Below are 56,532 nucleotides of genomic sequence, written 5' to 3' on the forward strand. Positions count from 1 at the left end.
TTGAGATGCAATTGCCCCTGATCGGGGCACCCCAGGAACAACAAGCAGCGGAATGAGGTGTTCATGTCGCGCGCAATGAAAGTGGCCATCGTCGATGACGAGGCCGATATGCGGCAATCCATCAGCCAATGGCTGGCCCTGTCGGGATTTGATACCGAAACCTATGCCAGCGCCGAAGAGGCGTTGAAGGGCATCGGGGCCGATTTTGCCGGGGTTGTCGTCAGTGACATCAAGATGCCGGGAATGGATGGCATGGCCTTTCTGAAACGGTTGATGAGCATGGACTCGGGCCTGCCCGTGATCATGATCACCGGGCATGGCGATGTGCCGATGGCGGTCGAGGCGATGCGGGTTGGGGCCTATGATTTTCTGGAAAAGCCGTTCAACCCCGACCGGATGACCGAACTGGCCAAGCGCGCGACGCAGGCCCGGCGGCTGACGCTGGACAGCCGGGCCTTGCGCAAGGAACTGGCCGATGGGTCGGTTTTGATGAAAAAGCTGATCGGGGCCAGCCCGGCGATGGAGCGTTTGCGCGAGGATATTCTGGATCTGGGGCAAGCCGACAGCCATGTGCTGATTGACGGCGAAACCGGCACCGGCAAGACGCTGGTGGCCCATGCGCTGCATGCGGTGGGGCCGCGGGCCTCGAAACGGTTTCTGACGGTGTCTTGCGCGGCCTGGTCCGAAGACCAGTTGGCGGCCAAGCTGTTTGGCCCGGCCGAAGACGGGGCCATTCCGCTGGTAGAGGAAGCCCGCGGTGGCACCTTGTGTCTGGAAGACATCGAGGCCCTGCCCAACCCGCTGCAGGCGCGGCTGCTGACCTTTATCAACGAACAGGGCACCCCGCCCGAGACGCGGATCATCGCGATCTGCAACGAGCATGCACAGGACAAGACGCTGGAAGATATCCTGCGTTCGGATCTGTTTTACCGCCTTGGCGCGATGACGATTCTGTGCCCGCCGTTGCGGTCGCGGGGCGAGGATATTCTGACGCTGTTCACCCGGATGAGCGAAGGCTTTGCCGAGGAATATGGCTGTGACGCCCCGCAGGTGACAGCGCAAGAGGCCGCGCAACTGTTGCAGGCCCCCTGGCCCGGCAATGTGCGGCAATTGGTGAATATCGCCGAACGGGCGGTGTTGCAGAACCGGCGGGGATCAGGCTCGATCGCGTCGTTGCTGATGGCCGACAATGAGGCGACCGGCCCGGCGATGACGACCGAGGGTAAGCCGTTGAAGGAATATGTCGAAAGCTTTGAGAAAATGCTGATCGACAACACGATGCGCCGCCACAAGGGCAGCATCGTGGCGGTGATGGATGAATTGTGCCTGCCGCGCCGCACGCTGAATGAAAAGATGGCGAAATACGGGTTGCAACGGCAAGATTACGTCTGACCGCTGCAAGCCTTGGGCTGTCGTGCTGCTGTTACATGCCGTTTGCTATGACGGGGCACGGCAGCACCGATGAGGGTATCGTGACAGCGCAAGACAACGGCATGGCGATGGATTGGCTGGAGGCCGAACTGGCCGACACGCTGGACGAGGATTATGAGCTGGAGCTGGAAGATGCCCAGCTTTCGCTGGAAATCGCCAAGGTTTACAAGCGCAGCCATCCCGATACGATCCAGCGTGCCGACTATTTTCGCGCCCTGATCCGGCTGCAATCGGAACTGATCAAGTTGCAGGACTGGGTTCAGCATCACCAGAAAAAGGTGGTGGTGCTGTTCGAGGGCCGTGACAGTGCCGGCAAGGGCGGCGTGATCAAGCGCATCACCCAGCGGTTGAACCCGCGGGTTGTTCGGGTGGTGGCCCTGCCCGCGCCGTCTGACCGCGAAAAGACACAGTGGTATTTCCAGCGCTATGTTCCGCATCTGCCAGCGGGGGGCGAGATCGTGCTGTTCGACCGCAGCTGGTACAACCGCGCGGGCGTCGAGCGGGTGATGGGCTTTGCCACGGAAGCTCAGGTCAGCCAGTTTTTCAACGACGTGCCGGAATTTGAACGGATGTTGGTGCGGTCGGGGATCATTCTGGTGAAATACTGGTTCTCGATCACCGATGAAGAACAGCAGATGCGGTTCTTGATGCGCATCCATGACCCGATGAAGCAGTGGAAGCTGTCGCCGATGGATCTGCAAAGCCGGGTTCGGTGGGAATTATACACCAAGGCCAAGGAAGAAATGCTGCACCGCACCAATATACCCGAGGCCCCGTGGTATATCGTGGAAGGCAACGACAAAAAGCGGGCGCGGCTGAATTGCATCGACCATTTGCTGGGCCAGATCCCCTATGCGCCCGTCGCGCATGAGGACATCAGCCTGCCCGAGCGCGTGTTCAACCCCGATTATGAACGCGCCGTCTTGCCGCCCGAGCTGTATGTGCCGGGAAAATACTGATCACAGAGATGTAAAATTGCCCATTGCCCTTGGCGGCGCTTTGCCGCTAGGGTTTTGGGATGCACCGGGTGAGGGCCCTGTGCACAGAAATTCTCTGTCTTTCATGGATGGCGCGATCAACCGCGACCCGTGCTTGGCAGCCGGATCGGCCCGAAAGGGCTGTTGTCATTGCCCGGTCACCGCAAGGAACGGGCTTTTCAAGGTGGGGGGTCGCAAGCCCCCTGATGTAACTGCGATGATGCGCGCGACTGAAAATCTGCAAGCCGAGGTCAGCCTGAAAGGCTTGACCGGCGCTTGCCGTCTGCGCGCCGCCGCCCGAACAAGACGCCTTCATTCGTATCAAAACCCCTCTGGTCCGCCGGGGGGCTTTGGGCATTGCAGGCGCAATGGACCAATATGGCTAAGAAAATGCTTATCGACGCCACCCATGCCGAGGAAACTCGGGTTGTGGTGGTTGACGGAAACAAGGTCGAAGAATTCGATTTCGAGACCCTGAATAAACGACAGCTTGCCGGAAATATCTATCTTGCCAAAGTCACCCGCGTGGAGCCTTCGCTTCAGGCGGCCTTTGTCGATTATGGTGGGAACCGGCATGGATTTCTGGCTTTTGCCGAAATTCACCCCGATTATTATCAGATTCCGGTGGCAGATCGCAAAGCCCTGCTGGATGAGGAACGCGCCTTGGCGCAGGCCGAGGATGACGAGGACAACCGTCGCAAACCGCGCCGCAAGCCCAAACCCGCTGCCGCAGCCGAAGCGGTAAAGGACAATGACGCCACCACTTCGGGCCCGTCGGGCATGGATGTGGTGGATCTGGGTGAGGAGGACAGCGCCGCCGACGGGTTGGTCGAAGACGCCGCCCCCAAGGCTGCTGCCACGGATACATCCGCCGATGACAATGGCGATGCGCCCTATCGCGCGATGGACCATGCCAGCGACACCGATGACGAGATTGAATCGGTGGCCGAAGAAGATGTGGCCGAGGAAATCAGCCAGCCGCGCAAGCCGCGCGCGCGCCGCTACAAGATTCAAGAAGTGATCAAAGTGCGCCAGATCATGCTGGTGCAAGTCGTCAAGGAAGAACGTGGCAACAAGGGCGCGGCCCTGACCACCTATCTGTCGCTGGCGGGCCGCTATTGCGTGTTGATGCCCAACACCGCGCGGGGCGGTGGCATCAGCCGCAAGATCACCAATGCCGCCGACCGCAAGAAGCTGAAGGAAATCGCGGGCGAGATCGAGGTGCCGGAAGGTGCTGGCCTGATCATCCGCACCGCGGGTGCCAAGCGCACCAAGGCCGAGATCCGGCGCGATTATGAATATCTGATGCGGCTGTGGGAACAGATCCGCGAATTGACGCTGAAATCCATTGCCCCTGCCCCGATCTATGAGGAAGGCAATCTGATCAAACGCTCGATCCGCGATCTGTATAACCGAGAGATTGATGAAGTTCTGGTGGAAGGCGCCGAAGGCTATCGCGTCGCCAAGGACTTTATGAAGATGATCATGCCGTCGCATGCCAAGGCGGTGCAGCCCTATCATGACAGCATGCCGCTGTTCGCGCGCTATCAGGTGGAAAGCTATCTGGGGGGCATGTTCAACCCGGTGGTTCAGCTGAAATCGGGCGGTTACATCGTGATCGGTGTGACCGAGGCGCTGGTGGCGATTGACGTGAACTCGGGCCGGGCCACCAAGGAAGGCTCGATCGAGGAAACCGCGCTGAAGACCAACGTCGAGGCCGCCGAAGAGATTGCCCGGCAGTTGCGCCTGCGTGACCTTGCCGGTCTGATCGTGATCGACTTTATCGACATGGAAGAACGGCGCAACAACGCCACGGTCGAGAAGCGGTTGAAAGACAAGCTGAAAACCGACCGCGCGCGGATTCAGGTGGGCCGTATCTCGGGCTTTGGCCTGTTGGAGATGAGCCGTCAGCGCCTGCGCCCCGGCATGCTGGAATCGACGACCCAGCCCTGCCCGCATTGCCACGGCACGGGCCTGATCCGCAGCGACGACAGCATGGCGCTGACCATTCTGCGCGCGCTGGAGGAAGAAGGCACGCGCAAGCGGTCACGCGAGGTGTTGTTGAAGGCCCCGATCGGGATCATCAACTATCTGTTCAACCACAAGCGCGAGCATATTGCGCTGATCGAGGCCCGCTATGGCATGGCCGTGCGGATGGAGGCGGACCCGACGCTGATCAGCCCCGATTACTCGATTGAAAAGTTCAAGACTGCCACCCGCATGGTGCCAGAGCCCAGTGCCGTGATCTCGGGCCATGCTGGCCTGATGGGCGCCCCTGTGGCCGAGGAAGACGAGGACGACATCCCGATGGACGAGGCCGACGAGGCCGAAGACAGCGATGAGGGTGACGTTCAGGGCGATGAGGCGAATGAGGCCAAGTCGGACAACCAGGGCAATGGCAAGAAAAAGCGCCGGCGTCGGCGTCGGCGCAAGGGTGGCGGGGCCAATGGGGCCCAAGGCGATCAGGCCGATGGGTCGGATGATGGCGACGAGGGCGACGAGTCGGATGGCGACGACGCACAGGCCGACACCGTGGCCAAGGTGGCAGAGCCTGCCGAAGCCGAGGCCCCAGTTGCCGCAACCGAACCCGCAGCCGAGGAAAAGCCCAAGCGCAGCCGGTCGCGCAGCCGCAAGAAGGCCGAGCCTGTGGCCGCAACCGAAACCGAAACGCCTGAGGTGCCTGCTGCCGAAGCCGTAGCAGAGGCCGCGGCCGAGGACGTGGTTGCCGAAAAGCCCAAGCGCGCGCCGCGCAGCCGCACGGCCAAGCCAAAGGCCGCCCCCAAGGGCAAGGCCAAGGCGGATGAGGCTGTGGCAGCCGAAGCTGTCGCGCAAACCGCGCCCGACGGGGCCGAGGCACCAGTGGCCGCGCCCGTTGCGGCTGAGCCTGCGCCAGCGCCCGAGCCGGAAGCTGCGCCTGCGCCGCAACCGGTTGTGGCCGAGGCCGCGCCCGTGTTGCAGCCCGATCCTGGCATTGCCGAGGTCGCCGTGGCCGAGGTGGTGCCCGACCCCGAGCAAGCGACCGCTGAAGCCGAGGCCGATGACCCATCAAAGCCCAAGCGTCGAGGCTGGTGGTCTTTGGGGCGCTGATCGGCGCATCTGACAAGGATCGGGGGCGGTGGGGAAACCTGCCGCCCCGTTTCATTTCAATCCGGGCACGTCGATGTGACACTTGCCCCCCGTGACGGGGCGGGCCGGGCGGGTTAGAACCGTTGCAAAGGGGACAGGCATGTTTGGAATTGATCTGATCGACGCGGGGCTTTTGCCTGCCATGCTGATTGCGCTGGTGGCCGGGATCTTGTCGTTCCTGTCGCCCTGTGTGCTGCCCATCGTGCCACCCTATCTGGCCTATATGGGCGGGATCTCGGTCGGCGACATGAAGACGAACGAACAGGCCCGCCGCCGGGTGATCTTGCCCGCGCTGTTCTTTGTGCTGGGGCTTTCGACGGTTTTCTTGCTGCTTGGCTTTACCGCCTCGGCCTTTGGGGTGTTTTTCCTGCAAAACCAGGATCTGTTCTCAAAGATCGCCGGGGTGGTGGTGATCATCTTTGGCTTGCATTTCGTGGGGCTGTTCCGCATTCCGATCCTTGACCGCGAGGCGCGTCTGGATGCGGGCGAACAGGGCGGGTCGGCCATGGGGGCCTATGTGCTGGGGCTGGCCTTTGCCTTTGGCTGGACACCGTGCATCGGCCCGCAGCTTGGCGCGATTCTGTCGCTGGCGGCGCAGGAAGGCTCGGTCCAGCGGGGCACGCTGTTGCTGGGGGTTTACGCGCTGGGGCTGGGCTTGCCGTTCTTGCTGGCGGCATTGTTCATTGAACGCTCGATGGGGCTGATGCAACGGCTGAAGCGCCATATGAAGGTGATCGAGCGGTCGATGGGGGCGCTGTTGCTGATCGTTGGGTTGGCGCTGGTGACCGGGGCCTTTACCGATTTCAGCTTTTGGCTGCTGGAAACCTTTGACAAGGTTGGCATCCCGCTTTTGGGCTAGGGCCCGGCTTTGCCCTTAATTCTGCCCGAAATTCCGCCTAAGCTGCCCATAAGTGCAGGGGCAAGGGCAAGGCAGGGTCAGTGAAAACCGGGGATCAGAAGGATGCGGCCACGGTCTTTCGCCGCCGGGTGTTCTATATTCCCGGTTATGATCCCATTCATCCCCGCCGCTACCGCGAGCTTTATCGCAAGGAAGGCACCGATCAGGCTGCCATCTCGGGCTATGGGCTGCACTTGCGGCCCCGGCAAAGCAAGGGCCCCTATGGCTGGCATGTGCTGACCGACAGTGGCGACACAAGGGCCGAGGCGGAAATCGAGGTGCTGGTCTGGTCAGATATCGTGCGCGACAGCATGGCCAATTCGATTGTCGCCACCTATGGCCAGCTTTTGCGCACGGCTTGGGCCTATATCGCGTCGGGCGCGCTGTTCCGGTTGATGCGGCTGCGCAAGGGGCCGGTGATTGCGGCGCTGTATCCGATCGTGTTCTTGCTGGTGCAACTGGCCGTGGCGCTGCTGGTGGGCTGGCTGGCCTTTCTGGGTATGGGCACGCTGATCCAGGCGCTGGTCCTGCGGGTGACAGGGCCGGAAGATGCCGCGATCCTTGGGGCCTTGGCGGCGGTTCTGGCCTTTGGCGGGGCCGTGCTGCTGACCCTGCGCTGGTTCAAGGCCAAGGATCACCGGGTTTTTGCCTATTATCTGATGCATGATTACGCCTTTTCCGCGCGCTATGGCGGGGCCAATCCCCCGGCGCTTGAGGCGCGGATGGCAGAGTTCGGGCAGGCGATCCGGGCGGCGCTGGAAACCGATGCGGATGAGGTGCTGGTGGTTGGTCATTCCTCGGGCGCGCATCTGGGCGTGTCGATTCTGGCCGATCTGATCCGCGCGGGCCTGCCTGCGGGCCACCCGCCGCTGTCATTTTTGTCGCTGGGCCAAGTGGTGCCCATGGTCAGCTTTCTGCCGCGCGCCCAGCGGTTGCGGGGCGATCTGGCCTTTTTATCCACCCGCGACGACCTGAGTTGGGTCGATGTGACAGCCCCCGGCGATGGCTGCGCCTTTGCCTTGTGCGATCCGGTGGCCGTGTCTGGGGTGGCCCCCGCCGATCAGCGCTGGCCGCTGGTGATCTCGGCTGCCTTTACCCAGACGCTGTCGCCCGACCGCTGGGCCGCCCTGCGCTGGCGGTTTTTTCGGCTGCATTTTCAGTATCTCTGCGCCTTTGACCGGCCCAAAGATTATGACTATTTCCAGATCACCGCGGGGCCAGTGACGCTGGGCCAGCGCTATCGCGGGCGGGCGGCGTCGAAAAGCCGCAAGACCTGCGCTGTGAACGGCTATACCGATATCACATGACCTGCCCTGTTTTGCCCCCCAAGCCCGCTGCCCGGCCTGATCGCGTGTCGCTGTGGCGCTATTTGCGCCTGTTCCGGCAAGATATTCTGTCGGCCCAGCCTGCACGGCTGTATCGGGCCTGGATGGCCGAATTTCGCACGCCGTTTTTCCGCAGCTATCTGTGCAATGACCCGGCGCTGATTGATCTGGTGCTCAGCCAGCGGCCCGATGATTTCCCCAAATCAAACCGCATCCGCGAAGGGCTGACGCCATTGCTGGGGCGGTCGGTCTTTGTGACCAATGGCGAGGAGTGGAAGCGCCAGCGCCGCATCATCGACCCGGCCTTTGAAGGCGGACGGCTGCGCGACACCTTTCCTGCGATGTGGTCGGCCGGGCAAGCTGCCGCCGCGCGCCTTCGCGGCGGAGAGATGGAGGTAGAGGAGCAAATGAGCCATGCCGCCGCCGATGTGATCTTTCGCACCCTGTTTTCGGTGCCGATCGAGGATGACATGGCGCAGGCGGTGTTCCACGAATTCCGCGCCTATCAGCGCAGCCAGCCGATCCTCAATCTGGCAGCCTTCCTGCCCTTGCCGCGCTGGATGCCACGCCTGCACCGCAGCAAGACATTGGCCGCCGCCCTGCGCATCCGCGCGCTGATCACCCAGATGACCGAACGCCGCGCGGCTGAAATCGCCGCGGGCACAGCCCCCGATGATCTGGCCACCAAGATCATGACAATGGCCGATCCGGTGACGGGCGTGCGCTTTAGCACCGAAGAAATGGTCGATCAGGTCGCCATCTTCTTTCTGGCGGGGCATGAAACCAGCGCCTCGGCACTGGCTTGGGCGCTGTATCTGCTGGCGCTTTACCCGCAGGCGCAAGAGCGCGTTGCAGCCGAGGCCGCCAGCCTGCCCGACAGCCCCGATTTCGCGCAGATGGCGCATCTGAAATTCACCCGCGATGTCTTTCGCGAAACATTGCGGCTGTATCCCCCTGTGCCGATGATGGTGCGCGAAAACCGGCAGACCGAGGAATTGCGGGGCCGCAGCGTTGCCCCCGGCGCCCAGATCGTGATTTCGCCCTGGCATGTGCAGCGCCACAGCCGCATCTGGGCCAATCCTGACGGCTTTGATCCCGACCGCTGGTCGCATCAAGAAACGCGCACTTGCGCCCGGCAGGCCTATCTGCCGTTTTCATCCGGCCCGCGTGTCTGCACCGGCGCGGGCTTTGCCATGGTCGAAGGCCCGCTGTTGCTGGCGCAATTGCTGCGCGACCACCGGTTTGAACGGATCGCAGGGCACGACCCGGTTCCTGTCGCGCATCTGACCGTGCGCGCCAAAGACGGCATCAGGCTTCGTATCAGCCGTCGCTGACAGGCCCCGACTTCATCTGTTCAAAAATATCCTCGGGGGGAGAGGATTCGCGGCAGCGAAGCCTCTGGGGGGCAGACAGCCCCCCTGCGCCGCTGCGGCCCAGAGAGCGGTTTACAGCAGCTCGACGCGATAGCTTTCGATCACGGTATTGGCCAGCAGCTTGTCGCACATGGCCTTGACCTCTGCCTCGGCTTTTTTCGCGTCCGTCTCGGCCAGATCCAATTCGATCACCTTGCCCTGACGCACGCCATTGACCCCGGCAAAGCCCAAAGTGCCCAGCGCGTGGCGCACGGCCTCGCCCTGAACATCCAGAACGCCGGTCTTAAGCATGACGGTGACGCGCGCTTTCATGGGATTCCCCCGATTGGCAAAAGGTTCGCGCCCCGATTAGCGCCCCGTCCCCTTCGGCGCAAGGGGCAGCGGCATTGAGGGGGGTGCAGAGATGCTAATTGATCAGTGTCGGCTTGGTGGTATGAGTGACATTGGACGGCAGCACCCCAAGACGCCGCGCCAGTTCGGTATAGGGGTCGGCCAGCGGGCCGGGATCGGCGACGGGTTGGCCATCGGTGCGGTCGGTCACACCGCGCATATCCCACAGGCGGCAACTGTCGGGGCTGATTTCATCGGCGACGATCAGCCGCATGAAATCCCCTTCCCAGACGCGCCCCACCTCTAGCCGGAAGTCGGCCAGACGCACGCCCACGCCCAGCATGACACCCGACATGAAGTCGTTGACGCGCAAGGCCAGGGCCACGATGTCATCCAGATCCTGCTGGGTGGCCCAGCCAAAGGCGATGATATGTTCCTCGGCCACCATGGGCGAATTCAGGCGATCGTCCTTGTAGTAATATTCGACAATCGGGCGCGGCAGCGGGGTGCCTTCGGGAATGCCCAGACGGTCGGCCAGCTCGCCCGCCGAAAAGTTGCGCACCACCACCTCAAGCGGGATGATTTCGGCCATCCGCACCAGTTGTTCGCGCATGTTCAGGCGCTTGATGAAATGGGTGGGCACACCGATGCCATTCAGCCCGGTCATGAAGAATTCGGACAAGCGGTTGTTCAGCACGCCCTTGCCATCGGTGGTGATCATCGGCGTCGGCGCATTGTCAGCCGAGGGCGCCACTGTGGAATCAGGGGTGGTGCCGTCGTCCTTGAAATACTGAATCAGCGTTCCGGGCTCGGGGCCGTCATAGAGGATCTTGGTTTTCCCCTCATAGACTTTCTTGCGACGTGCCATGAACTCTCCGATAAAACAGGAACAAGGGCGCCCGAAGGCACCCTTTTCTTTCTTCACTGCCCTTACAGCACGGGGCGGACTGCCGCAAGGTGACATGCTTGGCCTTGCAGCCAAGGCGCTGGACGGGCATATGTGGGGAAAGACACTTCAATCAAGGGGCCCGCCCATGTCCACCTTTGACGATCGCGAAAATGCGTTTGAATCCAAATTTGCCCATGATGCCGAAATGCAGTTCAGGGCCGAAGCCCGCCGCAACAAGCTGGTGGCGCTTTGGGCTGCCGGGCTGATGGGCAAGTCGGAAGAGGATAGCCAGGCCTATGTGGGCCAAGTGCTTGCCGCCGATCTGGAAGAGGCCGGGATCGAAGATGTGGTCCGCAAGGTGGCCGCGGATCTGGCGGGCAAAGCCTCGGCTGATGAGGTGCGCGCCAAGATGCACGAGATGCTGACCGTCGCCAAGACGCAGTTGATGACGGAATTCTAAGGCCGTCAGGCCTGTGCCCAAACGGGGCCGCCCGGCGTTTCGGGCGGCTTTGTCATTTCATGCATGATGATCTTGTGCATATTCGAATTGCCAATTCGGCCTGCCCCATGGCAAGGCTGGGGCAAGTGATCAGAAGGGATTGATCCAGATGGATGCTTTGACCAAGCTGCTTTCCGAGCGTGACTGGCTGATGGCCGATGGCGCGACCGGCACCAACCTGTTCAACATGGGCCTGTCTTCGGGCGAGCCGCCTGAATTCTGGAACATCGACAAGCCCGACAATATCCGCAAGCTGTATCGTGGCGCGGTCGAGGCCGGGTCGGATATCTTTCTGACCAATACGTTTGGCGGCAATGCCAGCCGGTTGAAGCTGCATCAGGCCCAAGACCGGGTGCATGAATTGAACCGGGTTGGCGCCAGCCTTGCGCGCGAGGTTGCCGATGCCTCGGGGCGCAAGGTGATTGTGGCAGGCTCGGTCGGGCCAACGGGCGAGATTTTTGAGCCGATGGGCAATCTGACCCATGCGCTGGCCGTCGAGATGTTTCACGAACAGGCCGAGGGGCTGAAGGCTGGCGGCGCCGATGTGCTGTGGGTTGAAACGATTTCGGCCTTTGAGGAATACAAAGCCGCCGCCGAAGCTGCCAAGCTGGCCGGGATGGCGTGGTGTGGCACCATGAGCTTTGACACCGCCGGGCGCACGATGATGGGCATCACCTCGTCGGCCCTGGCCGAGCAGGTGGAAAAGCTGGCAAATCCGCCGGTGGCCTTTGGGGCGAATTGCGGGGTGGGCGCGTCTGATCTGATGCGCACGGTGATGGGCTTTATCTCGACCGGCACCGAACGGCCGGTGATCGCCAAAGGCAATGCGGGCATTCCCAAATATCACGACGGCCATATCCATTACGATGGCACGCCAGAATTGATGGCCGAATATGCGGTTCTGGCCCGTGATTCCGGGGTGCGCATCATCGGTGGCTGCTGCGGCACCATGCCAGAGCATCTGAAAGCGATGCGGGCCGCGCTGGAAAGCCGCCCCAAGGGGCCGCGCCCGACGCTGGATGATATTGTGGCCAAGCTGGGCGCGTTCTCATCTGCCTCGGATGGCACGGGCGATGATGCCGGTGCGCCAAAGCGCGAACGGCGCGGGCGCCGGGGCTGATGGGCTGACGGCAGGGTCAGCCGGGCCTTAGAACAGGCTTAGCTGATCGCCCGGCCGGGGCGGTGGCGTGAACAGATCGCAGCGCAGCGGCGGCAACTGGTGATGCAGGCCCAGCCGCGCCATGGCCTTGTCAAACCGCTGCGCGATCAGGTCTGACCAGATCCCCTGCCCCCGCATCCGGCGGCCCCATTCGGCATCATAATCCTTGCCGCCATGCATATCGCGCACCCGGCCCATCACCTTGGCGGCGCGGTCGGGCATATGCTGGTTCAGCCAATCCTGAAACAGCGGCGAGACTTCGCGCGGCAGGCGCAGCGCGATCCAACTGGCCCCCACGGCACCAGCGGCCTGGGCGGCGGACAGCAGCGGCTCGACCTCATGATCTGTCAGGCCCGGCACCACCGGGGCCAGCATGGCGCGCACGGAAATGCCCGCCTGTGACAGCCGTTCGATCATCGCCAGCCGCCGTGCCGGCGATGGCGCGCGGGGTTCCAGCTTGCGCGACAGCCCGGCATCCAGCGTTGTCAGCGACACCCCCACCCGCAGCAAGCCCTTGGCCGCCATTGGGCCCAGAATATCCAGATCGCGTTCGATCAGCGTGCCCTTGGTGGTGATCGCCGTCGGATGCTGAAAGGCCGCCAGCACCTGCAAGACCTGCCGCATCAGGCCCAGATCGGCCTCGCAGGGTTGGTAAGGGTCGGTATTCGTGCCCAACGCGATGGTCGCCACCCTGTAGCTGCGCGCCTGCAACTCACGCTCTAGCACCTGGGCGATGCCGGGGCGGGCAATCAGCCGGGTTTCGAAATCAAGGCCCGGCGACAGGTTCAGATAGGCGTGACTGGGCCGGGCAAAGCAATAGATGCAGCCATGTTCGCAGCCGCGATAGGGGTTGATGCTGCGATCAAACGGCAAATCGGGCGAACGGTTGTAGCTGAGTGCGCTGCGCGGCACTTCGTGGCGCAGATCGGTGCGGATCAGGCGGTCTTCTTCGTCGATTTGCCAGCCATCATCAAAGGCGCGCACCTGATGCCGTTCAAACCGCCCCGCCGCATTGGATGCAGCACCACGGGCGCGGGCCCGCTTGCCGGGCAAAAGGGTGGGGTCAGGCTGCGACATGAGCCATATTGTGAACATAACATGAACCATTTTCAAGTCATCTGATGTCACAAGGGCTTGCTGTCGGCTTTCAATCGGCGCATGTCGTAAACCGGAAAGTGGATGCGGCACTTTGGCCTCATGCACAGAATTAGTCCTTTACGCCGCAGGAGCGCACCCATGGCCGATGATGACGAAATCATCCTCTCTGAACTGTCAGATGACGAACTTGTGCTGCAAATGCACGACGACCTTTACGATGGCCTCAAAGAGGAAATCGAAGATGGCGTGAATATCCTGATCGAACGCGGCTGGACGCCCTATGACGTGCTGACCAAGGCGCTGGTGGCGGGCATGACGATCGTGGGCAACGACTTCCGCGATGGTATCTTGTTCGTGCCCGAAGTGCTGCTGTCGGCCAATGCGATGAAATCGGGGATGACGATCCTGAAGCCCCTGCTGGTGGAAACCGGCGCACCGCGGATGGGCAAGATGGTGATCGGCACCGTCAAGGGCGATATCCATGACATCGGCAAGAACCTTGTCGGCATGATGATGGAAGGCGCCGGGTTTGAGGTGCTGGATCTGGGCATCAACAACTCGGTCGAGAAATATCTTGAGGCGCTGGAAAAAGAGCAGCCCGATATTCTGGGCATGTCGGCCCTGCTGACCACGACCATGCCTTACATGAAAGTCGTGATCGACACGATGAAGGAAAAGGGTCTGCGCGATGATTACATCGTGCTGGTCGGCGGCGCCCCGCTGAACGAAGAATTTGGCCGCGCCATTGGTGCCGATGCCTATTGCCGCGATGCGGCTGTGGCGGTGGAAACGGCAAAGCAGTTCGTGGCGCGCAAGCACAACCGTCTGGGCGCCTGAACGCCGCCCAAAGGTTCGACACAGCGCCCCGGATCACCCGCCGCGATCCGGGGCTTTTTTCTGCGCCGGGGGCTTGGCATTCCCGCCAAAGACCCACACATTGCAAGGTAGAAAAGGAGTGAACGATGCCACTTCCCCTCTTTCTGGCGATGCTTGCCTTTGTGATCCTTGCGGCCGGGGCGACCCTGGCCTTGGCCTTTGTGGCCGAGGTGCCGCTGATCGCGCTGGCCTTTGCGGCCCTGGCGGGCAGTCTGTTTCTGGGTCTGCGCCAGTGGCGGTGACGCCAGATGACCACCTGCTGACAGAACAGGGGCTGACGCCGCAAGGGGCAGGGCGTATTTTGCTGATTGCCTGCGGGGCCTTGGCGCATGAGATTCTGGCGCTGAAACGCGCGAATGGCTGGGATCATCTTGATCTGCAATGCCTGCCCGCCAATCTGCACCTGTGGCCCGACCGTATTCCCGCAGCCGTCGAGTCTGCCGTGCGCGCCCATCGCGCCGCCTATGATGAGGTGTTTGTCGTCTATGCCGATTGTGGCACGGGGGGCCTATTGCAGGCCAAATGTGCCGAATTGGGGGTGGGCATGGTGGAAGGCCCGCATTGCTATTCGTTTTTTGAGGGCAATGCCGCCTTTGCCGAAAAGGCCGACGCGGAATTCACCGCCTTTTACCTGACCGATTTTCTGGTGCGCCAGTTCGATGCCTTTGTCTGGCGCCCGATGGGGCTGAACCGCCACCCCGAGTTGCGGGACATGTATTTCGGCAATTACACCAAGCTGGTCTATCAGGCCCAGACCAATGATCCGACGCTGGATGCCAAGGCCCGCGATTGCGCCGATCGGCTGGGTTTGGCCTATGAACGGCGGTTTACCGGCTATGGCGATCTGGCAACAACGCTGGGGCTGGTTGCGGGCGCAAGCGGCAGCGCCTAACCTCTGCCAAAACGGAGGCGGGCATGACATTACAGGCGCTGATGGCCGATCTGGCCTTTCTGGGGGATCGTGCCACCACCTCGGCCGCGGTGCTGGCGCATCATGGCCAAAGCGAAACCCATATCCGCAGCCGCCTGCCCGATCTGGTGGTCTTCCCGCAATCCACGGATGAGGTCGCACAGATCGCTGCGGCCTGCACCCGGCATGGCGTGCCGATGACGGGATGGGGGGCCGGCACATCGCTGGAGGGGCATGCGCTGACGCCCTTTGGCGGGGTGACGGTGGATTTTACCCGGATGGATGCGGTTCTGGCCGTTTTCCCCGAAGACATGCTGGTGGTCGTGCAGCCCGGCATCACCCGAGAGCGGTTGAACGAAGAGCTGCGCGCAACGGGGCTGTTCTTTCCGGTTGATCCGGGTGCCAATGCCAGTCTTGGCGGCATGGCAATGACGCGGGCCAGCGGCACCACGGCGGTGCGCTATGGCACGATGCGCGAGAATGTGCTGGGGCTGGAGGTTGTCTTGGCAGATGGCAGTGTCATCCGCACCGGATCAAGTGCCCCGAAATCAAGCGCGGGCTATGATCTGACGGCGCTGATGGTGGGGTCTGAGGGCACGTTGGGGCTGATCACCGAGTTGACTTTGCGTTTGCATGGGCAGCCCGAGGCCGTATCGGCGGCCAGTTGCGCCTTTGGCGACATCGGGGCGGCGGTCGATTGTGTGATCGCCACGATCCAGATGGGGTTGCCAATGGCGCGGATCGAGTTTCTGGACGTGGCCAGTGTGGCGGCCTGTAACGCGTGGTCTGGGCAGGATCTGCCGCTGATGCCCTTGCTGCTGGTCGAATTCCACGGCTCTCCGGCCAGCGTGGCCGAGCAGGCGGGCCGGTTTGGCGATATCGCGCGCGACTATGGCTCGACCGGGTTTCGCTGGGCCAAGGCGCAAGAAGACCGCACGCAATTGTGGAAGATGCGCCATCAGGCCTATCCCGCGATTCTGGCCAGCCGACCGGGGGCCACGGCCATTGTCACCGATGTCTGCGTGCCGATCAGTGCCCTGGCCGAAGCCGTCGAGGAAACCCGCGCCGATATTGACGCAAGCCCGATTCCGGGGCCCATTCTGGGCCATGTGGGCGATGGCAATTTCCATGCGATCCTGCTGGTGCAGCCGAATGATGCCACCGAACTGGCCGTCGCCAAACGGCTGGCCGCGCGCATGGCCGAACGCGCGCTGCGGCTGGGGGGCACGATCACGGGCGAGCATGGGATCGGCATGGGCAAACTGGGCTATATGGCGGCAGAACATGGGGCGGCCTGGGGGGTGATGGGGGCGATCAAACAGGCGCTGGACCCGGCAGGACTGATGAACCCCGGCAAGCTGGTGGCCCGGAAATGAGCGATGCCAGCGCCTTTCCCCGCCAGTTCGCCGCAGCCTTTGGCGCGCAGGATGCCACTGGCCTTGCCGCCCTGTTCACCCAAGATGCCAGCCTGCACAGCCTGACCGGCCGCCATCTGGAAGGGCGCAGGGCAATTGAGACGGGGTTGGCCGAGGAGTTCGCGGGCCTGTCACGCATGGCACGGCTGGTGACGGGGCGGGTGACGCAATCGGCCTTGGCCGATGGGGTGATGCTGCTGCATCAGCGGTTTGTCGTCACCGGCTTGCGCGATGCCGCAGGGGGGGAGTTGCCGCGCATGGGCGCGCTGCTGACGGTGGTGCTGGTGGCGCAAGAAGGCCTTTGGCTGGCCCGCGCGGCCACCTTTGCGGTGCTGGACGCCTAGGCGCTGAGCAGAGATTTGGCCGCATCGCGGGCGGCATTGCTGATCGTGTCGCCTGACAACATCCGCGCAATCTCCTCAACCCGTTCGGCGGGCGACAAGGGCACCACGGTTGACAGGGTTTGCCCAGCCTCGACCCGCTTTTCCACCCGCCAATGATGCGCCCCCAGCGCGGCCACTTGCGGCGAATGTGTCACCACCAGAACCTGCGCATCGCCCGACAGCGCCTTAAGCCTGCGGCCCACGGCATCGGCGGTGGCCCCCCCCACGCCCCGGTCGATTTCATCAAAGATCATCGTCAGACCAGGCGTATTTCCCGTCAGGCAGACCTTCAGCGCCAGCAAGAACCGGCTTAACTCGCCGCCCGAGGCGATGCGGTTCAACGCCCCGGCAGGCGCCCCCGGATTGGTGGCGACGGTAAAGGTGACGGCATCAGCGCCCTCAGGCCCCGGCTCGCCCGCGGCCACCTCGGTCACGAAGACCGCGCGTTCCATCTTGAGCGGGGCAAGTTCGGCCGCCATGGCCGCATCCAGCCGCTGTGCCGCCTTTTTGCGGGCCGCCGTCAGGGCCGTGGCCGCAGCACGATAGGCCGCATCGGCCTGATCCGCCGCCTCACGCAAGCGGCCGATCCCGGCCTCGCCATGGTCAAGCGCTTGCAGGCGCACCCGCAGGTCATTGGCAAAACCGCCCAGATCATCGGGCAGCACATTATGCTTGCGGGCCAAGGCGCGAATGGCGAACAGGCGTTCTTCCAACTGCTCCAACTCGGCCGGGTTGAAATCAAGGCCCGACAGGCAATGCTCGACACCGGCCTGCGCCTCGGACAACTCGACCAGTGCCCGTGACAACGCTGCAAGCGGCGCCTCAAGTGCGCCATTGGCACGGTCAGCAGCCCCTTCCAGCCAGCGCACAGCATCGCGCAAGGTGGCCTCGGCCCCGTCTTCGCCCAGCATCTGAAAGGCACGCGCCACATCGGTGCGGATCTTCTCGGCCCCCTGCATCGCGCGGCGACGGGCATCCAGGGTTGCCTCCTCGCCCGGTTCGGGGTTCAGCTTGTCCAACTCGGCCACCGCATGGCGCAGGAAGTCCTCTTCGGCGCGGGCGGCGGTCAGCGCAGCCTCGGCCGTTGCCAGATCGCCCCGTGCCCTGCGCGATGCAGCCCAGGCCCTGCGAATGGCGTCCAGATCCAGCGCGCCGAAACTGTCCAAGAGCTGGCGATGGCCACGCGGGTTCAGCAAGCCCCGATCATCATGCTGGCCATGCAGTTCCACCAGCACATCCGACAGCGCCCGCAACACTTCGCCCGAAACGCGGCGATCATTCACCCATGCGGTCTTGCGGCCATCGGCGCTGTTGACCCGGCGCAAGATCAGCTCGCCATCCGCCTCGATGCCGGCCTCGGCCAGCACCGCCTCGGCAGCATGGCCTTCGGGCAGATCAAAGACGGCCGTCACCTCGCCCTGCGTGGCACCGCTGCGCACCAGTTCGGCCCGGCCGCGCCAGCCCAGCACAAACCCCAAGGCATCCAGCAAGATCGACTTGCCAGCGCCGGTTTCACCCGTCAGCACATTCAGCCCGGCCCCAAGCTCCAGGCTTAGCCGGTCGATGATCAACACATCGCGGATATCAAGCGAACGCAGCATTGCTGTTCCCGTGGGGGGCGCCGGGGCGCGGCCCTTTTACAACCACTCGCCCTTGACCATCTGGCGATAAACCGAACTCAGCCAGCTGTCGCCCTTGGCTTCGGGCGCAAGCCCCCTGCCCTTGAGCAAGTTGAAGCTGTCTTGATAGAACGGAGAGGCCTGATAGTTGAAGCCCAGAATGGCGGCTGCCGTCTGCGCTTCGTCGTTCAGACCAAGGCCAAGATAGGCTTCGACCAGCCGGTGCAGGGCCTCGGCCGTGTGGGTGGTGGTCTGGAAATCCTGCACCACAACGCGGAACCGGTTGATGGCCGCCGTATAATTGCGCCGCTTTAGGTAGTAGCGGCCGATTTCCATTTCCTTGCCAGCCAGATGGTCAAAGGCCAGATCGAATTTCAGCATGGCCGACCGGGCATAATCACTGTCGGGATACTGCTCGATCACGCCGCGCATGGCTTGCAGCGCCTGAAAGGTGATGCCCTGATCGCGGCCCACTTCGTCGATCTGATCGTAATAGGACAGCGCCATCAGATAGGCGGCATAGGGGGCGTCTTCATCCTCGGGGTAGGTGTCAAGGAATCGCTGGGCGGTCGAGCGCGCCTCTTCGTATTCCTTGGCCTTGTGCTGGCTGAATGCGGTCATGATCACCGCACGCTTGGACCACTGGGAGTAGGGATACAGCCGCTCAACCTCTTGGAAGTAGCGGATTGCTTCATCCGGCTTCGCGCCGCTTTCCAGCTGAAACTCGCCCTGCTTGTAGATTTCTTCGGCCGTATAGCTGTCCAGCGGGCGCTCTTTGGTGCCGCCGCCGCAGGCCGCAAGCGTGGAGACCAGAAGCGCCATACCCACCCATTGCGCGCCCGATGTAACGCCTGCCATCTTCTGCTTATCCATCAACCCACCCGAAAGCCGGACGTGACATAAGGCCCGGCCCATTCTGTTGCGCTTTGTCCTAGCACAGAAAAATCTGGTGCGCAAAACGCCTTTGGCCCCTTTGGGCAAGACAAATTCAGGCTATAGCAGGAAGGTCGCTGCGCATGACCCCCACACCGGGCAATTTCCCAACGGTTTGCGGGCTGCATTCCACCATTTTCCACGCCGATGGATCACGAAACAGTGCGCGCAGCAGGCGATTGGTCAGCGCATGGCCCGCGCGAATCCCGGTGTAGCGGCCCAGAATCGGCCCGCCGGCCAGATACAGATCACCCATCGCATCCAGCATCTTGTGGCGCACGGGTTCGTCCTTGTGGCGCAGGCCACCCGGCGACAGGACATGATCGCCCTCAAACACCACGGCGTTTTCCAATGTGCCGCCCAAAGCCAGACCATTGGCGCGCATCGCATCAACATCGGCCTGACGGCAGAAGGTGCGGCTGTCACACAATTCGCGCACAAACGTGCCGTTTGACAGGTTCAGCGACTTTTCCTGATGGCCGATTGCGGCTTCGGCAAAGTCGATCTGGAAATCGATTTCCAGCATATCGGCGGGCGCAAGACGTGCGATTGCCGACCCTTCGGTCACTTCGATGGTTTTCAGAACACGGATGGCGCGCACCGCTGCGCTTTGTTCCGTCAGGCCACCATCAAGAAACCCGTTGACGAAAGGCACAGCCGACCCGTCCAGGATCGGAACTTCCGGCCCATCAATCTCGATCAAGGCATTGTGGATGCCACAGCCGGCAAGTGCGGCCATCACATGCTCAACCGTTGAAACCTCGACGCCAAAATCATTGCGCAACAGCGTGCACAGGCGCGATGGCACCACACGATCCCAATAGGCGGCAATCATCGATTGCGCCTGCGGCACGTCGGTGCGCTTGAACCAGATGCCATAATCAGCCGAAGCCGGGCGCACAACCATGCGCACGGGACGACCGGAATGCAGACCAAGCCCCTTGAAGGTGACGGCTGTTTTCAGCGTATTTTGCACGGTTGTTTCACCTCTGCTGCCGGGCCCTGCCTGTTGGGCCGCGGCTTCGTTGCAGAATAATTAATGCGCACAGGCCAGGATTACCACTCACGCTTTGTGACGCTTTGCAACAGACGGCGCTTGGGCGAACATATTGATTTCAAACAAAAAAGCCCGCCAAATTGGCGGGCCTTTCTGACTATGTTACAGTCTTGTATCAGTTCGCCTGACGGCGCAAAAAGGCCGGGATCTCGATCCGCTCTTGGCTGGCCGACATATCCTGATCATCATCATAAGATGTGACGGGGGGCTGCTGGCGGCTGGCCGCGGGGCGCTGCGGTTCTTCGGCATGGCCACCACCGGCCATACGGTTGATCAACGACCCGATGCCAAAGCGCGGCTTGGCATCGGCGGCGGCAGGGGCGGCTTGTTGCTGCGGCTGACGCTGGGCCGGGGCCTGTTGCGACGGCGTTTTCGACACAGCAGCCTGCAAACGGGCCAAAGCCTCGGGCGATGGCGTTCCCGGCGCGCGCGGGCGCGGCGCAACAAAGGCGGCGGCGTCGTCATGCATCGACGGGGCCGGGCGCGCCTGCTGCGGTGCGGGTTTCAGCGCGGCAGGCTGCGGGCGATACACCGGGGCGGGCAGATCATCCGTCGCATGCGCGGCCTCATCGGCGTAACCTTCGTCTTCCTGCGCTTCGAACAAATGGGGCTGCACGGGGGCTGCCGCAACCGGGGCGGCGGCAACCGGGGCCGGGGCTGGCTGCGGGGCCGGCGCGGCGGCGCGCACCTGAACGGTCAGGGCAGGCTCGGCCTTCGGCTCGGGCGCAGAGAACTGGGCAGGCAGCGGTGCGGCCATGCTGCGGCGCGCCACCGGCACTTCGGCCTTGGCCGAGGTCACGTCGATGCCCGTGGCAACCACCGAAACCCGCAGCATGCCTTCCATGCTGGTGTCCAGAGTCGAGCCCACGATGATATTGGCATCGGGGTCCACTTTTTCGCGGATGATATTCGCGGCTTCGTCCAGCTCGAACAGGGTCAGATCGTGGCCGCCGGTGATGTTGATCAACACGCCCTTGGCGCCATTCAGACTGATCTCGTCCAGCAGCGGGTTGGCGATGGCCTTTTCAGCAGCCTGAACTGCACGGTCTTCGCCCGATGCCTCGCCCGTGCCCATCATGGCCTTGCCCATCTCGTCCATCACGGCGCGCACATCAGCAAAGTCAAGGTTGATCAAGCCTGGGCGCACCATCAGATCGGTCACACCCTTGACGCCCTGATACAGCACGTCATCGGCCAAAGCGAAGGCTTCGGTAAAGGTGGTGCGTTCATTGGCCAGGCGGAACAGGTTCTGGTTCGGAATGATGATCAGCGTATCGACCACCTTTTGCAGCGCCTCGATCCCGTCTTCGGCCTGCTTCATCCGCTTGTTGCCCTCAAACTGGAAGGGCTTGGTCACAACACCGACGGTCAGCACACCCAATTCACGCGCGGCCTGCGCGATGATCGGCGCCGCACCCGTGCCGGTGCCACCGCCCATGCCAGCGGTGATAAAGCACATATGCGCACCAGCCAGATGATCGACGATTTCCTCGATGGTCTCTTCGGCGGCGGCGGCACCCACCTGCGGACGGGCCCCGGCCCCCAGGCCTTCGGTGGCCTTGATGCCCATCTGGATGCGGCTGCTGGCCTTCGACTGCTGCAGAGCCTGCGCGTCGGTATTGGCCACAACAAACTCGACCCCCTCAAGGTTCTTGTCGATCATGTTGTTGACCGCGTTCCCACCGGCACCACCAACACCAAAAACGGTGATGCGGGGCTTCAGCTCTTGCTGCTCTGCATTCATGATGAGGTTAAGTGCCATGGAGGGTCCGCCTGTCTGTTGTTGTGCCGCCAGAGGGTTTCTTGCCGCTATTGCCGTGTCTTTTCCGAAGGTGAAGGCATCTGTCCCGGACGCCACCCCCCGCTTTATCCCCTAGAATATCCACAAGGCCACCCCGCGTCACGAAAAAAACGCGGATTAGCCACAAAATATAGGGTATTTCCCGCATTTTTCAGCGGGATTTCGCCAGTCACGCTGGATATAGCGATCACCAGTTGTCCTTGAACCATTTAACCACCCGCTTCAACGACCGCGCAGGGTAGCGCTCGGCCGGAATTTCAAAGTCCCACCACTCATCTTGCGGATGGGCCGCGAACAGCGACAGCCCCACAGCCGACGAAAAGGCGCAGCCCGTGGCCGCCTGGGGCAGGCCCTGAACGCGCAGCGGCCGACCCAGGCGCACACGCTGGCCCAGAATACGGCTGGCCAGCCCGTCAAGGCCGGGGATCTGGCTGGCGCCGCCGGTCAGCACGATCTGCTGGCTGGGCAGGTGGTCAAAGCCGGCCACATCCAGACGGGCGCGCACTTCTTCCAGAATTTCCTCGACGCGTGGGCGCATGATGCCGATCAGTTCGGTGCGGCTGATCTGGCGACGGTCTTTTTCCCAATCGCCGCTGTCGCCGCCCACTTCGATCATCTCGCGGTCATCCATGCCGGTGGCATGCACGCCGCCGTGCTTGGTCTTGATCCGCTCGGCCACCGCCATCGGCACCATCAGGCCCTTGGAAATATCCGACGTGACGTGATCGCCGCCCATGCGCACCGCATCGGAAAAGATCATGTGCTTTTTGATAAAGATCGACACCCCCGTCGATCCGCCGCCCATATCAATACAGGCAGCCCCCAGTTCCTGCTCATCCTCGACCAGCGAGGCGATGCCCGACACATAGGCCGACGAGGCAAGACCCGCGAGTTCAAGATCGCAGCGTTCGATGCAATGCAGGATGTTCTGCACCACCGCGCCATCCACCGACAAAAGGTGCATATCCGTCGCCAGACGGTTGCCGATCTGGCCGCGCGGATCACCAAGACCCGAGCGGTGATCCAGCGCAAAGTTCACCGGCTGGGCATGCAGCACCTCGCGCCCCTGCCCCAAATCGGGCATGTCGCACGAGGCCAGCACGCGGGCCACATCCTGTTCGGTCACAACGCTGTCTTCCAGATCGATCTCTCCGGCCAGACCATAGCTGCGCGGTTCCGCCCCCGAAAAACAGGCGATCACATGATCAACCCTGACATTGGCCATCTTTTGCGCCGCCTGCACCGCCGTGCGCACGGCACGTTCAGTTTCGGCCATCACCGCGATTTCGCCAAAGCGCACCCCGCGCGACCGTGTGGTGGCCGCCCCGATCACCCGGAACGACGATTGCCCGGCCATCGGCCCGATGCCATCTTCGGCAAATTCCGAAGGCCCGTCAAAGCGCAGGATCAGACAGGCGATCTTTGACGTGCCAATATCAAGAATGGCGATCACCCCGCGCTGCATGGCGGCACGGCGCATGTTACGCATCGCGCGTTGGGACTGATAAAGGTCGGTCATAGCTCACTCCCGGAAATGTCGATGCCCTGAGACTGACGGCGCTGGTTCAGCGCATAGGGCGTCAGCCGCAGGACGGGGCGGTGTTCGGTTCTAAGGTCAACGGTCAGAATATCGCGGCCCATCAGATCATTGGCCTTGTCCAGCGCGATCAGCCGCTCGAGCGCGGCAATCGGCTTGTCTGCGGGCAACAAGATGCGCTGGTCGCGGTCAAGGATCAGATCCCACCGCCGGTCGCCCACCCGCACCAGCCCCCGCAGGCGCGGCAACAGCGGTTCGGCAGCGGCCAGCAGGGCCAGGGCCTCGGGCGCGGCACCATCGGCCCCCTCGCCCGCAATCAGCGGCAGATCGGGCCGGTCAGCCCGCGACGACAACGACGCAACGCGGTGCCCCGTCTCATCCAGCATTTCAAGGCCCAGATCGGTGCGCCACAACACGGCGGGCGTCCGCTCGGTGATCCGCACTTTCAGCACCCCACCCGAACGCACCATCAGATCGGCCCGCGCCACGGCATCCAGTTCCTGAATGCGGGCCTGCGCCGCGATCAGATCAATGTCGAACGAAGACAGCGGCAGGGTCAGGTTCAACCGCGCGCGCACCGCATCTGACAGTTCTGGCGAGGCGCCTTCGACCGACACCAGACCCACCATGAATTCGGGCCGGTTTTCAAAGCGTTCACGAATTTCGGCCACCGAGTCCGCAATGGCCGTCCGGCGATCCTCGCTGGCCAAAACACCCCCAATCACCGCCGCCAGCATCAGGCTGGGCAGGCCAACGCGAAAGCCAACGCGATAAAGTGGCGTCAGCCAAAGCCGCTGCATGCGATAGGCCCATTTCGACGGCGCAGGGTCACGCCGAACCGGGGCCGGCTCGGGGGCATAGCGGCGGGGCGCGGTCAACGGTTGCATGACGCATCCTCCACGATCCAGGCGCAAAGTTCGGGAAAGGAAATACCCAGATGCGCCGCCTGTTCGGGCGACAGGGACGTGGGCGTCATGCCCGGCTGGGTGTTGGTTTCCAGCAGGATCAACCCCGCCAGCCCCTTGGTGTCATCCCACCGAATATCGGTCCGGCTTAGCCCCCGGCACCCCAGTGCCCTATGGGCGCGCAAGGCGTAATCCAGACAGGCGGCCTCGATCTCGGCAGGGATATTCGCGGGCAGTTGGTGCCGGCTGCCCCCCGGCTTGTATTTCGCATCGAAATCATACCAGCCTTGGGTGATGATATCGGTCACGCACAGCGCACGGTCGCCCATTACGCTGACACTCATCTCGTGGCCGGGCGCATAGGCCTCGACCATCACCGTGGCGGGCATCGTCTCGGGCATCACGGGCGCATCTTGCCCCTGCTGCACGATGTAAACCCCGACGGAAGACCCTTCGTTATTGGGCTTGACCACATAGGGCGGCGGCAAGACATGGCCCTGCCCCACCACATCGCGGCCCACGATCCGGCTGTCGGCAATCGGCAGCCCAGCGGTGCGATACACCTCTTTGGTGCGCGTCTTGTCCATCGCGATGGCCGAGGCCATCACGCCGGAATGGGTATAGGGGATCTGCAACCACTCCAGAACGCCCTGAACGCAGCCATCCTCGCCCCAGCGGCCATGCAGCGCGTTAAAGACGACATCGGGTTTGATTTCAGTCAGTTGTGCGGCGAGATCGGGGCCAGCATCGACCTCGATCACATTATACCCGGCCTCACGCAGCGCCTTGGCACAGGCCGCACCTGTCACCAGAGAAACCTCTCGTTCCGCCGAGAAGCCACCCTTCAAAACCACCACGCGGGACATCCTGCTCGATGCACCCGTCATTTACTGCCTCTCAGGTCTTGTGACCTGCTTATTGTTATTTAGTCTTGTTGGTCTGCGGCCGGTTCGCCGATCCGCATGATTTCCCACTCTAGCGTGATCCCGCTATTTTGGAAAACCCTTTTTCGCACGTCCTCTCCCAGATTTTCAAGGTCTGCGGCAGTTGCGCCACCGGCGTTAATCAGGAAATTCGAATGCATCTCAGACATTTGCGCGCCACCCAGCCTTGCGCCGCGCATCCCGGCATCGTCAATCACCTTCCAGGCCTTCAACTCATGGCTGTCATCGGCCCGCCCGGTTGACGAATGCCCCACAGGGTTGCGAAAGGTTGATCCGGCGCTGCGGTCCTTGGTGGGTTGGGTGGCATCGCGCTTTGCCAGCTGATCTTCCATTTTCGCGGTCAGTTCGGATGGATCGCCACTTGGCGCGCGAAAGGTGGCGCTGATCACAGTGGCGCCATCCGGCAGGTCTGACTGACGATAGCGCAGGTTCAGCTCCGCCGCCGCCAGCACCTGCACCTCGCCCGCGCGGGTGACGATGGTCACGCTTTCCAGCACATCGGCAACATATTGCCCATAGCAGCCCGCATTCATCCGAACCGCGCCCCCGATGCTGCCCGGAATGGTGCGCAGAAAGGTCAGGTCAAGCCCAGCCTCGGCAGCGCGGCGCGCCACATGGGCATCCAGTGCCGCAGCGCCCGCAACCACCCGATCGCCCTGAACCTCGATGGAATTGAAGCCCCGCCCAAGCCGGATCACAACGGCCCGCAGACCGCCGTCGCGCACGATCAGATTGCTGCCCACCCCCATCGGAAACACCGCAACCAAAGGGTCCAGCGCGGCCAGAAAGGCGCACAGATCCTCGGGGTCGGCCGGTTGAAACAGCCAATCGGCAGGCCCGCCAACGCGCAGCCACGTCAGATCGGCCAAGGGCCGGTTCGGGGTCAGGGGTCCACGGGTTTGGGGCATCTGGGTCATGACCCGTGCCTATGCCACAGCCCCAACAGCATGCAAGCCCCCGGCCCCATCGTCGGCGAAAAAATGGGGCTTCGTCACTCTGCCGGGCTGCCCGAGCGGCCTTTCAGCCATCGAAACAGATAGATCACCGGCCAGCGCAGCACGGAAACGCCGCCCGCCAGCACGATCATGCCGATATAGGGGCCGTTCTGATAGGTTACCCAACCGACCAGCGGAATACCCAGCGCGATCAGCACATAGGCCGCGCGCCAGTGAAAGCGGCCGGGCAGCATGGCGATCACAGTCGCCACAACGGCCCAGACGCAGGCAAGGGTCAACGAGGCTGTCATGCGGCCTGTCCTGTCAGTTTCTGGGGCAGGTTGTTTGCCCATGTGCTGATGGTGCCTGCCCCAAGGCAGACGAAAATATCGCCCGGACGGGCCTGCTCGCGGAACAGGCGGGCCAGATCGGGCTCGTCCAGAATGGCACGGGCGTGGCGGTGGCCATGGGCGATCAGGCCCGCCACCAGATCATCGCGGCTGGCGCCGGGAATGGGGTCTTCGCCCGCGGCATAAACCTCGGCGATGCCCACCACATCGGCCTCGTTAAAGCAGGTGCAGAAATCATCAAACAGGCTGGACAGGCGCGAATAGCGGTGGGGCTGATGCACCGCGATAACACGCGCCCCCGGATGGCCCGACACCGCCTGACGCGCCGCGCGCAGCACGGCGGCAATCTCGACCGGGTGGTGGCCGTAATCGTCGATGATCTCGACGCCGTTCACCTCGGCCACTTTGGTAAAGCGGCGATTGACGCCCCCGAAATTGGCCAGAGCCTCGCGGATTTCCTCTTTCTTCATGCCCAGATGGCGGGCCACGGCCACGGCTGACAGCGCGTTCGACACGTTGTGATCGCCTGGCATTGGCAACACGCAGCCTTCAATTTTCGAACCTTTTTCTTCGTTTTGCAGCAGAATATCGAACAGGGCCTTACCCTTTTCGAACCGCAGGTTCACCGCCCGCACATCAGCCTGCGCGTTGAACCCAAAGGTCACCACGCGGCGGTCGGCCACCCGGCCCACCAGCGCCTGCACTTCGGGATGGTCGGTGCAGCAGACCGCAAGGCCGTAAAAGGGGATATTCGATACGAAATCCAGAAACCCCCGGCGCAGGTTTTCGATCGTGCCCCAATGCTCCATATGCTCGGGGTCGATGTTGGTGACGATGGCGATGGTGGCAGGCAGGCGGTTAAAGCTGCCGTCGCTTTCATCGGCCTCGACCACCATCCATTCCCCCGCACCGGCCCGCGCGTTCGAGCCATAGGCATGGATCACGCCGCCATTGATCACCGTGGGGTCAAAGCCGCCCTTGTCCAGCAGCGTGGCGACCATCGTGGTGGTCGTGGTCTTGCCATGGGTGCCCGCAACCGCGATGTTCGACCGCATCCGCATCAACTCGGCCAGCATCTCGGCCCGGCGCACCACGGGCAGGTTGCGGCGGCGCGCCTCCTCCAGCTCGGGGTTGCCTTTCTTGATGGCCGAAGAAATCACGACCACCGCCACCTCGTCGCCGATATTGGCGGCGCTTTGGCCTTCGAAAAAGGTCGCCCCCAACTGCACCAAACGGTCGGTGATCTTTGACGCCTTGGCATCCGACCCCTGCACCCGATAGCCATGCGTCATAAGCACTTCGGCGATGCCCGACATGCCGATACCGCCGATGCCGACAAAGTGGATGGGGCCCAGTTCAAGGGGCAGTTTGGTGGCATTCATGGGCGGGGTTCCTGAACGAGAGCTTCGACAAGCGCCACAAGCCGGTCGGTGGCATCGGGGCGGCCGGTGGACAGCGCATTGGCGGCCATTCGGGCGGCCGCATCGGGTTGGGTAAGGATCTGGCTGATCTGGCCGCCAAGGCTGGCCACGTCAAGCGCCTTTTCCGGGATCATGATCGCCGCTTCGGCCTGCACCAATCCGCGCGCATTGGCGCTTTGGTGGTCACCCGTGGCGGCGGCATAGGGGATCAGAATGGCCGGGCGCCCGATCACACTGATATCGGCCACCGACGATGCCCCCGAGCGCGAAATCACCAACTGCGCCTCTGACAGGCGCGCCGGGATGTCGCGGAAAAAGGGCTGCACTTCGGCACGAATGCCTGCGGCCTCATAGGTCTCGACCACGCGGGGCAGGTCTTCCTCGCGGGCCTGATGCGCCACGCGCAAGTTGCGGCGGATGGCATCGGGCAGTTGCGCCACGGCCTCGGGCACCACATCCGACAAGATACGCGCGCCCTGGCTGCCGCCGATCACCACCAGACTCATCGGATAGTCACCCGGCGGAATATAGGGCGCACCGGCCCGGTCCAGCACCGCCGCCCGCACCGGATTGCCGGTATGCTCGGCCCTTACCCCGGCGGGCAAGGTGGTGGGCCAGGTGCCACATGCCACGGTGTTGACGCGGGGCGCAAAGATCTGGTTCACCCGTCCCAATACACCATTCTGTTCGTGAATCATCCTGGGGCGCCGCAACACCCAGGCCGCTGACAGCGCCGGAATGGTGGGATAGCCGCCAAAGCCAACGACCACGGCGGGCTTGTCGGCCAGTTGGGCGAAAATGGCCCGCAGAATACCGCCCGCGATGCGAAACGGCACGCCCAGTTTCGCCAGCGCCCCACCACGGGCAAAGGTGGCCGACGCCACCTGTTCCACCTTGACCACAGCCGGAAAGCCGCCCGCATATCGCGCCCCGCGCGCATCGGTTGACAGCTTGACCCGCCAGCCCTTGCGCACCATCGCCTCGGCCAAAGCCTGCGCTGGAAACATATGTCCGCCCGTGCCGCCCGCCGCGATCAGAAGTAAAGGTTGCTGTGCCATGCGCGCCCCTTTATCGCCCGCGGCGCAGAATGTCACCCATTTGTCCCTGCGGCCGGGTGCGCGTCAGGGCCAAAAGCATGCCAACCGTGATGCCCGCCGCAATAACCGACGATCCGCCATAGCTGACAAAGGGCAGCGTCATGCCCTTGGCGGGCAGCAACCGCACCGCCACGCCCATGTTGATCATGGCCTGCACCCCAAAGATACAGGCCAGCCCGGTGCCCGCCAACCGGACGAACGGGTCCCGCTCTCGCATCAGGCGAAACAGCGACCGCACGACGATGGTGGCATAAAGTGCGATGATCAACAGAACCAGGATCAGCCCGTATTCCTCGGCCGCGACCGCAATGATGAAATCGGTATGCGCATCTGGCAGGGTCCATTTCACCTGGCCCTCGCCCACACCCACGCCGAAAAAGCCGCCCTCTTGGATGGCATTGGTCGCATAGCCGATCTGGCTGCGCGGGTCGATCTCGGGGTTCAGAAAGCCATCGATCCTGCGGGCGAAATGTTCCGAGTTTTCATAGGCCACGGTGCCGCCAATGCCCACCAGCCCCACGATCACCGCCAGCAGCACCATCGGCGCCCCGGCCACGAAATAGATCACGCCCCAGCCAAACAGGATCAACGCCGCCTGCCCAAAGTCAGGCTGAATGGCCAGCAGCATCACCACAACAGCCGCAATCCCGAAAGATGTCGCCTTGCCGGGCGGGCCGTTCAGATCCTGACTGGCCGCCATCAGCCACCCCGCCAGCACCATGAACCCGGGCTTCAGAAATTCCGATGGCTGCACCGAGGCAAAGCCAAAGGAAAACCACCGCACCGCCCCCTTGCCAAAATCGGTGCCCACAAAGGGCAACAGCATCAGCGCCACGAATGAAACGGCAAAGCCAATGGTGCCGATGCGCCGAATGGCCGCGGGCGACAGCATCGACAGCCCCACCATGACCATCAGCGCAACCGATCCGAACACCGCCTGCCGCTGCACATAATAGAAATCGGGCAACCCATTGCGCGTGGCCAGCGGCACCGAGGCCGCAAGCCCCAGCAAAAGCCCGATCCCAAACAGCACCATGATCGCGGTCAACGACCATTTGTCGATCGTGCGCCACCAACGGGGAATCACCGGCTCGGATGCCCGTGAGGGCATAGAGCCATAGACCATTTCAGTCATGGAAAAACCGCCTGTAACTGTCTGCTCTGCCGATACGCCCGGTTTTGCCCCGGATCTGACACAAAGCTTAGCGTCAAATTCCAGACAAGGCCAGACAAAACAGGGCCAGACAAAACAGGGCCAGACAAAAGACAGCCGCCTTGCGCCATGCCGCAAGCCGCCCCCCCCTTGCCACCCCCACCTTGCGGCCCCCACCTTGCGCCCCCCCACCTTGACTACGCGCCATTTCCTGCCACGCTGGTCCGCGATCGGCAGGTTGCCGCAAACAACGGGGATCTCCATGGCCAGAATAGCGATCATCGGTGCAGGCCAGGTCGGGGCCGCCGCCGCCTATGCCATGGTGCTGCAAGGCGCGGCGTCCGACATCGTGCTGATCGACCGCAACGCCGCCCTCGCGCAGGCGCAGGCCGAAGACATCGCCCATGCCGTGCCCTTCGCGGCCTCTTGCGTCCTGCGCTCGGGCCCGATGGCGGCGATGGCGGGGGCCGATATCGTGGTGCTGGCGGCGGGCGTGGCACAAAGCCCGGGCGAAACCCGCATCGCGCTGCTGTCGCGCAATGCCGAGGTCTTCGCCACCATCCTGGAGGCGGTCAGGATCCATGCCCCGGACGCCATCCTTCTCATCGCCAGCAATCCGGTGGATGTGATGACAGATATCGCCACCCGGCTCTCGGGCCTGCCACCCGGCCGGGTGATCGGCTCGGGCACTATCCTCGATACTGCCCGCTTTCGCAGCCTTCTGGGCCGGCACCTTGGCATCTCGCCCGGTTCCGTCCATGCCTATGTGCTGGGCGAGCATGGCGACAGCGAGGTTCTGGCCTGGTCGAACGCCCGCGCAGGCTCGGTCGGCATCCGCGATTTCGCGGCGCAAGTGGGCGCCGCCATCACCGATGACGTGGTGGCCCAGATCGACAACGGGGTGCGCCGCGCGGCCTACCGCATCATCGACGGCAAGGGCGCCACATGGTTCGGCATCGGCGCGGGCCTGTCGCGCATCGCCCGAGCCATCTTGCGCGATGAACAGGCCGTGCTTTCGGTCTCGATCCGAACCGCCGATGTGGTGGGCATCCCCGGCGCCACCCTCTCCTTGCCCCGAGTGATCGGGCGCGAAGGCGTGATGGCCGATCTGATGCCCGATCTTGACACAACCGAACAAGCCGCCCTGCGCCATTCCGCCCAACTGCTGGCCGATCTGGCTGCGGCCGTCACACTCTAGCCCCGCCCTTCATCTTGGCGAAAATACTCCGGGGGTCAGCGGGTTTCGCAGAAACCCGCGACAGGGGGCAGCGCCCCCTGCCTGTCTGCCGCTCACCCCGCCTGCGGCCCCAGAACCGCCGCGACACGGGCCGTGAAATCCTCGCCCCGCTTTTCGAAATTGGGGTATTGATCAAAACTCGCCGCCGCCGGGGCCAGCAAGACAACCTCGCCCGCCTCGGCCTCCTCGGCGGCGCGGGTCACCGCACGCGCCATCGTCTCGCAGATCTCATGATCCGTCTCGCCCAGTTGCAGCGCGAAATCGCGCGCGGAATGGCCGATCAGATAGGCCTTCACCACAGACCCAAGCAAGGGTTGCAGCGCCGCTATGCCGCCCTCTTTGCCCATCCCGCCCGCAATCCAGCGGATGCGGGGAAAGGCCTGCAAGGCTTTGGCGGCGCTGTCCACATTGGTGGCCTTGGAATCGTTGATGAACCGCACCCCGCCCCGTTCGCCAACCAACTGGCTGCGATGCGGCAGACCGGCAAAGCTGTGCATCGCCCCCTCGATCAGCTTGGGCGCAATCCCCAGGCTGCGGCAGGCGGCATAGGCGGCGCAGGCATTCTGGTGATTATGCGCGCCGGGCAGGCCCGCCACCGCGCGCAAATCGATGCTGGCCACCTGCCGCCCCTTGCGCCATTCCGACAAGAACCCCTTGCGCGCAAAGACCGACCAGCCGAACCCCTCCAGCTTTTGCCCCGATGAGATGCGGATCACCCGGTCATCCTGCGGGCCCTGCCCCAGTTGATTGGCCAGAAACCGCCCCTCCAGCTCATCCACCCCCACCACGGCGCGGTCCGGCCCGCCCTCGGCGAAAAGCCGGCGCTTGGCCGCGAAATAGCCGCCCATCCCGTTGTGACGGTCCAGATGATCGGGGGACAGATTGGTGAACACCGCCACGTCGGGCGTCAGGGCACGGGCCAAGTCGGTCTGATAGCTTGACAGTTCCAGCACCACCACCTCGCCATCGCGGGCGGGATCGATCGACAAAACGCCCTTGCCGATATTGCCCGCCATCTGGGTGGGCCGCCCCGCGACCTGAAGAATATGATGGATCAGCGCCGTGGTCGTCGATTTGCCGTTCGACCCGGTGACGCAGATCACGCGGGGGGCCGTTTCCATCTCGTCCCATTCCGACGTGGCATAGCTTTGAAAGAACAGCCCGATGTCATTATCGACCGGAATGCCCAGATCCAGCGCGCGGGCGATGATCTTGTTCGGGCTGGGGTAAAGATGCGGAATGCCGGGCGACACGATCAGCGCGGCCACCCCGTCAAAGGCGGTCTGGCGGTTCAGATCGGTGATCGCAAAGCCTTCGGCCTCGGCCTTGGCCCGGGCCTCGGGGCTGTCGTCCCACAACAGCGGTTCTGCCCCCCCCGCCTGCAGGGCCCGCGCCGTGGCCAGACCTGACCGGCCAAGGCCCAACACCGCCACCTTCATCCCCTGATAGCCCCTGACCGGGATCATCTGCCGCCCCTTTGTTTGCAAACTGGCCTCTAGGGATAGGCCAGTGCCGCGCAAAGCGGAAGGGGGGTCAGGCGGCGGGGGCGGCGGTGAGTGCCTGTTGCCCGGCAGGCGACAGGGCATAAAGGCCGCGGGCGGGGTGATCGAACCAGCCGTAATGATCGGCCCGCAAGATCGCGGCCGCCCGTGCAACCCCCGTAGCCGCAGCGCAAGCGGCGGGGCTGGTGGGGCCTTGGGTGGCCAGATGGGCCGCCAGCCGCAGCGCATCCTGGCGGTAGGCGGTCATCCGTTTCACCCCGGTGGTGCCGCCCGTGTTGGGGTCCCCCACCCGGCGCTGAAACTCGCGCAGCATGCGGCCGGCGCGGGCGCTGTTGGGGCGCGGCTGATAGGGGGCGGGGTCCAGATGCGCCTCGACGGCCCCCGCCTTGACGGTCAGCAGGCCCAGCCCAAGGCGGCGCAGCAGGGCCGTCAGGTCGCGGTAACGATGCGTCCATTTCGGGGGCTGGGGCACGGCCAGATAGACATCCTGAAACAGGCTTTGACGGGCCACGCCTTGCAAGATCAGGGTCAGGTTCAGGGCGGTCTTCAGCTCGACGATCAGGGGTGGCTCGTCGCCGCGGATCGCCATCACATCCGCGGCCCCGATCTCGGCCTTTACCTCATAGCCCTGCTGTTCCAGAAAGGCTTTGACGGGGGGGTAAAGGTCGGCTTCTTTCATGTCAGTCCTAACCAAAGCGCTGTCTCTGCCAAAGACAGTTTGCCGCCCGAGCAAAATCAAGGGCTTGTCGGCGTAAGTTTACCCATTCTCAAGCAAGTCGTAAGCGGTTCAGATGGTCGCGTCTCTGCGCCGCCAGACGGGTGGCAGATGGCTCTGACAGCGGAAAGCCGGCCATGCCCGGCACGCCCGCAAGGCCAGAGCAGATGCTGGCGGCAGGGCCTAGCGCACCTTAAGGGTGGCAAGGCCGATCAGCGCAAGGATCAGCGAGATGATCCAGAACCGGATCACGATCTGCGGCTCGGCCCAGCCCTTTTTCTCGAAATGATGGTGAATCGGCGCCATCAGGAACACGCGCTTTCCGGTCCGCTTGAAATAGGCGACCTGAATGATCACGCTCATCGCCTCGACCACAAACAGCCCGCCCACAATGGCCAGCACGATTTCATGCTTGGTGCAAACCGCAATCGCCCCCAGGGCGCCCCCCAGGGCCAGGCTGCCCGTATCGCCCATGAAGACGGCGGCGGGCGGCGCGTTATACCACAAAAAGCCCAGGCCCCCGCCCACAAGGGCCGCGGAAAAGATCAGGATCTCACCCGTGCCCGGCACGAAATGCACGCCAAGATATTGGGTATAGTTGAAGTTGCCGACCACATAGGCAATCACGCCAAAGGTCGAGGCCGCGATCATCACCGGCATGATTGCCAGCCCGTCAAGCCCGTCGGTCAGGTTGACCGCATTGGCCGACCCCACGATCACGATCATCCCGAACGGAATGAAGAACCACCACAGGTTCAACAGCGCATCCTTGAAGAACGGAAAGGCCAGTTGATGGGTCAGTTCGGCGGGATGAAAGCTCGATGCCGCAAAACTGGCAAGTGCGGCAATGATCAGACCAAGGCCAAAGCGCGCCTTGCCCGACACGCCCTTGGTGTTCTGCTTGGTCACCTTGGCATAGTCATCGGCAAAGCCGATCAGACCAAAGGCCATCGTCACCAACAGCACGATCCAGATATAGGGGTTGTCCAGCCGCGCCCAAAGCAGGGTTGACACCAGCAGCGCCGACAGGATCAACAGCCCCCCCATCGTCGGGGTGCCGGCCTTGGCGAAATGGGTTTGCGGGCCATCGTCGCGGATCGGCTGGCCCTTGCCCTGCTTGCGCCGCAAGATGTCGATCAGCGGGCGCCCGAACATAAAGCCAAAGATCAGCGCGGTCAGAAAAGCCCCGCCTGCGCGAAAGGTGATATAGCGGAACAGGTTGAACACGTCCCCGCCAGAGGAAAACTCGGTCAGCAGATACAACATTTACTCTGTCCCTTCTTTTGGGGCTGGGCCTTGGCCCATTTTTTTCAGCGCGTCAACGACCAGACTGAGTTTTGAGCCTTTGGAGCCTTTGACCAGAACTATATCGCCTGCATCCACCAAACGTCGGATCTGGGGCAGCAGGTCTTTTGCTTCGGCCACCCACAGGCCACGCTGGCTGCGCGGCAGGGCCTCATGCAGCGCCTGCATGCGCGGGCCCACGCAGTGAATGGTGGCAAGGCCATCAAGGCCGGGGTGCCCGGCGATGGCGGCATGCAGGCTGGCCTCGGTTGGCCCCAGTTCCAGCATATCGCCCAGAATGGCGATGCGGCGGCCCTGCCCCACCCGGCCCACCCCATCGGTGGGCTGGGCCGCGATCAACACATCCAGGCTAGCGGCCATGCTGGCCGGGTTGGCGTTGAACGCATCGTCGATCAGATGAAAGCTGGTTTCGTCAACCACATCCAGCACAATGCGTTCGCGCGCGCCGCGCCCGTCCGGGGGCAGCCAATTGCCAATGTCACAGGCGGCAATCGTCAGATCAGCCCCCAAAGCCTGCGCCACGGCCAAGGCGCCCAGCCCGTTCAGCGCAAAATGGCGGCCCGGTGTGCGCACCTTGAACAGCGTCGGCTGACCATCGCACAGGGCCTGCACCACCGTCGCCTGATCCGACAGCCGCGCCTCTGTCAGGCGGTAGTCAGCGGTTTCGGCGGTGCCAAACAGCACGATGCGCGCGCCCATGGCGCGGGCCTTGGCCGTCAGGATCGGGGTGGTGGCAATATCGGCATTCAAGACCGCCGTGCCGCCCGGTTCCAGCCCCTCCATGATGGCGGCCTTTTCATGGGCAATGCCTTCGACACTGTCAAACGCCTCCAGGTGGGCGGGGGCCACTGTGGTAATCATCACCGCATGGGGCCGCGCCATGCGCGACAGCGGCGCGATTTCGCCGGGGTGGTTCATGCCGATCTCGATCACCGCATAATCGGCATCGGCGGGCATGCGGGCCAGGGTCAACGGCACGCCCCAATGGTTGTTATAGCTGGACTCGGCGGCATGCACGCCGCCCTGCCCGCCCAGAATGGCGCGCAGCATTTCCTTGGTCGAGGTTTTGCCAACCGACCCGGTCACCCCCACCACACGCGCCCGCGTGCGGGCACGGGCCGCGATGCCCAGGCGTTCCAGCCCCTGCAACACATCGTCAACGATCAACAGCGGGGCATCGGCGGGCACCCCCTCGGGAATGCGGCTGACCAGCGCGGCGGCGGCCCCGGCCTGCAAGGCCTGCGCCACGAAATCATGGCCGTCGCGGGCCGCCGTCAGGGCGACGAACAGATCGCCCTTTTGCAGGCTGCGGGTGTCGATCGACACACCCTCGGCCTGCCAGTCGGCAGTGCTGCGCCCGCCGGTGGCGGCAACGGCTTCGGCTGCGGTCCAAAGCGCCATGTCAGATCACCCCATCCAAAGCGGCCACGGCAAGGCTGGCCTGTTCCACATCGTCAAACGGATAGGTCTGCCCGGCGATGGTCTGGCCGGTTTCATGGCCCTTGCCCGCAATCAGCAGCGCATCGCCCGGCTCCAGCGCATCGGCCGCGCGCAAGATCGCCTCGGCGCGGTCGCCCACCTCGATTGCATTGGGGGCTGCGGCCATGATCGCGGCCCGGATGCTGGCCGGATCTTCGCTGCGCGGGTTGTCATCGGTGACAAAAACCACATCGGCATTCTGCGCCGCCGCCGCCCCCATCAGGGGCCGCTTGGTGCGGTCACGGTCGCCGCCAGCCCCCAGCACCACAATCAGCCGCCCCATCACATGCGGACGCAGCGCCCGCAGCGCGGTTTCAACGGCATCGGGCGTATGGGCGTAATCGACAAAGACCGCCGCCCCGTTGCGCCGGGTGGCGGCCAGTTGCATCCGGCCCCGCACCCCCGTCAGGCGCGGCAGCACGGCAAAGACATCGCCCGCAGGTGCCCCCGCCGCGATGCACAGGCCCGCCGCGACGGCGACATTTTCAGACTGAAAGCCGCCAATCAGGTTCAACCGCGCCATATGCGTCTGGCCGTTCCACGAAAACCGCAGATCCTGCCCGGTGGCATCATAGCGATGGCCGACCAGCCGCAGATCGGCCCCATCGCCATTGCCCACGGTCAGCACCCGCTGCCCGCGCCCCAAGGCGATCTCGGCCATGTCACCGCCACGCGCGCCGTTCAGATTGATCACCGCCACCCCATCTTGCGGCAACAGCCGGGTGAACAGCTGGGCCTTGGCGTCGAAATAGGCCTGCATCGTGCCGTGATAATCCAGATGATCCTGCGTCAGGTTCGTGAACCCCGCCGCCACCAGCTGCACGCCATCCAGCCGGCGCTGGTCAAGCCCGTGGCTCGACGCCTCCATCGCGGCATGGGTCACCCCCGCAGCGGCAGCTTGCGCCAGCACGGCTTGCAGGGTGATGGCATCAGGGGTGGTATGGGCCGAGGGCGCCGTCCACGCGCCCTCTACCCCGGTGGTGCCGATGTTGATGGCGGCATGGCCCAGGGCTTCCCAGATCTGGCGGGTAAAGGTCGCGACCGAGGTTTTGCCATTGGTGCCGGTGACGGCCACCATGGTTTCGGGCTGCGCCCCATACCACAGCGCCGCCGCGCGGGCCAAAGCCTCGGCCGGGTCTTCGACCACCAGAACCGCCACCGCACGGCCCGCCACCGCATCCGCGGCCAGTTTCGCGCCCGCAGCATCGGTCAAGATCGCCGCAGCCCCCGCCGCCACCACCTGCGTCGCAAAGGTTGCGCCATGCACCCGCGTGCCGGGCAGGGCCGCAAACAGAAAGCCGGGCTGCACCGCCCGGCTGTCGATGGTCAGGCCCGTCACCAGAACCCCCTGCCCCGCCTTGGCCGAAAGCCCAAGTTCTGCCAATCTTGCCTGACGCTGCACCATGTCCGCCCCCCTAGTTGTGGACGGCTGATACCGCAGTCAGCGGGGCCTGTTCAACCACCGGCCTGATGTTCAGCAGGGGCGCAATGCGGCGGGTGATTTCAGCCGCCACCGGAACAGCCGTCCAGCCCGCGGTGCGGCGCGGTTCGGTGCCCGTGGTATCCACCGGCTCGTCCAGTGTCACCAACACCACATACTGCGGGTCTGATGCCGGGAAAACCGAGGCAAAGGTGTTGATCACCTTGTCCTTGTAATAGCCGCCCGTGCGCTTGGGCTTGTCGGCCGTGCCGGTCTTGCCCCCCACCTCATAGCCTTCAACCTCGGCCAAAGACGCGGTGCCGCGCACAACCACCTGCCGCAGCATCTCGACCGAGGCACGGGCCACCTCTTCGCGCATCACACGGATGCCGGGCTTGCGGTTCACCTGCTTGACCAGTGTGGGCGTCACCAACTCGCCCCCATTGGCAATGGTCGCATAGGCCGAGGCCAGATGCAGCGGGCTGGCCGACATGCCATGGCCGTAAGAGGTGGTGATGGTCACGATATCGGCCCATTTCTTGGGCAACAGCGGCCGGGCCGACCGCGCCTCGATCAACTCGACCGGGGTCGGCTCGAAAAAGCCCAGCGCCTTCAAAAAGGCCTGCTGGCGCAAGCCACCGATCTGCAAGGCGATATGGGCCGTGCCGACGTTGGACGATTTCACGATCACATCGGTCACACTCAGCAGCGGACCATAGTTCTTGCCCTGAAATTCCTTGATCCGATGCTTGCCCCAGACCATCGGGGCATTGGCATCAACCATCGTCTCTGGCCCCATCAGGCCCAGTTCCATCGCCTGCGCAGCGGCAAAGATCTTGAAGGTCGAGCCCAGTTCATACACCCCCTGCACCGCGCGGTTGAACAGCGGGCTGTCGCCGGGTTCGGCATCCTTGGGCAGAACCGGGTTCGGGCGATCATTGGGGTCGAAATCGGGCAGCGAGGCAAGCGCAAGGATCTCGCCCGAATGCACATCCATGATGATGGCGGCAGCCCCTTTGGCGTTCATCATCGTCATGCCGGCATCCAGCACTTCCTCGACCGTGGCCTGAATCGTCAGATCAATCGACAATTCCAGCGGATCCCCCGCCTGTGCCGGGTCGCGCAGACGGTCATCCAGCGCCTTTTCAATGCCAGCGGTGCCGATCACCTCGGCCGAATGCACGCCTTCGGCGCCAAAAGACGACCCGCCCAGAATATGCGCGGCCAAGGCGCCATTGGGGTAAAGCCGCATCTCACGCGGGCCGAACAACAGGCCCGGATCGCCAATGTCATGCACCGCCTGCATCTGCTCGGGGCTTAGCGTGCGGCGCAACCACATAAAGCGGCGGCCATCGGTAAAGCGGCGCTGCAAATCGGCGGCATCCATGTCGGGAAAGACCTTGACCAATTCGGCGGCCACGCGGTCGGGGTCGATCATGTCACGCGGATGCGCATACAGCGCATGGGTCAGCATATTGGTGGCCAGCACACGCCCGTTGCGGTCGGTGATATCGGCCCGTTGCGCAATGATCTCGGCCCCCGGCGCGCTGGCCCGCGGTTCCGCCGCCTCGGTCGCCGACAACAGCCCCATCCGCGCGCCAATCACGGTAAACAGGCAGAAAAACGCCAGCCCCAGCACCAGCAACCGCACTTCGGCCCGGTTGCGGGCCTTGTCGCGCATATGCTCATGGCGCAGGCGCAGGTTTTCGCGTTCGATCGTATCGGGGTTTTCCCCCTTGGCGCGGGCCTGAAGAATACGGGCAAGCGGGCGAAGCGGCGTGCGGGTCATGGCTGGCTGCTTTCGATATCTTGTTCGCCGCTGACGGAAACCGGGTTTTCCAGATCGGCGGGATAGGTGTCGATGGGCGGGTAGGAAACGGTGGCAATATCGCCAAACTGGCCCGGCTCCAGCGGCAACAGGCCCAGCCGGTCAAAGTTCAGCGCCGCCAGATCGCGCAGGCGGTCGGGCCGGTTCAGATAGGCCCATTCCGCCCGTTGCAGCGCCAAAGCCTCGCGCAGATCGGCGATTTCACTTTGCAACCCCGTCAATTCGCGCAAGGCGTCGCGGGTTTCGTAATGTTCGCGATAGGCCCAAAAGCCAAGAGACAGCAAAGCGATGAACGACAGGATGTAAATCGCGGGGCGCATCAGCGGCGTCCTTTCTTGCGGGGCGGTTCGGGCAGGCCCAGATCAGCGGGCGCAATCTCTTTGGCCGGGGCCGTGGTGCGCCGACCGATCCGCAGCTTGGCCGACCGGGCGCGCGGGTTTTCGGCCATCTCATCCTCATCCGCGGCCACGGCGCGCTTTGTCACCAGCTCAAACCGGGCCTGAATGTCGGCCGTGGCCGGGGCATAGCGATTGGCATTGGCCTCTTGCCCCGCCGCGATCTGGAAAAAGCGTTTGACGATGCGGTCTTCCAGGCTGTGAAAGCTGACCACCGCCAGCAAGCCACCGGGTTTCAGCGCGCGTTCAGCAGCGGCAAGCCCCTGGGCCAGTTGCGCAAATTCGGTGTTCACCGCAATACGGATGGCCTGAAAGCTGCGCGTCGCGGGATGGCTTTGGCCCGGCTTGGGGCGCGGCAGGCAGCGCGACACCACCTCGGCCAGTTGCAGCGTGCGGGTAAAGGGCGCGCGCGCGCGGGCCTCGACAATGGCGCGGGCAATCCGCCGCGAGGCACGCTCTTCGCCATAATGATACAGAATGTCGGCCAGATGGCCTTCCTCGGCGGTATTGACCAGATCGGCGGCACTGTCGCCTGACTGGCTCATCCGCATATCCAGCGGGCCGTCTTTCTGAAAGGAAAAGCCGCGCTCGGCCAGATCCAGCTGCATCGACGACACGCCCAGATCCAGCACCACCCCGTCCAGCGGGCCATCGTTATAGGTATCCAGCTCGGAAAAAGTGCCCTGCACCAGCCGCAGCCGGTCGCCATAGTCACTGATCCACCCTTGCGCCATCTCTATGGCCAGCGGATCGCGGTCCACGCCGATCACCCGCTCTGCCCCCGCCGCCAACAGCCCCCGCGCATAGCCACCGGCCCCAAAGGTGCCATCCAGCCAGATGCCTGAGAGGGGCGCGCACAGATCAAGGATCGGGCGCAACAGCACCGGAATGTGGGGCGCGCGACCGGGGGTATGATCGCTTGGCATCGTCATGCTCAGGCCCCCGGGGCGGCCTGGCCCAACAGCGCCAGCGGATCAATGTCATCATCCTCATCCTCGTCGCCGCCAAGGAATTCGTCTTCGTAAACGTCCTTGCGCCACAGGGTAAAGCGGTTGGTCGCACCGGCCAATGCGGCCTCGATGCCGTCTTTCAGCATATCGGGCGTCAGCCCCAGCTTGTCGCGCACCTTGGGCGGCAACACGATACGGCCATCGTCGTCGATTTCGGTGGTGGCGGACAGGGTGATCAGGTCACGCTCGGCCCGCAAACGCGCTTTTGATCCGGGCGGCAGGGCGGCCACCTGGGCGGCCAGCTTTTCCGCCTCGGCAAAGCTGTAGCATTCGCAAAACGCACGGTGCTTGCCCCCATAGACAATGACCATGCGGGTGCGGGGGCTTTCGGGCGTATGGCTGTCGCCTGCGTCGAGGACACGCCGAAAGGGCGCCGGGATCAGAACCCGCGCCTTTCCGTCTACCTTTTGGTAGTATTCGCCTCTGAACGCCTCAGACATTACACCAGAGCTTGCGCCCGCTCCTTTCTGCCTCTTGCCCCCGAAACGGGGGGCTGAAAATGCGTACGGCGGACCGAGCTGCTGCCACTGCTCGATCCGCCGCCTGTCCCATCGCTGGGCGTCCAGCTACGCGCGCCACCTGGGGGAGATGTCTGCTCGCTCGCGCGCCGGATCTCTTCAATGTCGAAAGCGGGTTGCCTGTATGAAGCCTGACTGTTTCGCCTGTTCGGGGTTCTTTTGCTGCCCCTGCCTTATCACTGCCCGTCTCGATGCATTATGGATGCCACGGGATTACCTGGGACGCAACGGGAAATTTTGAGCAGAACCGGGAAGATGTGGTTTCAGACCGCGGCCCAAGACAGCATATTGTGTCTCAATCGGGGCAAATAGGGCAATAACTAGGCCGTGATCACCCGTGTTCCGCTAGATTTAGTATCGGCAGATTTTTCCCACCTTTTCCCGCCAATCCTGAATTTTTTGCCAAAGCCCTTGGGGCAACCGCCTCAGGACGCCTGAATTTATCCCCCATATGCGAAAAGCCGGGCGTGATCACCCGGCTTTCCCAGAAATTCCCAGTTCGGTGATTCGGCGTGATCGGCCCGTTCCCAGCCCGTCCCGCCCCATCCCGAACCGCTTTTGCGCGGCCTCAGGCCATGCCGCCCGCGATCAGCCGATGGGCCAGACGCGCATAGGCCTCGGCCTCGGGCGCATCGGTGGCGGCAATCGGGGTGCCGGCATCGCCCGCCTGCCGCACCGACAGCGCCAGGGGCAATTCCCCAAGGAAGGGCAGATCCATCGCCTCGGCCTCGGCCCGCACACCGCCATGGCCAAAGATCTGGGTTTCCTTGCCGCAATGCGGGCAGCAAAAGGTAGACATGTTCTCGATCAGGCCCAGAACCGGGGTCTTCATCTTCTGGAACATGTCCAGCGCCTTGCGCGCATCCAAAAGCGCCACATCCTGCGGCGTTGAAACGATGATCGCCCCGGTCAGTTGCGTGCGCTGGCACAGCGTCAGTTGAATATCGCCCGTGCCGGGGGGCAGATCGATGATCAGCACATCCAGCTTGCCCCAGGCCACCTGGGTCAGCAGTTGCTGCAAGGCCCCCATGATCATCGGGCCACGCCAGATCACCGCTTCATTATCCTTCAGCATCAGGCCCAGCGACATCATGGTGACGCCATGGGCCACCAGCGGCTCGATGATCTTGCCATCCGGGCTGGCCGGGCGCTTTGATACCCCCATCATGCGCGGCTGCGACGGGCCATATATATCGGCATCCAGCAACCCCACCCGCCGCCCCTGCCGGGCCAGCGCCACAGCAAGGTTTGACGAAACGGTGGATTTGCCCACCCCGCCCTTGCCCGAACCAACCGCAATGATCCGGTCAACCCCGACCAGCTTTTGCGGCCCGCCCTGTTGTGGGGTCGGGTGCTGGCCGATCTTCAGGCTGGGCGCCTGCCCCGCTGGCGCGGCCTTGGGCGCGGGGCCATGGGCCGTCATCACCACCTGCACCGAACTGACCCCCGGCAGGGCGCGGATCGCGGCTTCGGCCTGCTGCTGCACCGGGGCAAGCAAACGCGCCTCCTCGGGCGTGGCGGATTCGATGACAAACCGCACCTTTCCCCCCTCGATCATCAGCGCGCGAATCAGATCGCGCGACACCAGATCGCCCCCGCCGGGCAGAACAACCCCGGAAAGCGCCGCCATCACCTCGTCTTTCGAAACCGCCATCGGTTCCCCCTTTGCCAAAGATTTCCCCCAAGGTTGTAGCCTTTGGGCAGAACCTCAAGTGACTGTTGACCAAATGCTCAAAAATTCGGCGAAGCTGCTGTATTTCATGACATTTTCGTGACTTTCAGCCATGCAATTGCTGCATGGCAGCATTGCGCACCCTGGCTATTGTGCAGATGCAGCAATTGCCCCATGTTACCACTAACATCGAGGCAGAACACAGCCCGCACAGCAGTAAAGACGAGGTTTCTGTATCATGGCTTATGTGAATTCATCCCGCGCCGCTTCTCTGGGTCTGGCTGACCGGATCGCTGCACTGTTCAAGGGCATGACCGAAGCCATGGAGCGTCGCCGCGTCTACAACCGCACTCTGCGTGAGTTGCGGGCCCTGTCAACCCGCGAACTGGCCGATCTGGGCATCCACCGCTCGATGATCACCCGCGTGGCGATGGAAGCCGCCTACGGCAAGTAAGTTTCTTTGCAAGGCCCCGCTCCTCCTCCCTAGGGGCCTTATGCAAAAAGCGTCGGCATCGTCCTCCTCCCTGATGCCGACGCCCTTTAAAACGGAGCAATCAGCTCCATATAGCTCGAAGGGCCCCTCCTCCTCCCTGGGCCTGACGAACCGGCGGCTTCCCCCTCCTCCTCCCTGGGGAAGCCGCCACCCCATTCGGGCCTGAACGGCCCAACGTCTTCGAGCGGCTCCTCCTCCTCCCTGAGCCGATCGGACAAGCGGCGGCCCTCCTCCTCCTCCCTGAGGGTCGCCGCATCCGCCTTTCGGGCCTGACGGGCCCAAACAGTTTCGGAACCGCCCCTCCTCCTCCCTGGGTGGAACCGAAGACAGAACCGATGGCCCTCCTCCTCCCTGGCCTTCGGTTCGCGACATGACGGGCCGGCCCTCCTCCTCCCTGGCCGGACCTGCAAAGAAACGGCGGCACCCCTCCTCCTCCCTGGGTGCCGCCGTTTTCATATCTGCCCCTTGCAGCCCCAACATCGCCCCGGTTAAGTCACGCCATCCCCGCTCGGCTGGCTCCGGTCAGATGCTTGTCTGCACAAGGGGGTGTACAAAGGCTGTACCGGGGGTGACATGCGTCTTTCGATGATTTCTGCGGCTTTGGTCGCTGCCCTTGTGGGCTATGGCTCGACCATCGCGCTTGTCCTTGCGGCCGCCGCCGCCGTGCAGGCCAGCCCCGAACAAACCGCAAGCTGGGTGCTAGCCATCTGTTTTGCAAAGGCTTTTGGATCGGCGCTGTTGTCTTACACCAATAAGGTGCCGGTGGTGCTGGCCTGGTCCACCCCCGGTGCGGCCCTGATTGCGGCCACCGAAGGCGTGACAATGCCCCAAGCCGTCGCCGCCTTCCTCCTCGCCAGCCTCCTCATCACCCTAACCGCCACCCTCCGCCCCCTCTCCCGCGCGGTGGCGGCTATCCCTGACGGCATCGCCGCAGCCATGCTGGCCGGTGTTCTTTTTCCGTTTTGTATCAAGGGGATGGAGGCATCAAAGCTGGCGCCGACACTGGTGCTGCCGATGGTAGGTCTGTTCTTGCTGGTGCGGCTGCGCAACCCGGCGGTCGCGGTTTTGGCGGCCCTTTCGCTGGGGCTGGTGCTGGCCTTCACCATCGGCGGCGCCACCCTGCCAGCCCTGTCGCTGGCCGCCCCCGCCCCCGTGCTGATCCTGCCGGAATGGAGCACGGGGGTGCTGATCGGGCTGGGCCTGCCCCTGTATCTGGTGACGATGGCCAGCCAGAATCTTCCGGGTTTTGCCACCATGCGCGCCCATGGCTTTGCCCCGCCAGTGACTCAGGCACTTGCAGTTTCTGGTGGAATTTCAACGATTTCTGCCTTTTTCGGGGCGCATACGGTGAACATGGCGGCCATCACTGCCGCAATCTGCATGGGCGATGATGTGCACCCCGATCGCAGCCAGCGTTGGAAAGTGGGCCTTGCCTATGCCGGGGTCTGGGTGCTGTTGGGCCTGTTCAGCCCTGCCATTCTGACCCTGCTGTCAGCCCTGCCGCCCGAGGTGATGGGGGCCTTGGTGGCCTTGGCCTTGCTGGGCCCCTTGATGGGGGCCCTGACCGGGGCCTTCGTGCCCGCTGAGACGCGCTTTGCCGCCACGATGACAGTTGCCGTCACAGCCTCGGGCATCGCTGCCTTTGGCATTGGTGCTGCCTTTTGGGGCCTTGCTGCGGGGCTTGCGGTCTGGATGCTGGAGCGCGTTGCAAAGCGCTGATCCCTTTGCTTTCAAGGACATAGGCAGAAGCCCTGCACGTGCTGCGGCCCGTGTTTTTCAAACCACGGGCGCAGTCAGAACGGGATGTCACCCACCTCATCGGCGGGGGTGACAAAGCGGGCGACGATGTTCTTGATGCCTGAATGCTCAAAATCAACGGCCAGTTTGTCGCCCTCGATGCCCACAACCGCGCCATAACCGAACTTCTGGTGGAACACCCGCTCTCCGATCTCAAAGGACGACACAGCCTGCGAATCGATGACCAGCCCCTTGGCCTCACGCGGTTGGGCGGTGGGGCGGTTGGATTGGCGGTCTTGCAAGCGCCGCCAGCCGGGAGAGTTATAGACATCGGCCTTGCTGACCCGCTCTTCCATCGCCGAGCCAAACCCCACCGAAGCCGCCGCGCCAAAGCCGCCGCCATAAAGGCCCGGCGGCGTCATCACCTCGACATGGGCGCCGGGCAATTCATCAATGAACCGGCTGGGCAACTGACTTTGCCACTGGCCATAGACCCGGCGGTTTGACGCGAACGAAATCGTGCACAGCACTTCGGCCCGCGTGATGCCCACATAGGCAAGGCGGCGTTCCTCCTCGACCCCTTTCAGACCGCTTTCATCCATGCTGCGTTGGCTGGGGAAAAGGCCATCCTCCCAGCCGGGCAGGAACACCACGGGGAATTCCAGCCCCTTGGCGGCATGCAGCGTCATGATGCTGACCTTTTCGACCGCCTCTTCGCTGTCATTGTCCATGATCAGGCTGACGTGTTCGAGAAACCCTTGCAGATTGTCGAATTGTTCCAGCGCCTTGACCAGTTCCTTCAGGTTGTCCAGCCGGCCTGGGGCCTCGGGCGTCTTGTCGTTTTGCCACATCTCGGTATAGCCGGATTCCTCCAGCACCTGTTCGGCAAGTTCGATATGGTTATAGTCTGGCGGCAGCGTGGACAGGTGCCAGCGATCAATGTTTTCAACAAATTGGCGCAACTGACCGGCGCCCTTGCCCCCGATCACACCGCGCGACACGGCCTCACGCGCGCCCTCCAGCAGGGGCACCCCCGCTGCGCGGGCCAGCCGTTGTATTTCGCCCTGCGCCTTGTCACCCAGCCCGCGCTTGGGCAGGTTGACCACGCGCTCAAAGGCCAGATCATCCTCGGGCGAGACCACAAGCCGGAAATAGGCCATGGCATCACGGATTTCCTGGCGTTCATAGAATCGCGGGCCGCCAATCACGCGGTAGGGCAGACCGATCGTCAGGAACCGGTCTTCAAAAGCGCGCATCTGGTGGCTGGCGCGCACCAGAATGGCCTGCTGGTTCAGCGCCACCGGGTCCAACCCGCGGGTGCCCCTTTGCAGCGCCTCGATCTCTTCGCCGATCCAGCGGGCCTCTTCCTCGCCATCCCAATGGCCGATCAGCCGGACCTTTTCGCCCTGATCACCCGCCGTCCACAGCGTTTTGCCCAAGCGGCCCTTGTTGGCCGCAATCACCCCGCTGGCTGCGGCCAGGATATGCGCGGTGGACCGATAGTTCTGTTCCAGCCGCACGACATGGGCGCCGGGGAAGTCTTTTTCGAACTTCAGGATGTTGCCCACTTCGGCCCCACGCCAGCCATAGATCGACTGATCGTCGTCGCCCACGCAACAGATGTTCTTGTGGGCCTGCGCCAGCAGTCGCAGCCACATATACTGGGCGATGTTGGTATCTTGATACTCATCCACTAGAATATACCGGAACCAGCGCTGATACTGTGCCAGCACATCCGGATGCGCCTGAAAGATCGTCACGCAATGCAGCAGCAGATCGCCGAAATCTGTGGCGTTCAGCGTGCGCAGGCGGGCCTGATACTGATCGTAAAGCTCGGTCCCCATGTTGTTGAACCCACCCGCTTCGCCCGACGGCACGCGATCAGGCGTTAGGGCGCGGTTTTTCCAGCCGTCGATCATGCCGGCCAGCATGCGGGCGGGCCAGCGTTTTTCGTCGATATGCGCGGCTTGGATCAGCTGTTTCAGCAGGCGGATCTGATCGTCAGTATCCAGAATGGTGAAATTCGGCTTCAGCCCCACAAGTTCGGCATGGCGGCGCAAGATCTTGACCGACAGCGAGTGGAAGGTGCCCATCCACGGCATGCCCTCGGCCACCTGCCCCAACAATCGGCCGACACGCATCTTCATTTCACGCGCGGCCTTGTTGGTGAAGGTCACGGCCAAAACTTCGTTCGGGCGGGCGCGACCGGTGTTCAGCAGATGCACGATGCGGCTGGTCAGCGCCTTGGTCTTGCCGGTGCCCGCCCCCGCCAGCATCAGAACCGGGCCATCCAACGCCTCAACCGCGGCGCGCTGTGCGGGATTCAGGTCATCCAGATAGGGCGCGGGCCGCGCAGCCATCGCACGTTGCGACAGCGGCACAGCCGCAGCTTCGAAGGCGTCATGTTCATCCCAGTCATTCATAGCCAGCAGATTAGCGCAGGCTGTGACGAAGTAAAAGCGGTGTTCGCAGATTGTTCCGCATCTTGCCAGCCAAACGGGCGGATTCTTGTGGCAACCGGCTTACGCAGATGGTTTGCAGTTGCAAATCTGTGCTGAATATTTCGCAAAAGTTTGCAGCGCCCAGACCATAGGCCTTGCGCTGCATCGCAGCACCCCTAGAGTGCGCTGACCTATTGCCATCCTCACGAAGGAGTGACTGATGCCCGAATTCCGCAAGATTCTTGTTGCCAACCGTGGTGAAATCGCGATCCGTGTCATGCGCGCCGCCAACGAGATGGGCAAGAAGACCGTCGCCGTCTATGCGGAGGAAGACAAGCTTAGCCTGCACCGCTTCAAGGCAGACGAAGCTTATCGCATCGGCGAAGGCCTGTCGCCGGTGGGGGCATATCTGTCGATCCCCGAGATCATTCGGGTGGCCAAGATGTCGGGCGCAGATGCCATTCATCCGGGCTATGGCCTGTTGTCGGAAAACCCCGATTTCGTCGAGGCCTGCGAACAGGCGGGCATTACCTTTATCGGCCCCAAGGCCATCACGATGCGGGCGCTTGGCGACAAGGCCAGTGCGCGGCGCGTGGCGATCGAGGCCGGGGTGCCAGTCATTCCGGCGACCGAGGTTTTGGGCGACGACATGGCCGTGGTCAAGACCGAGGCGGCAAAGATCGGCTATCCACTGATGCTCAAGGCCTCGTGGGGCGGCGGCGGGCGCGGGATGCGCCCGATCCTGTCTGAGGCCGAAGTTGAAACCAAGGTGCGCGAAGGCCGCCGCGAGGCAGAGGCCGCCTTTGGCAATGGCGAGGGCTATCTGGAAAAGATGATCCAGCGGGCGCGTCACGTCGAGGTGCAAATCCTGGGCGACAAGCATGGCCAGATCTATCACCTGTGGGAGCGTGACTGCACCGTGCAGCGCCGCAACCAAAAGGTGGTCGAGCGTGCGCCCGCCCCCTATCTGACCGAGGCGCAGCGGGCCGAGGTCTGCGAGATGGGGCGCAAGATCTGTGCCCATGTGAATTACGAATGCGCCGGCACCGTCGAATTCCTGATGGATATGGATGAGGAGAAATTCTACTTCATCGAGGTCAATCCCCGCGTTCAGGTCGAACATACCGTCACCGAGGAGGTGACGGGCATCGACATCGTTCAGGCACAAATCCTGATTGCCGAGGGCAAGACGCTGGCCGAGGCCACGGGTGTGGCCGATCAATCCGGTGTCAAACTGAACGGCCATGCCCTGCAATGCCGGGTGACGACAGAAGACCCGCTGAACAACTTTATCCCCGATTACGGCCGTCTGACCGCCTATCGCAGTGCCACGGGCAATGGCATTCGCCTTGATGGCGGCACAGCCTATGCCGGTGGGGTCATCACGCGCTATTATGACAGCTTGCTGGTCAAGGTCACGGCCCATGCCCAGACCCCGGAAAAGGCAATTGCGCGGATGGACCGGGCCTTGCGGGAATTTCGGATCAGGGGGGTTGCCACGAATATCGAATTCGTCATCAACCTGCTGAAACACCCGACGTTCCTGGACGACAGCTATACGACGAAATTCATCGACACGACGCCCGATCTGTTCAACTTCCGCAAGCGGCGCGACCGGGCGACCAAGATCCTGACCTATATCGCCGACATCACGGTGAACGGGCACCCGGAAACCGCGGGTCGCCCCCTGCCCCCGGCCGAAGCAAAGCCCCCGCGTGCGCCGAAACTGCGGGCCGAGCCGTCGATGGGCACCCGCAATCTGCTGGAACAAAAGGGCCCGCAGGCGGTGGCCGACTGGATGAAGGCGCAGACCAAGGTTCTGCTGACCGATACCACGATGCGCGACGGCCACCAGTCGCTGCTGGCCACCCGCATGCGCTCGATCGACATGATCAAGGTGGCGCCTGCCTATGCCGCCAACCTGCCGCAACTGTTCAGCGTCGAATGCTGGGGGGGCGCGACCTTTGACGTGGCATACCGCTTTTTGCAGGAATGCCCGTGGCAGCGCCTGCGCGATCTGCGGGCCGCCATGCCCAATCTGATGACCCAGATGCTGCTGCGCGCCAGCAATGGTGTGGGCTATACCAACTATCCCGACAATGTGGTGCAATCCTTTGTCAAACAGGCCGCGATCACCGGTGTGGATGTGTTCCGCGTGTTTGACAGCCTGAACTGGGTTGAAAACATGCGCGTCGCCATGGACGCGGTGCTTGAGGCGAACAAGGTCTGCGAGGGCACGATCTGCTATACCGGCGATATGCTGGACCCGGCCCGCAGCAAATATGACCTGAAGTATTATGTGGACTGCGCCAAGGAATTGCAGGCGGCCGGTGCGCATGTGCTGGGCCTGAAGGATATGGCGGGGCTGCTTAAGCCCGCATCGGCCCGCATGCTGGTGCGGGCGCTGAAACAGGAAGTGGGCCTGCCCATTCATTTCCACACCCATGACACCAGCGGTGCGGCCGCGGCCACCATTCTGGCGGCCTGTGATGCGGGCGTCGATGCGGTGGATGCGGCGATGGATGCGTTCTCGGGCGGCACCTCTCAGCCCTGCCTTGGGTCGATCGTCGAGGCCCTGCGCCACACCGAGCGCGACACCGGGCTGGATATCGGCGCGATCCGCGAAATCTCGAACTATTGGGAAGGCGTCCGCAAGCAATATGCGGCCTTTGAAAGCGGCCTGCCCGCCCCGGCCAGCGAGGTATATCTGCATGAAATGCCTGGCGGTCAGTTCACCAACCTGAAGGCGCAAGCGCGGTCGCTGGGGATGGAGGAACGCTGGCACGAGGTGGCGCAAGCCTATGCCGATGCCAACCAGATGTTCGGCGACATCGTCAAGGTCACGCCGTCGTCCAAGGTGGTTGGCGACATGGCGCTGATGATGGTGGCCCAAGGGCTGACACGCGCGCAGGTCGAAGATCCGGCTGTGGACGTGGCTTTCCCCGACTCGGTCGTGGACATGATGAAGGGCAACCTGGGCCAACCGCATGGTGGCTGGCCCGAGGGCATTCTGAAAAAGGTGCTCAAGGGCGAGAAGCCGCTGACCGACCGCCCCGGCAAATCCTTGCCCCCCGTGGATCTGGAAGAGGTGCGCGCCAAGCTGACGGCCGAGTTGAACGGCTTTGCCGTCGATGACGAGGATCTGAACGGCTATCTGATGTATCCCAAGGTTTTCCTTGATTACATGGGCCGCCATCGCAGCTATGGCCCGGTGCGCGCCCTGCCGACCAAGGCGTTCTTCTATGGCATGGAGCCGGGCGAAGAACTGACCGCCGAAATCGCCGCGGGCAAGACGCTGGAAATCCGCCTGCAAGCGGTGGGTGAGACGACCGAAGAAGGCGACGTCAAGGTGTTCTTTGAATTGAACGGCCAGCCGCGCGTCATCCGCGTGCCAAACCGGGCGATCAAGGCCAAAACCGCCGCCAAACCCAAGGCGCAAGAAGGCAATGCCGCCCATATCGGCGCGCCAATGCCGGGGTCTGTGGCCTCGGTCTCGGTGACAGTGGGGCAAAAGGTCAAGCCGGGCGACATGCTGCTGACGATTGAGGCGATGAAGATGGAAACCGGGTTGCATGCCGACCGTGAGGCGACGGTCAAGGCGCTGTATGTGCAGCCGGGCAGCCAGATCGAGGCCAAGGATCTGCTGGTAGAGCTGGAATGATCTGACGCCAGGGATGTGATGGCAAAGGCCGGCCCGCAGGGGCCGGCCTTTTGCTTTTGGCGCGGTGCTGGGCCCGGTGTTGGGCCCGGTGTTGGGCCCGGTGCTGAGCTGGGGTTTCCAGCGGGCTGGGGTGTCAAAAAAATCCGCTGCGCCCTGTCATTTTCCTCTTGCAGCCCCCCCCACCTTCGCCTAAATCACCGCCTACCGAAACGGTGCGGGCGTAGCTCAGGGGTAGAGCATAACCTTGCCAAGGTTAGGGTCGGGCGTTCGAATCGCCTCGCCCGCTCCAATTCGGTCAGACAGGGCGCCTTCGGGCGCCCTTTGTCATTTCCGGGTGTCCCATTCTTTTGCCCCATTCCGATGGCACAGGAACGGCAAAAGCGGTGACGAAAATTTCCTTTCCCCCCTTGCGCTTGGCTGCCACCAAGAGTAGATCACCGACACGGAGTGCGGGCGTAGCTCAGGGGTAGAGCATAACCTTGCCAAGGTTAGGGTCGGGCGTTCGAATCGCCTCGCCCGCTCCAAATCAACCAAAAACAGGCGCCATTTGGCGCCTTTTTTGTTTTTCGGGCCTGCCGTTGCGCGTGCCCCAGACCTGTCGGGAACCAGTGCCAAAACGCAAAAAGCGGCCGCTTTCGCGGCCGCCTTCTGAACGTCGGTCACCAAGTGAATGGTGGGTGACCCTGGAATCGAACCAGGCGTGGGTCGCCCCGGCGGAGTTACAGTCCGCTGCCGCACCTTGCAGCCCGTCACCCGACGGGGTGCGGAATATGACAGGCGGCGGGGGGCGTCAAGGGCAGATTGTGCGCTGACAGAAAAAGCTTTCGATGCCATTGCCTCTTGCACCTTCCCCCCTGCCCGCCGCATTGTCTGGGCGAAAGACAAAGGGATTCAGGAATGAAAACGGGCACCAAAAAGCCGACCTGGGTGGTGGACAAAGAGCGCAACAAGCGCATGGAAGCCAAAGAGACCGTCTGGCTGTTCGGCCTGCATGCCGTGCGCGATGCACTGTTGAACCCAAAGCGTGAAAAGCTGCGGCTGGTGGTCACCAAGAATGCACTCGACAAGCTGCAAGAGGCCGTGATCGCCAGCGGGATGGAACCCGAACTGACCGAGCCACGCGATTTTGCCGTGCCGATTGATGACGGCAGCGTGCATCAGGGGGCGGCAATGGAAGTGCGGCCCCTGAACTGGGGCAGCCTTGCCGATGTCGCGATCTCGGGCGAAGGCGCGCCATTGGTGGTTCTGATGGACCGGGTGACCGATCCGCACAATGTGGGTGCCGTGCTGCGCAGTGCCGAAGTGTTTGGCGCGCGCGCCGTGATCGCCCCCCGCCACCACTCGGCCCCTGAAACGGGCGCACTGGCCAAAACCGCCAGCGGGGCGCTGGAACGCCAGCCCTATCTGCGCGTGACCAATCTGGCCGATGCGATGCAGGAATTGCGCGACATGGGCTTTTACCTGATCGGGCTGGATGGCGATGCGGAAACCCCGCTCGAGGCCGCAATCGCCGGTGCAGGCACGCGGCCCATCGGGCTGGTCATGGGGGCCGAAGGGCCGGGCCTGCGCGAAAAAACGCGCGACACCTGTGATCTGCTGGCCCGCATTCCCTTTACCGGGGCCTTTGGCAGCCTGAACGTGTCAAATGCAGCGGCGGTTTCGCTTTATGCTGCCAGCCGTCGCGGATGATCACGAAAACGCGACAGGTTCTTTAATATGGGGAAACTGTATCCATATCCTAAGACAGGAGGCGCAAGACCGGAACTCTTGCATCTCGTTCACTGTCCCTCGTTCCGCTACTGGGCGCCCGGGTTTACCCTTGGGCGCCTTTTTCTTTAGGAGGCCGCATGACGGAAGATGAACGTATCGCAGGCATTCTGACCGAGGTTCGGGTGATTGCCCTTGTCGGCTGGTCGCCCAAGCCTGACCGGCCCAGCCATGGCGTGGCGCGCTTTCTGGCGCAACGCGGCTATCGGGTGATTCCGGTGAACCCCGGTCAGGCTGGGCACATTGCCTTGGGCGAAGAGGTGAAAGCCAGCCTGTCGGACATCGTGGGGCATGTCGATATGATCGACATCTTTCGCCGGTCAGAAGAGGTGGGCCCCGTGGTGGATGAGGCTTTGGAACGATTTCCCGAGTTGAAATGCATCTGGATGCAGCTGGGGGTCGATGATCCAGACGCCGCCGCACGGGCACGCGCGCGCGGCGTTGAAGTCGTGGTCAACCGTTGCCCGGCGATCGAGATCCCGCGGCTGGGGCTTTAACCCCGCGCGGCTTTCTCGACCAGACCCGAGGTGCCCTCACGCCGCTCAAGCTCGGCCAGAACCTGATCCAGCGTCACATCGCGCGCCGCCAGCATCACCAACAGGTGGTAGATCACATCTGCCGCCTCAGCCGTCAGTTTGGCACGGTCACCCTTGACCGCCTCGATGATCGCCTCTACCGCCTCTTCTCCGAATTTCTCGGCGCATTTTTCGGGGCCTTTGGCCAACAGCTTGGCCGTCCAGCTGGACTCGGGGTCAGCCCCTTTGCGTGCGGCGATGGTTTGGGCCAGACGATCAAGCGCGGTCATGACAGCCTCATCGGAATGCCGGCAGCGACCATGTGTTCTTTGGCTTGCCGGATGGTGAAATCACCAAAATGAAAGATTGACGCGGCCAGCACCGCCGAAGCGCCGCCCAATGTCACGCCTTCGACCAGATGATCCAGCGTGCCAACACCGCCACTGGCGATGACCGGAATACTGACCGCATCGGAAATGGCGCGCGTCAGCGGCAGGTTAAAGCCCGCGCGGGTGCCATCACGATCCATGCTGGTCAGCAAGATTTCTCCGGCACCTTTGGCCGCCACGGTGCGGGCAAATTCCACGGCATCAATGCCCGTCGATTTACGCCCGCCATGGGTGAAAATCTCCCATTTGCCGGGGGCAACCGTCTTGGCATCAATCGCCACCACAATGCACTGGCTGCCAAAGCGGTCTGCGGCCTCGGCCACCACATCGGGGTTGGCAACAGCGGCGGAATTGAAGCTGACTTTATCCGCCCCCGCCAGCAGCAAGGCCCGCACATCCTGATGCGTGCGCACCCCGCCCCCCACTGTCAGCGGCATAAAGCATTGCTCGGCCGTGCGGGTGACCAGATCGAACATCGTGCCGCGGTTTTCATGGGTGGCATGGATGTCGAGAAAACACAGCTCATCCGCGCCCGCGGCGTCATAGGCCCGCGCGGCCTCGACCGGATCGCCGGCATCGCGCAGATCGACAAAATTCACGCCCTTGACCACTCGGCCATCGGCCACGTCAAGGCAGGGGATGATGCGGGTTTTCAACATGGCTTGGTCCTTGGCCCCTGTCGGTCTGTGCCCTGTCCTAGCGCCTGACAGCCGCTGGGGAAAGGGGGCGCTGCCCCCTTGCCGCGGTTTCCTGCGGAAACCGCTGACCCCCGGGATATTTATGAACAGATGAAATCAATCCCGCAGCGCCGAAAGCGCGGTTGCAAGATCAATAGCGCCGTCATAGAGGGCGCGCCCCGAAATGGCACCAGAGATCACGCCCGTGTCGCGCAGGGCAATCAGATCCTCGATACGGCTGACCCCACCCGACGCAATGACCGGAATGGTGACAGCGCGGGCAAGTGCCTCGGTCGCGTCGATATTCGGGCCCTGCATCGCGCCGTCGCGGTCAATATCGGTGTAGATGATGGCAGCGACGCCAGCATCTTCGAAGCTGCGCGCCAGATCGGTGGCCATGACATCGGTTTCAGTGGCCCAGCCTTTGGTGGCAACACGGCCCTTGCGCGCGTCGATACCGACGGCCACCTTGCCGGGGAATGCCAAAGCCGCTTCGCGCACGAGGGCCGGATTTTCCACGGCCACCGTGCCAAGGATCACGCGGGACAGGCCCTTGGTCAGCCACATCTCGATCGTCGCCATCTCGCGGATACCGCCGCCCAACTGGGTGGGAACAGTGACGCGGGCCAGGATCGCCTCGACCGCGTCAGCATTCACCGGTTCACCGGCAAAGGCGCCATTCAGATCGACCAGATGCAGCCACTGGCAGCCCGCGGCCTGAAACTTGGCCGCCTGTGCCGCCGGATCATCGCCAAACACAGTGGCGGCTGACATTTCACCGCGCAACAGGCGCACGCAATTTCCGTCTTTCAGGTCGATGGCAGGATACAGGATCATTCGGGCACCTCTGTCAGTTCGCGCCCGTTTGGCATGCCCTGCACCCAAAGCCAAGAGCCCAAGCCCCCCGAACCGACCCCACGTCACGCTTGATTGCCGATAGAGCGCCGCAGAAGATCGCCTGAGGTTTGGGAGGAGGACCAAATGAAACGATTCGCAAAAGTGACGGCACTGGCAGCCGCGATGGCCTTTGTGGCCGGGGCGGCGCTGGCAGACCCGGTTTACGGGATCTGGAAGACCAAGCCCGATGACAATGGCAACTATGGCCATATCGACGTGAAAGCCTGTGGCGCAAAGATCTGCGGCACGCTGATCAAGTCGTTCGACGCGGCGGGCAAGGATATGAAATCGGCCAATGTCGGCAAAAAGATCATCTGGGATATGGAGAATCTGGGCAACGGCAAATACGGCAACGGCAAGGTCTGGTCGCCGGATCGCGACAAGACCTATAATTCCAAGATGACGTTGCAGGGCAATGGGCTGGCGATTTCCG

Annotated in this window: 51 protein-coding genes and 3 tRNA genes (2 of these 54 running past the window's edge); 23 read left to right on the forward strand and 31 right to left on the reverse strand. The window is 63.2% G+C overall.

What is annotated here, in order from left to right; genetic code table 11:
• From V3C85_RS03235 to V3C85_RS03265, 7 genes are all read left to right on the forward strand, one after another.
• Positions 1 to 56 carry the final stretch of a sensor histidine kinase gene (locus tag V3C85_RS03235; RefSeq protein WP_331793647.1) on the forward strand. It extends 1,717 nt beyond the left edge of the window, so 56 of the gene's 1,773 nt are visible here — the last part of the coding sequence; the start codon falls outside the window, past its left edge; its stop codon occupies positions 54 to 56.
• A gap of 7 nt (positions 57 to 63) precedes the next feature.
• The gene (locus tag V3C85_RS03240) at positions 64 to 1,392 is read left to right on the forward strand and encodes a sigma-54-dependent transcriptional regulator (RefSeq protein WP_331793648.1); all 1,329 of its coding nucleotides are present in this window, start codon (positions 64 to 66) and stop codon (positions 1,390 to 1,392) included.
• Positions 1,393 to 1,493: 101 nt separating this feature from the next.
• A complete protein-coding gene (gene ppk2, locus V3C85_RS03245; protein ID WP_331793873.1) occupies positions 1,494 to 2,390 on the forward strand; it encodes a polyphosphate kinase 2 in 897 nt (298 codons plus the stop codon).
• Positions 2,391 to 2,786: 396 nt separating this feature from the next.
• Complete coding sequence (locus V3C85_RS03250) at positions 2,787 to 5,495, forward strand: Rne/Rng family ribonuclease (protein ID WP_331793649.1); 2,709 nt, start codon at positions 2,787 to 2,789, stop codon at positions 5,493 to 5,495.
• A 139-nt stretch (positions 5,496 to 5,634) separates the two neighbouring features.
• Entirely contained in the window at positions 5,635 to 6,393 is a 759-nt protein-coding gene (locus V3C85_RS03255) for a cytochrome c biogenesis CcdA family protein (protein WP_331793650.1), read from the forward strand.
• A gap of 80 nt (positions 6,394 to 6,473) precedes the next feature.
• The gene (locus V3C85_RS03260) at positions 6,474 to 7,739 is read left to right on the forward strand and encodes a hypothetical protein (protein ID WP_331793651.1); all 1,266 of its coding nucleotides are present in this window, start codon (positions 6,474 to 6,476) and stop codon (positions 7,737 to 7,739) included.
• A complete protein-coding gene (locus V3C85_RS03265) occupies positions 7,736 to 9,091 on the forward strand; it encodes a cytochrome P450 (protein WP_331793652.1) in 1,356 nt (451 codons plus the stop codon). The genes V3C85_RS03260 and V3C85_RS03265 overlap by 4 nt, the downstream gene beginning before the upstream one ends.
• 111 nt (positions 9,092 to 9,202) lie before the next feature.
• On the opposite strand, the gene purS is transcribed toward V3C85_RS03265, so the two are convergent.
• Entirely contained in the window at positions 9,203 to 9,442 is a 240-nt protein-coding gene (gene purS / locus V3C85_RS03270; protein WP_331793653.1) for a phosphoribosylformylglycinamidine synthase subunit PurS, read from the reverse strand.
• 94 nt (positions 9,443 to 9,536) lie between these two features.
• Complete coding sequence (locus V3C85_RS03275) at positions 9,537 to 10,328, reverse strand: phosphoribosylaminoimidazolesuccinocarboxamide synthase (RefSeq protein ID WP_331793654.1); 792 nt, start codon at positions 10,326 to 10,328, stop codon at positions 9,537 to 9,539.
• Positions 10,329 to 10,494: 166 nt separating this feature from the next.
• On the opposite strand from V3C85_RS03275, the gene V3C85_RS03280 reads away from it, so the two are divergent.
• Complete coding sequence (locus tag V3C85_RS03280; RefSeq protein WP_331793655.1) at positions 10,495 to 10,809, forward strand: DUF1476 domain-containing protein; 315 nt, start codon at positions 10,495 to 10,497, stop codon at positions 10,807 to 10,809.
• A 148-nt stretch (positions 10,810 to 10,957) separates the two neighbouring features.
• Positions 10,958 to 11,968 carry a betaine--homocysteine S-methyltransferase gene (gene bmt, locus V3C85_RS03285; protein WP_331793656.1) on the forward strand — a complete coding sequence of 337 codons (1,011 nt, stop codon included), beginning with the start codon at positions 10,958 to 10,960 and terminating at the stop codon, positions 11,966 to 11,968.
• Between the two features lie 27 nt (positions 11,969 to 11,995).
• Here the strand turns inward: bmt and V3C85_RS03290 are convergent, their stop codons facing one another.
• Positions 11,996 to 13,084 (reverse strand): PA0069 family radical SAM protein, encoded by a 1,089-nt coding sequence (locus V3C85_RS03290; protein ID WP_331793657.1) that lies wholly within the window; start codon positions 13,082 to 13,084, stop codon positions 11,996 to 11,998.
• A 159-nt stretch (positions 13,085 to 13,243) separates the two neighbouring features.
• On the opposite strand from V3C85_RS03290, the gene V3C85_RS03295 reads away from it, so the two are divergent.
• The 5 genes from V3C85_RS03295 (at position 13,244) to V3C85_RS03315 (ending at position 16,650) form a co-directional block, all read left to right on the forward strand.
• Entirely contained in the window at positions 13,244 to 13,942 is a 699-nt protein-coding gene (locus V3C85_RS03295; protein WP_331793658.1) for a corrinoid protein, read from the forward strand.
• Between the two features lie 125 nt (positions 13,943 to 14,067).
• On the forward strand, positions 14,068 to 14,223 hold the full coding sequence (locus tag V3C85_RS03300) for a hypothetical protein (protein ID WP_331793659.1): 156 nt from the start codon (positions 14,068 to 14,070) through the stop codon (positions 14,221 to 14,223).
• Positions 14,220 to 14,873 (forward strand): DUF1638 domain-containing protein, encoded by a 654-nt coding sequence (locus tag V3C85_RS03305; RefSeq protein ID WP_331793874.1) that lies wholly within the window; start codon positions 14,220 to 14,222, stop codon positions 14,871 to 14,873. Before V3C85_RS03300 ends, V3C85_RS03305 begins: the two co-directional genes overlap by 4 nt.
• A 23-nt stretch (positions 14,874 to 14,896) precedes the next feature.
• Positions 14,897 to 16,267: an FAD-binding oxidoreductase gene (locus tag V3C85_RS03310; RefSeq protein ID WP_331793660.1), complete on the forward strand. Its 1,371-nt coding sequence runs from the start codon at positions 14,897 to 14,899 to the stop codon at positions 16,265 to 16,267.
• Entirely contained in the window at positions 16,264 to 16,650 is a 387-nt protein-coding gene (locus V3C85_RS03315) for an SgcJ/EcaC family oxidoreductase (RefSeq protein WP_331793661.1), read from the forward strand. Before V3C85_RS03310 ends, V3C85_RS03315 begins: the two co-directional genes overlap by 4 nt.
• Here V3C85_RS03315 and recN read toward each other — a convergent pair.
• The 12 genes from recN to V3C85_RS03375 form a co-directional block, all read right to left on the reverse strand.
• Positions 16,647 to 18,290 (reverse strand): DNA repair protein RecN, encoded by a 1,644-nt coding sequence (recN, locus tag V3C85_RS03320; RefSeq protein WP_331793662.1) that lies wholly within the window; start codon positions 18,288 to 18,290, stop codon positions 16,647 to 16,649. The genes V3C85_RS03315 and recN overlap by 4 nt on opposite strands.
• 36 nt (positions 18,291 to 18,326) lie before the next feature.
• Positions 18,327 to 19,166: an outer membrane protein assembly factor BamD gene (locus V3C85_RS03325; RefSeq protein WP_331793875.1), complete on the reverse strand. Its 840-nt coding sequence runs from the start codon at positions 19,164 to 19,166 to the stop codon at positions 18,327 to 18,329.
• A 130-nt stretch (positions 19,167 to 19,296) separates the two neighbouring features.
• Positions 19,297 to 20,217 carry a UDP-3-O-acyl-N-acetylglucosamine deacetylase gene (gene lpxC, locus V3C85_RS03330; protein ID WP_331793663.1) on the reverse strand — a complete coding sequence of 307 codons (921 nt, stop codon included), beginning with the start codon at positions 20,215 to 20,217 and terminating at the stop codon, positions 19,297 to 19,299.
• A gap of 196 nt (positions 20,218 to 20,413) precedes the next feature.
• On the reverse strand, positions 20,414 to 22,060 hold the full coding sequence (ftsZ, locus tag V3C85_RS03335) for a cell division protein FtsZ (RefSeq protein ID WP_331793664.1): 1,647 nt from the start codon (positions 22,058 to 22,060) through the stop codon (positions 20,414 to 20,416).
• A gap of 226 nt (positions 22,061 to 22,286) precedes the next feature.
• Positions 22,287 to 23,618 (reverse strand): cell division protein FtsA, encoded by a 1,332-nt coding sequence (gene ftsA, locus V3C85_RS03340; RefSeq protein ID WP_331793665.1) that lies wholly within the window; start codon positions 23,616 to 23,618, stop codon positions 22,287 to 22,289.
• On the reverse strand, positions 23,615 to 24,523 hold the full coding sequence (locus V3C85_RS03345; protein WP_331793666.1) for a cell division protein FtsQ/DivIB: 909 nt from the start codon (positions 24,521 to 24,523) through the stop codon (positions 23,615 to 23,617). Before V3C85_RS03345 ends, ftsA begins: the two co-directional genes overlap by 4 nt.
• The gene (locus tag V3C85_RS03350; RefSeq protein ID WP_331793667.1) at positions 24,511 to 25,428 is read right to left on the reverse strand and encodes a D-alanine--D-alanine ligase; all 918 of its coding nucleotides are present in this window, start codon (positions 25,426 to 25,428) and stop codon (positions 24,511 to 24,513) included. Before V3C85_RS03350 ends, V3C85_RS03345 begins: the two co-directional genes overlap by 13 nt.
• Positions 25,429 to 25,466: 38 nt before the next feature.
• The gene (gene murB, locus V3C85_RS03355; protein WP_331793668.1) at positions 25,467 to 26,402 is read right to left on the reverse strand and encodes a UDP-N-acetylmuramate dehydrogenase; all 936 of its coding nucleotides are present in this window, start codon (positions 26,400 to 26,402) and stop codon (positions 25,467 to 25,469) included.
• A 74-nt stretch (positions 26,403 to 26,476) separates the two neighbouring features.
• Entirely contained in the window at positions 26,477 to 26,731 is a 255-nt protein-coding gene (locus V3C85_RS03360; protein WP_331793669.1) for a DUF2484 family protein, read from the reverse strand.
• On the reverse strand, positions 26,728 to 28,152 hold the full coding sequence (gene murC / locus V3C85_RS03365) for a UDP-N-acetylmuramate--L-alanine ligase (protein WP_331793670.1): 1,425 nt from the start codon (positions 28,150 to 28,152) through the stop codon (positions 26,728 to 26,730). Before murC ends, V3C85_RS03360 begins: the two co-directional genes overlap by 4 nt.
• Positions 28,149 to 29,249 (reverse strand): UDP-N-acetylglucosamine--N-acetylmuramyl-(pentapeptide) pyrophosphoryl-undecaprenol N-acetylglucosamine transferase, encoded by a 1,101-nt coding sequence (locus V3C85_RS03370; protein ID WP_331793671.1) that lies wholly within the window; start codon positions 29,247 to 29,249, stop codon positions 28,149 to 28,151. Before V3C85_RS03370 ends, murC begins: the two co-directional genes overlap by 4 nt.
• Positions 29,250 to 29,259: 10 nt before the next feature.
• On the reverse strand, positions 29,260 to 30,423 hold the full coding sequence (locus tag V3C85_RS03375) for a peptidoglycan glycosyltransferase FtsW (protein ID WP_331793672.1): 1,164 nt from the start codon (positions 30,421 to 30,423) through the stop codon (positions 29,260 to 29,262).
• Positions 30,424 to 30,703: 280 nt separating this feature from the next.
• Between V3C85_RS03375 and V3C85_RS03380 the strand changes: the two genes are divergently transcribed.
• Positions 30,704 to 31,639 carry an L-lactate dehydrogenase gene (locus tag V3C85_RS03380; RefSeq protein ID WP_331793673.1) on the forward strand — a complete coding sequence of 312 codons (936 nt, stop codon included), beginning with the start codon at positions 30,704 to 30,706 and terminating at the stop codon, positions 31,637 to 31,639.
• Positions 31,640 to 31,731: 92 nt separating this feature from the next.
• Here V3C85_RS03380 and murD read toward each other — a convergent pair whose 3' ends face one another.
• The 10 genes from murD to V3C85_RS03430 form a co-directional block, all read right to left on the reverse strand.
• Entirely contained in the window at positions 31,732 to 33,144 is a 1,413-nt protein-coding gene (murD, locus tag V3C85_RS03385; RefSeq protein WP_331793674.1) for a UDP-N-acetylmuramoyl-L-alanine--D-glutamate ligase, read from the reverse strand.
• Positions 33,145 to 33,211: 67 nt separating this feature from the next.
• Entirely contained in the window at positions 33,212 to 33,859 is a 648-nt protein-coding gene (locus V3C85_RS03390) for a DUF2161 family putative PD-(D/E)XK-type phosphodiesterase (RefSeq protein WP_331793675.1), read from the reverse strand.
• Between the two features lie 219 nt (positions 33,860 to 34,078).
• The gene (gene mraY / locus V3C85_RS03395; RefSeq protein ID WP_331793676.1) at positions 34,079 to 35,161 is read right to left on the reverse strand and encodes a phospho-N-acetylmuramoyl-pentapeptide-transferase; all 1,083 of its coding nucleotides are present in this window, start codon (positions 35,159 to 35,161) and stop codon (positions 34,079 to 34,081) included.
• Positions 35,162 to 36,601 carry a UDP-N-acetylmuramoyl-tripeptide--D-alanyl-D-alanine ligase gene (locus tag V3C85_RS03400; protein WP_331793677.1) on the reverse strand — a complete coding sequence of 480 codons (1,440 nt, stop codon included), beginning with the start codon at positions 36,599 to 36,601 and terminating at the stop codon, positions 35,162 to 35,164.
• 1 nt (position 36,602) lies between these two features.
• Positions 36,603 to 38,084: a UDP-N-acetylmuramoyl-L-alanyl-D-glutamate--2,6-diaminopimelate ligase gene (locus tag V3C85_RS03405; RefSeq protein ID WP_331793678.1), complete on the reverse strand. Its 1,482-nt coding sequence runs from the start codon at positions 38,082 to 38,084 to the stop codon at positions 36,603 to 36,605.
• Between the two features lie 10 nt (positions 38,085 to 38,094).
• The gene (locus V3C85_RS03410) at positions 38,095 to 39,888 is read right to left on the reverse strand and encodes a peptidoglycan D,D-transpeptidase FtsI family protein (protein WP_331793679.1); all 1,794 of its coding nucleotides are present in this window, start codon (positions 39,886 to 39,888) and stop codon (positions 38,095 to 38,097) included.
• Entirely contained in the window at positions 39,885 to 40,247 is a 363-nt protein-coding gene (gene ftsL, locus V3C85_RS03415; RefSeq protein WP_331793680.1) for a cell division protein FtsL, read from the reverse strand. The genes V3C85_RS03410 and ftsL overlap by 4 nt, the downstream gene beginning before the upstream one ends.
• Positions 40,247 to 41,248 (reverse strand): 16S rRNA (cytosine(1402)-N(4))-methyltransferase RsmH, encoded by a 1,002-nt coding sequence (rsmH, locus tag V3C85_RS03420; RefSeq protein ID WP_331793876.1) that lies wholly within the window; start codon positions 41,246 to 41,248, stop codon positions 40,247 to 40,249. The genes ftsL and rsmH overlap by 1 nt, the downstream gene beginning before the upstream one ends.
• 8 nt (positions 41,249 to 41,256) lie before the next feature.
• Positions 41,257 to 41,772 (reverse strand): division/cell wall cluster transcriptional repressor MraZ, encoded by a 516-nt coding sequence (locus V3C85_RS03425; RefSeq protein ID WP_331793681.1) that lies wholly within the window; start codon positions 41,770 to 41,772, stop codon positions 41,257 to 41,259.
• A 646-nt stretch (positions 41,773 to 42,418) separates the two neighbouring features.
• Positions 42,419 to 43,504 (reverse strand): Mrp/NBP35 family ATP-binding protein, encoded by a 1,086-nt coding sequence (locus tag V3C85_RS03430; RefSeq protein WP_331793682.1) that lies wholly within the window; start codon positions 43,502 to 43,504, stop codon positions 42,419 to 42,421.
• A 256-nt stretch (positions 43,505 to 43,760) separates the two neighbouring features.
• On the opposite strand from V3C85_RS03430, the gene V3C85_RS03435 reads away from it, so the two are divergent.
• Positions 43,761 to 43,976, forward strand: coding sequence for a DUF1127 domain-containing protein (locus tag V3C85_RS03435; RefSeq protein WP_331793683.1), 216 nt, complete (start codon positions 43,761 to 43,763; stop codon positions 43,974 to 43,976).
• 612 nt (positions 43,977 to 44,588) lie between these two features.
• Positions 44,589 to 45,734: a benzoate/H(+) symporter BenE family transporter gene (locus tag V3C85_RS03440; RefSeq protein ID WP_331793684.1), complete on the forward strand. Its 1,146-nt coding sequence runs from the start codon at positions 44,589 to 44,591 to the stop codon at positions 45,732 to 45,734.
• A gap of 74 nt (positions 45,735 to 45,808) precedes the next feature.
• Here V3C85_RS03440 and V3C85_RS03445 read toward each other — a convergent pair whose 3' ends face one another.
• Together V3C85_RS03445 and V3C85_RS03450 are read right to left on the reverse strand one after the other, a co-directional pair.
• Positions 45,809 to 48,175, reverse strand: coding sequence for an ATP-dependent helicase (locus tag V3C85_RS03445; protein WP_331793685.1), 2,367 nt, complete (start codon positions 48,173 to 48,175; stop codon positions 45,809 to 45,811).
• A gap of 10 nt (positions 48,176 to 48,185) precedes the next feature.
• Complete coding sequence (locus V3C85_RS03450; protein ID WP_331793686.1) at positions 48,186 to 48,359, reverse strand: hypothetical protein; 174 nt, start codon at positions 48,357 to 48,359, stop codon at positions 48,186 to 48,188.
• A 54-nt stretch (positions 48,360 to 48,413) separates the two neighbouring features.
• On the opposite strand from V3C85_RS03450, the gene V3C85_RS03455 reads away from it, so the two are divergent.
• The 3 genes from V3C85_RS03455 to V3C85_RS03465 all read left to right on the forward strand — a co-directional run bounded on the left by V3C85_RS03455 (position 48,414) and on the right by V3C85_RS03465 (position 52,378).
• On the forward strand, positions 48,414 to 51,854 hold the full coding sequence (locus V3C85_RS03455) for a pyruvate carboxylase (protein WP_331793687.1): 3,441 nt from the start codon (positions 48,414 to 48,416) through the stop codon (positions 51,852 to 51,854).
• Between the two features lie 214 nt (positions 51,855 to 52,068).
• A tRNA-Gly gene (locus V3C85_RS03460) sits at positions 52,069 to 52,143 on the forward strand.
• Positions 52,144 to 52,303: 160 nt separating this feature from the next.
• A tRNA-Gly gene (locus tag V3C85_RS03465) sits at positions 52,304 to 52,378 on the forward strand.
• A gap of 147 nt (positions 52,379 to 52,525) precedes the next feature.
• Here the strand turns inward: V3C85_RS03465 and V3C85_RS03470 are convergent.
• Positions 52,526 to 52,609 (reverse strand) — tRNA-Tyr (locus tag V3C85_RS03470).
• A 142-nt stretch (positions 52,610 to 52,751) separates the two neighbouring features.
• Here V3C85_RS03470 and rlmB point away from each other — a divergent pair.
• Together rlmB and V3C85_RS03480 are read left to right on the forward strand one after the other, a co-directional pair.
• Entirely contained in the window at positions 52,752 to 53,543 is a 792-nt protein-coding gene (rlmB, locus tag V3C85_RS03475) for a 23S rRNA (guanosine(2251)-2'-O)-methyltransferase RlmB (RefSeq protein ID WP_331793688.1), read from the forward strand.
• Positions 53,544 to 53,701: 158 nt separating this feature from the next.
• A complete protein-coding gene (locus V3C85_RS03480; protein ID WP_331793689.1) occupies positions 53,702 to 54,118 on the forward strand; it encodes a CoA-binding protein in 417 nt (138 codons plus the stop codon).
• On the opposite strand, the gene V3C85_RS03485 is transcribed toward V3C85_RS03480, so the two are convergent.
• The 3 genes from V3C85_RS03485 to hisA form a co-directional block, all read right to left on the reverse strand.
• The gene (locus tag V3C85_RS03485) at positions 54,115 to 54,426 is read right to left on the reverse strand and encodes a phosphoribosyl-ATP diphosphatase (RefSeq protein ID WP_331793690.1); all 312 of its coding nucleotides are present in this window, start codon (positions 54,424 to 54,426) and stop codon (positions 54,115 to 54,117) included. The genes V3C85_RS03480 and V3C85_RS03485 overlap by 4 nt on opposite strands.
• Entirely contained in the window at positions 54,423 to 55,184 is a 762-nt protein-coding gene (hisF, locus tag V3C85_RS03490; protein WP_331793691.1) for an imidazole glycerol phosphate synthase subunit HisF, read from the reverse strand. Before hisF ends, V3C85_RS03485 begins: the two co-directional genes overlap by 4 nt.
• Before the next feature lie 135 nt (positions 55,185 to 55,319).
• On the reverse strand, positions 55,320 to 56,039 hold the full coding sequence (gene hisA, locus V3C85_RS03495) for a 1-(5-phosphoribosyl)-5-[(5-phosphoribosylamino)methylideneamino]imidazole-4-carboxamide isomerase (protein WP_331793692.1): 720 nt from the start codon (positions 56,037 to 56,039) through the stop codon (positions 55,320 to 55,322).
• Between the two features lie 144 nt (positions 56,040 to 56,183).
• Here hisA and V3C85_RS03500 point away from each other — a divergent pair, with 144 nt between their 5' ends.
• On the forward strand, positions 56,184 to 56,532 hold the 5' portion of the coding sequence (locus V3C85_RS03500; protein WP_331793693.1) for a DUF2147 domain-containing protein. The gene runs 53 nt beyond the window's last position; 349 of the gene's 402 nt are visible here — the first part of the coding sequence; it begins with the start codon at positions 56,184 to 56,186; the stop codon falls past the right edge of the window.

The organism is Pseudotabrizicola sp. L79, from assembly GCF_036553525.1.
Classification (GTDB): Bacteria; Pseudomonadota; Alphaproteobacteria; order Rhodobacterales; family Rhodobacteraceae; genus Pseudotabrizicola.

Excerpts from the sequence above, each read along its gene's own strand:
- V3C85_RS03240 (WP_331793648.1), top strand. The coding sequence starts at position 64 with ATGTCGCGCGCAATGAAAGTGGCCATCGTCGATGACGAGGCCGATATG.
- ppk2 (WP_331793873.1), top strand. The coding sequence starts at position 1,494 with ATGGCGATGGATTGGCTGGAGGCCGAACTGGCCGACACGCTGGACGAG.
- V3C85_RS03250 (WP_331793649.1), top strand. The coding sequence starts at position 2,787 with ATGGCTAAGAAAATGCTTATCGACGCCACCCATGCCGAGGAAACTCGG.
- V3C85_RS03255 (WP_331793650.1), top strand. The coding sequence starts at position 5,635 with ATGTTTGGAATTGATCTGATCGACGCGGGGCTTTTGCCTGCCATGCTG.
- V3C85_RS03265 (WP_331793652.1), top strand. The coding sequence starts at position 7,736 with ATGACCTGCCCTGTTTTGCCCCCCAAGCCCGCTGCCCGGCCTGATCGC.
- purS (WP_331793653.1), bottom strand. The coding sequence starts at position 9,442 with ATGAAAGCGCGCGTCACCGTCATGCTTAAGACCGGCGTTCTGGATGTT.
- V3C85_RS03275 (WP_331793654.1), bottom strand. The coding sequence starts at position 10,328 with ATGGCACGTCGCAAGAAAGTCTATGAGGGGAAAACCAAGATCCTCTAT.
- V3C85_RS03280 (WP_331793655.1), top strand. The coding sequence starts at position 10,495 with ATGTCCACCTTTGACGATCGCGAAAATGCGTTTGAATCCAAATTTGCC.
- bmt (WP_331793656.1), top strand. The coding sequence starts at position 10,958 with ATGGATGCTTTGACCAAGCTGCTTTCCGAGCGTGACTGGCTGATGGCC.
- V3C85_RS03290 (WP_331793657.1), bottom strand. The coding sequence starts at position 13,084 with ATGTCGCAGCCTGACCCCACCCTTTTGCCCGGCAAGCGGGCCCGCGCC.
- V3C85_RS03295 (WP_331793658.1), top strand. The coding sequence starts at position 13,244 with ATGGCCGATGATGACGAAATCATCCTCTCTGAACTGTCAGATGACGAA.
- V3C85_RS03300 (WP_331793659.1), top strand. The coding sequence starts at position 14,068 with ATGCCACTTCCCCTCTTTCTGGCGATGCTTGCCTTTGTGATCCTTGCG.
- V3C85_RS03310 (WP_331793660.1), top strand. The coding sequence starts at position 14,897 with ATGACATTACAGGCGCTGATGGCCGATCTGGCCTTTCTGGGGGATCGT.
- V3C85_RS03315 (WP_331793661.1), top strand. The coding sequence starts at position 16,264 with ATGAGCGATGCCAGCGCCTTTCCCCGCCAGTTCGCCGCAGCCTTTGGC.
- recN (WP_331793662.1), bottom strand. The coding sequence starts at position 18,290 with ATGCTGCGTTCGCTTGATATCCGCGATGTGTTGATCATCGACCGGCTA.
- V3C85_RS03325 (WP_331793875.1), bottom strand. The coding sequence starts at position 19,166 with ATGGCAGGCGTTACATCGGGCGCGCAATGGGTGGGTATGGCGCTTCTG.
- ftsZ (WP_331793664.1), bottom strand. The coding sequence starts at position 22,060 with ATGGCACTTAACCTCATCATGAATGCAGAGCAGCAAGAGCTGAAGCCC.
- ftsA (WP_331793665.1), bottom strand. The coding sequence starts at position 23,618 with ATGACCGACCTTTATCAGTCCCAACGCGCGATGCGTAACATGCGCCGT.
- V3C85_RS03345 (WP_331793666.1), bottom strand. The coding sequence starts at position 24,523 with ATGCAACCGTTGACCGCGCCCCGCCGCTATGCCCCCGAGCCGGCCCCG.
- V3C85_RS03350 (WP_331793667.1), bottom strand. The coding sequence starts at position 25,428 with ATGACGGGTGCATCGAGCAGGATGTCCCGCGTGGTGGTTTTGAAGGGT.
- murB (WP_331793668.1), bottom strand. The coding sequence starts at position 26,402 with ATGACCCAGATGCCCCAAACCCGTGGACCCCTGACCCCGAACCGGCCC.
- V3C85_RS03360 (WP_331793669.1), bottom strand. The coding sequence starts at position 26,731 with ATGACAGCCTCGTTGACCCTTGCCTGCGTCTGGGCCGTTGTGGCGACT.
- murC (WP_331793670.1), bottom strand. The coding sequence starts at position 28,152 with ATGAATGCCACCAAACTGCCCCTTGAACTGGGCCCCATCCACTTTGTC.
- V3C85_RS03370 (WP_331793671.1), bottom strand. The coding sequence starts at position 29,249 with ATGGCACAGCAACCTTTACTTCTGATCGCGGCGGGCGGCACGGGCGGA.
- V3C85_RS03375 (WP_331793672.1), bottom strand. The coding sequence starts at position 30,423 with ATGACTGAAATGGTCTATGGCTCTATGCCCTCACGGGCATCCGAGCCG.
- V3C85_RS03380 (WP_331793673.1), top strand. The coding sequence starts at position 30,704 with ATGGCCAGAATAGCGATCATCGGTGCAGGCCAGGTCGGGGCCGCCGCC.
- murD (WP_331793674.1), bottom strand. The coding sequence starts at position 33,144 with ATGATCCCGGTCAGGGGCTATCAGGGGATGAAGGTGGCGGTGTTGGGC.
- V3C85_RS03390 (WP_331793675.1), bottom strand. The coding sequence starts at position 33,859 with ATGAAAGAAGCCGACCTTTACCCCCCCGTCAAAGCCTTTCTGGAACAG.
- mraY (WP_331793676.1), bottom strand. The coding sequence starts at position 35,161 with ATGTTGTATCTGCTGACCGAGTTTTCCTCTGGCGGGGACGTGTTCAAC.
- V3C85_RS03400 (WP_331793677.1), bottom strand. The coding sequence starts at position 36,601 with ATGGCGCTTTGGACCGCAGCCGAAGCCGTTGCCGCCACCGGCGGGCGC.
- V3C85_RS03405 (WP_331793678.1), bottom strand. The coding sequence starts at position 38,084 with ATGGTGCAGCGTCAGGCAAGATTGGCAGAACTTGGGCTTTCGGCCAAG.
- V3C85_RS03410 (WP_331793679.1), bottom strand. The coding sequence starts at position 39,888 with ATGACCCGCACGCCGCTTCGCCCGCTTGCCCGTATTCTTCAGGCCCGC.
- ftsL (WP_331793680.1), bottom strand. The coding sequence starts at position 40,247 with ATGCGCCCCGCGATTTACATCCTGTCGTTCATCGCTTTGCTGTCTCTT.
- rsmH (WP_331793876.1), bottom strand. The coding sequence starts at position 41,248 with ATGCCAAGCGATCATACCCCCGGTCGCGCGCCCCACATTCCGGTGCTG.
- V3C85_RS03425 (WP_331793681.1), bottom strand. The coding sequence starts at position 41,772 with ATGTCTGAGGCGTTCAGAGGCGAATACTACCAAAAGGTAGACGGAAAG.
- V3C85_RS03430 (WP_331793682.1), bottom strand. The coding sequence starts at position 43,504 with ATGGCGGTTTCGAAAGACGAGGTGATGGCGGCGCTTTCCGGGGTTGTT.
- V3C85_RS03435 (WP_331793683.1), top strand. The coding sequence starts at position 43,761 with ATGGCTTATGTGAATTCATCCCGCGCCGCTTCTCTGGGTCTGGCTGAC.
- V3C85_RS03440 (WP_331793684.1), top strand. The coding sequence starts at position 44,589 with ATGCGTCTTTCGATGATTTCTGCGGCTTTGGTCGCTGCCCTTGTGGGC.
- V3C85_RS03445 (WP_331793685.1), bottom strand. The coding sequence starts at position 48,175 with ATGAATGACTGGGATGAACATGACGCCTTCGAAGCTGCGGCTGTGCCG.
- V3C85_RS03450 (WP_331793686.1), bottom strand. The coding sequence starts at position 48,359 with ATGCAGCGCAAGGCCTATGGTCTGGGCGCTGCAAACTTTTGCGAAATA.
- V3C85_RS03455 (WP_331793687.1), top strand. The coding sequence starts at position 48,414 with ATGCCCGAATTCCGCAAGATTCTTGTTGCCAACCGTGGTGAAATCGCG.
- rlmB (WP_331793688.1), top strand. The coding sequence starts at position 52,752 with ATGAAAACGGGCACCAAAAAGCCGACCTGGGTGGTGGACAAAGAGCGC.
- V3C85_RS03480 (WP_331793689.1), top strand. The coding sequence starts at position 53,702 with ATGACGGAAGATGAACGTATCGCAGGCATTCTGACCGAGGTTCGGGTG.
- V3C85_RS03485 (WP_331793690.1), bottom strand. The coding sequence starts at position 54,426 with ATGACCGCGCTTGATCGTCTGGCCCAAACCATCGCCGCACGCAAAGGG.
- hisF (WP_331793691.1), bottom strand. The coding sequence starts at position 55,184 with ATGTTGAAAACCCGCATCATCCCCTGCCTTGACGTGGCCGATGGCCGA.
- hisA (WP_331793692.1), bottom strand. The coding sequence starts at position 56,039 with ATGATCCTGTATCCTGCCATCGACCTGAAAGACGGAAATTGCGTGCGC.